This is a genomic window from Streptacidiphilus sp. BW17, from assembly GCF_041262485.1.
Lineage (GTDB): Bacteria > Actinomycetota > Actinomycetes > Streptomycetales > Streptomycetaceae > Streptacidiphilus.
Map to the genome: position 1 here is coordinate 1 of NZ_JBGCCR010000017.1, position 57,671 is coordinate 57,671.

Annotated in this window: 43 protein-coding genes and 1 pseudogene (1 of these 44 running past the window's edge); 24 read left to right on the top strand and 20 right to left on the bottom strand. The window is 71.0% G+C overall.

Annotated features, from left to right (window positions below):
• Positions 1-84 precede the first annotated feature (84 nt).
• Complete coding sequence (locus ABH940_RS21095) at positions 85-549, top strand: methyltransferase domain-containing protein (RefSeq protein WP_370061972.1); 465 nt, start codon at positions 85-87, stop codon at positions 547-549.
• Between the two features lie 330 nt (positions 550-879).
• A complete protein-coding gene (locus ABH940_RS21100) occupies positions 880-1,692 on the top strand; it encodes a hypothetical protein (protein WP_370061974.1) in 813 nt (270 codons plus the stop codon).
• Between the two features lie 51 nt (positions 1,693-1,743).
• Here ABH940_RS21100 and ABH940_RS21105 read toward each other — a convergent pair whose 3' ends face one another.
• The 5 genes and pseudogenes from ABH940_RS21105 to ABH940_RS21125 form a co-directional block, all read right to left on the bottom strand.
• Entirely contained in the window at positions 1,744-2,352 is a 609-nt protein-coding gene (locus ABH940_RS21105; RefSeq protein WP_370061976.1) for a hypothetical protein, read from the bottom strand.
• Between the two features lie 8 nt (positions 2,353-2,360).
• The gene (locus tag ABH940_RS21110; protein ID WP_370105947.1) at positions 2,361-3,527 is read right to left on the bottom strand and encodes a nitric oxide synthase oxygenase; all 1,167 of its coding nucleotides are present in this window, start codon (positions 3,525-3,527) and stop codon (positions 2,361-2,363) included.
• Positions 3,528-3,753: 226 nt separating this feature from the next.
• Entirely contained in the window at positions 3,754-5,259 is a 1,506-nt protein-coding gene (locus ABH940_RS21115) for a phytoene desaturase family protein (RefSeq protein WP_370105948.1), read from the bottom strand.
• A 112-nt stretch (positions 5,260-5,371) separates the two neighbouring features.
• Positions 5,372-5,479: pseudogene (locus ABH940_RS21120) on the bottom strand (DUF3556 domain-containing protein); the annotation flags it as partial.
• A gap of 4 nt (positions 5,480-5,483) precedes the next feature.
• The gene (locus ABH940_RS21125; RefSeq protein ID WP_370105949.1) at positions 5,484-5,966 is read right to left on the bottom strand and encodes a DUF4254 domain-containing protein; all 483 of its coding nucleotides are present in this window, start codon (positions 5,964-5,966) and stop codon (positions 5,484-5,486) included.
• A gap of 162 nt (positions 5,967-6,128) precedes the next feature.
• On the opposite strand from ABH940_RS21125, the gene ABH940_RS21130 reads away from it, so the two are divergent.
• The 5 genes from ABH940_RS21130 (at position 6,129) to ABH940_RS21150 (ending at position 11,001) form a co-directional block, all read left to right on the top strand.
• Complete coding sequence (locus ABH940_RS21130) at positions 6,129-7,127, top strand: ATP-binding cassette domain-containing protein (protein WP_370105997.1); 999 nt, start codon at positions 6,129-6,131, stop codon at positions 7,125-7,127.
• Entirely contained in the window at positions 7,127-7,924 is a 798-nt protein-coding gene (locus ABH940_RS21135) for an ABC transporter permease (RefSeq protein ID WP_370105950.1), read from the top strand. Before ABH940_RS21130 ends, ABH940_RS21135 begins: the two co-directional genes overlap by 1 nt.
• On the top strand, positions 7,917-8,732 hold the full coding sequence (locus ABH940_RS21140) for an ABC transporter permease (RefSeq protein ID WP_370105951.1): 816 nt from the start codon (positions 7,917-7,919) through the stop codon (positions 8,730-8,732). The genes ABH940_RS21135 and ABH940_RS21140 overlap by 8 nt, the downstream gene beginning before the upstream one ends.
• 174 nt (positions 8,733-8,906) lie before the next feature.
• Positions 8,907-9,905, top strand: a complete 999-nt coding sequence (locus ABH940_RS21145; RefSeq protein WP_370061992.1) for a glycosyltransferase family 9 protein — start codon at positions 8,907-8,909, stop codon at positions 9,903-9,905.
• A 13-nt stretch (positions 9,906-9,918) separates the two neighbouring features.
• The gene (locus tag ABH940_RS21150) at positions 9,919-11,001 is read left to right on the top strand and encodes an inositol-3-phosphate synthase (protein ID WP_370061994.1); all 1,083 of its coding nucleotides are present in this window, start codon (positions 9,919-9,921) and stop codon (positions 10,999-11,001) included.
• Between the two features lie 161 nt (positions 11,002-11,162).
• Here ABH940_RS21150 and ABH940_RS21155 read toward each other — a convergent pair whose 3' ends face one another.
• The 3 genes from ABH940_RS21155 to ABH940_RS21165 all read right to left on the bottom strand — a co-directional run bounded on the left by ABH940_RS21155 (position 11,163) and on the right by ABH940_RS21165 (position 17,772).
• Positions 11,163-11,933 carry a DUF3472 domain-containing protein gene (locus tag ABH940_RS21155; protein ID WP_370061996.1) on the bottom strand — a complete coding sequence of 257 codons (771 nt, stop codon included), beginning with the start codon at positions 11,931-11,933 and terminating at the stop codon, positions 11,163-11,165.
• An 86-nt stretch (positions 11,934-12,019) separates the two neighbouring features.
• The gene (locus tag ABH940_RS21160; protein ID WP_370105952.1) at positions 12,020-14,890 is read right to left on the bottom strand and encodes a discoidin domain-containing protein; all 2,871 of its coding nucleotides are present in this window, start codon (positions 14,888-14,890) and stop codon (positions 12,020-12,022) included.
• A 122-nt stretch (positions 14,891-15,012) separates the two neighbouring features.
• The gene (locus tag ABH940_RS21165) at positions 15,013-17,772 is read right to left on the bottom strand and encodes a TIM-barrel domain-containing protein (protein WP_370105953.1); all 2,760 of its coding nucleotides are present in this window, start codon (positions 17,770-17,772) and stop codon (positions 15,013-15,015) included.
• A 247-nt stretch (positions 17,773-18,019) separates the two neighbouring features.
• Here ABH940_RS21165 and ABH940_RS21170 point away from each other — a divergent pair, with 247 nt between their 5' ends.
• Positions 18,020-18,991 (top strand): aldo/keto reductase, encoded by a 972-nt coding sequence (locus ABH940_RS21170; protein ID WP_370062002.1) that lies wholly within the window; start codon positions 18,020-18,022, stop codon positions 18,989-18,991.
• A gap of 102 nt (positions 18,992-19,093) precedes the next feature.
• On the opposite strand, the gene ABH940_RS21175 is transcribed toward ABH940_RS21170, so the two are convergent.
• Positions 19,094-20,008 (bottom strand): SMP-30/gluconolactonase/LRE family protein, encoded by a 915-nt coding sequence (locus tag ABH940_RS21175; RefSeq protein ID WP_370105954.1) that lies wholly within the window; start codon positions 20,006-20,008, stop codon positions 19,094-19,096.
• Positions 20,009-20,243: 235 nt separating this feature from the next.
• Here ABH940_RS21175 and ABH940_RS21180 point away from each other — a divergent pair, with 235 nt between their 5' ends.
• From ABH940_RS21180 to ABH940_RS21200, 5 genes are read left to right on the top strand one after another with little or no spacing between them, the layout of a single operon-like run.
• Complete coding sequence (locus ABH940_RS21180; RefSeq protein WP_370062006.1) at positions 20,244-21,614, top strand: MFS transporter; 1,371 nt, start codon at positions 20,244-20,246, stop codon at positions 21,612-21,614.
• 49 nt (positions 21,615-21,663) lie between these two features.
• Entirely contained in the window at positions 21,664-22,935 is a 1,272-nt protein-coding gene (locus tag ABH940_RS21185; protein WP_370062008.1) for an ROK family transcriptional regulator, read from the top strand.
• A complete protein-coding gene (locus tag ABH940_RS21190) occupies positions 22,932-24,029 on the top strand; it encodes an enolase C-terminal domain-like protein (protein ID WP_370062010.1) in 1,098 nt (365 codons plus the stop codon). Before ABH940_RS21185 ends, ABH940_RS21190 begins: the two co-directional genes overlap by 4 nt.
• Positions 24,026-24,844 carry an SDR family NAD(P)-dependent oxidoreductase gene (locus tag ABH940_RS21195; protein ID WP_370062012.1) on the top strand — a complete coding sequence of 273 codons (819 nt, stop codon included), beginning with the start codon at positions 24,026-24,028 and terminating at the stop codon, positions 24,842-24,844. Before ABH940_RS21190 ends, ABH940_RS21195 begins: the two co-directional genes overlap by 4 nt.
• A gap of 38 nt (positions 24,845-24,882) precedes the next feature.
• Positions 24,883-27,042: a hypothetical protein gene (locus ABH940_RS21200; RefSeq protein WP_370105955.1), complete on the top strand. Its 2,160-nt coding sequence runs from the start codon at positions 24,883-24,885 to the stop codon at positions 27,040-27,042.
• 69 nt (positions 27,043-27,111) lie between these two features.
• Here ABH940_RS21200 and ABH940_RS21205 read toward each other — a convergent pair whose 3' ends face one another.
• Entirely contained in the window at positions 27,112-28,755 is a 1,644-nt protein-coding gene (locus ABH940_RS21205; protein ID WP_370105957.1) for a protease pro-enzyme activation domain-containing protein, read from the bottom strand.
• Between the two features lie 397 nt (positions 28,756-29,152).
• Between ABH940_RS21205 and ABH940_RS21210 the strand changes: the two genes are divergently transcribed.
• Positions 29,153-29,413 carry a hypothetical protein gene (locus tag ABH940_RS21210; RefSeq protein ID WP_370105958.1) on the top strand — a complete coding sequence of 87 codons (261 nt, stop codon included), beginning with the start codon at positions 29,153-29,155 and terminating at the stop codon, positions 29,411-29,413.
• Between the two features lie 10 nt (positions 29,414-29,423).
• Here the strand turns inward: ABH940_RS21210 and ABH940_RS21215 are convergent, their stop codons facing one another.
• Positions 29,424-29,846, bottom strand: coding sequence for a MarR family winged helix-turn-helix transcriptional regulator (locus tag ABH940_RS21215; RefSeq protein WP_370062020.1), 423 nt, complete (start codon positions 29,844-29,846; stop codon positions 29,424-29,426).
• 174 nt (positions 29,847-30,020) lie between these two features.
• On the opposite strand from ABH940_RS21215, the gene eno reads away from it, so the two are divergent.
• Positions 30,021-31,328: a phosphopyruvate hydratase gene (gene eno, locus ABH940_RS21220; protein ID WP_370105959.1), complete on the top strand. Its 1,308-nt coding sequence runs from the start codon at positions 30,021-30,023 to the stop codon at positions 31,326-31,328.
• Between the two features lie 237 nt (positions 31,329-31,565).
• Here the strand turns inward: eno and ABH940_RS21225 are convergent, their stop codons facing one another.
• Both ABH940_RS21225 and lysA read right to left on the bottom strand, forming a co-directional pair.
• Positions 31,566-33,191: an APC family permease gene (locus tag ABH940_RS21225; protein ID WP_370062024.1), complete on the bottom strand. Its 1,626-nt coding sequence runs from the start codon at positions 33,189-33,191 to the stop codon at positions 31,566-31,568.
• A 67-nt stretch (positions 33,192-33,258) separates the two neighbouring features.
• Positions 33,259-34,542 (bottom strand): diaminopimelate decarboxylase, encoded by a 1,284-nt coding sequence (gene lysA, locus ABH940_RS21230; RefSeq protein WP_370105960.1) that lies wholly within the window; start codon positions 34,540-34,542, stop codon positions 33,259-33,261.
• Between the two features lie 109 nt (positions 34,543-34,651).
• Between lysA and ABH940_RS21235 the strand changes: the two genes are divergently transcribed.
• Positions 34,652-36,301: a PucR family transcriptional regulator gene (locus ABH940_RS21235; RefSeq protein WP_370105961.1), complete on the top strand. Its 1,650-nt coding sequence runs from the start codon at positions 34,652-34,654 to the stop codon at positions 36,299-36,301.
• Between the two features lie 532 nt (positions 36,302-36,833).
• Here ABH940_RS21235 and ABH940_RS21240 read toward each other — a convergent pair.
• Positions 36,834-37,751, bottom strand: a complete 918-nt coding sequence (locus tag ABH940_RS21240) for a chitinase (protein ID WP_370062961.1) — start codon at positions 37,749-37,751, stop codon at positions 36,834-36,836.
• A 497-nt stretch (positions 37,752-38,248) separates the two neighbouring features.
• Here ABH940_RS21240 and ABH940_RS21245 point away from each other — a divergent pair, with 497 nt between their 5' ends.
• Complete coding sequence (locus ABH940_RS21245) at positions 38,249-39,106, top strand: M55 family metallopeptidase (RefSeq protein WP_370062030.1); 858 nt, start codon at positions 38,249-38,251, stop codon at positions 39,104-39,106.
• A gap of 142 nt (positions 39,107-39,248) precedes the next feature.
• Here ABH940_RS21245 and ABH940_RS21250 read toward each other — a convergent pair whose 3' ends face one another.
• On the bottom strand, positions 39,249-40,544 hold the full coding sequence (locus tag ABH940_RS21250) for a helix-turn-helix domain-containing protein (RefSeq protein ID WP_370105962.1): 1,296 nt from the start codon (positions 40,542-40,544) through the stop codon (positions 39,249-39,251).
• A gap of 517 nt (positions 40,545-41,061) precedes the next feature.
• Here ABH940_RS21250 and ABH940_RS21255 point away from each other — a divergent pair.
• The gene (locus ABH940_RS21255) at positions 41,062-43,395 is read left to right on the top strand and encodes a PQQ-binding-like beta-propeller repeat protein (RefSeq protein WP_370105963.1); all 2,334 of its coding nucleotides are present in this window, start codon (positions 41,062-41,064) and stop codon (positions 43,393-43,395) included.
• A 157-nt stretch (positions 43,396-43,552) separates the two neighbouring features.
• Here the strand turns inward: ABH940_RS21255 and ABH940_RS21260 are convergent, their stop codons facing one another.
• From ABH940_RS21260 to ABH940_RS21275, 4 genes are all read right to left on the bottom strand, one after another.
• Positions 43,553-44,305: an amino acid ABC transporter ATP-binding protein gene (locus ABH940_RS21260; protein WP_370062963.1), complete on the bottom strand. Its 753-nt coding sequence runs from the start codon at positions 44,303-44,305 to the stop codon at positions 43,553-43,555.
• Positions 44,306-44,316: 11 nt separating this feature from the next.
• Complete coding sequence (locus ABH940_RS21265) at positions 44,317-45,246, bottom strand: amino acid ABC transporter permease (RefSeq protein ID WP_370062036.1); 930 nt, start codon at positions 45,244-45,246, stop codon at positions 44,317-44,319.
• 30 nt (positions 45,247-45,276) lie between these two features.
• The gene (locus tag ABH940_RS21270) at positions 45,277-46,224 is read right to left on the bottom strand and encodes an ABC transporter substrate-binding protein (RefSeq protein WP_370062038.1); all 948 of its coding nucleotides are present in this window, start codon (positions 46,222-46,224) and stop codon (positions 45,277-45,279) included.
• Positions 46,225-46,286: 62 nt separating this feature from the next.
• Positions 46,287-47,804 (bottom strand): aminotransferase class I/II-fold pyridoxal phosphate-dependent enzyme, encoded by a 1,518-nt coding sequence (locus ABH940_RS21275; protein ID WP_370062040.1) that lies wholly within the window; start codon positions 47,802-47,804, stop codon positions 46,287-46,289.
• 95 nt (positions 47,805-47,899) lie between these two features.
• Between ABH940_RS21275 and ABH940_RS21280 the strand changes: the two genes are divergently transcribed.
• Positions 47,900-48,850 (top strand): LysR substrate-binding domain-containing protein, encoded by a 951-nt coding sequence (locus ABH940_RS21280; RefSeq protein ID WP_370105964.1) that lies wholly within the window; start codon positions 47,900-47,902, stop codon positions 48,848-48,850.
• Between the two features lie 50 nt (positions 48,851-48,900).
• Here the strand turns inward: ABH940_RS21280 and ABH940_RS21285 are convergent, their stop codons facing one another.
• Positions 48,901-49,977 carry a GNAT family N-acetyltransferase gene (locus ABH940_RS21285; RefSeq protein ID WP_370105965.1) on the bottom strand — a complete coding sequence of 359 codons (1,077 nt, stop codon included), beginning with the start codon at positions 49,975-49,977 and terminating at the stop codon, positions 48,901-48,903.
• An 80-nt stretch (positions 49,978-50,057) separates the two neighbouring features.
• Here ABH940_RS21285 and ABH940_RS21290 point away from each other — a divergent pair, with 80 nt between their 5' ends.
• From ABH940_RS21290 to ABH940_RS21310, 5 genes are all read left to right on the top strand, one after another.
• Positions 50,058-51,167 carry a GNAT family N-acetyltransferase gene (locus ABH940_RS21290; protein ID WP_370062046.1) on the top strand — a complete coding sequence of 370 codons (1,110 nt, stop codon included), beginning with the start codon at positions 50,058-50,060 and terminating at the stop codon, positions 51,165-51,167.
• 65 nt (positions 51,168-51,232) lie between these two features.
• The gene (locus ABH940_RS21295; protein ID WP_370105966.1) at positions 51,233-52,558 is read left to right on the top strand and encodes a lipopolysaccharide biosynthesis protein; all 1,326 of its coding nucleotides are present in this window, start codon (positions 51,233-51,235) and stop codon (positions 52,556-52,558) included.
• A gap of 118 nt (positions 52,559-52,676) precedes the next feature.
• Positions 52,677-55,628 (top strand): HAD family hydrolase, encoded by a 2,952-nt coding sequence (locus ABH940_RS21300; RefSeq protein ID WP_370105967.1) that lies wholly within the window; start codon positions 52,677-52,679, stop codon positions 55,626-55,628.
• Positions 55,625-56,743: a phosphotransferase family protein gene (locus tag ABH940_RS21305; RefSeq protein ID WP_370062052.1), complete on the top strand. Its 1,119-nt coding sequence runs from the start codon at positions 55,625-55,627 to the stop codon at positions 56,741-56,743. The genes ABH940_RS21300 and ABH940_RS21305 overlap by 4 nt, the downstream gene beginning before the upstream one ends.
• On the top strand, positions 56,728-57,671 hold the 5' portion of the coding sequence (locus tag ABH940_RS21310) for a glycosyltransferase (RefSeq protein ID WP_370105969.1). The gene runs 859 nt beyond the window's last position; only the first 944 of its 1,803 coding nucleotides appear in the window; the start codon lies at positions 56,728-56,730; its stop codon lies off the right edge, out of view. The genes ABH940_RS21305 and ABH940_RS21310 overlap by 16 nt, the downstream gene beginning before the upstream one ends.

Here is a 57,671-nt window from a genome sequence, read left to right on the forward strand (position 1 = left end):
GTTCGTGGTGCCCATCGTGATCCTTCCCAGCACGGACCCCGGTCCATGCCCATCGGGTCACACCAGGCCAAACCCACAAACTTCATGACAGTCCCGGATCTCGGATGCGGTGCCAGCCAGGCCGCCGCCCACCTCGCACGCGACCACCACGCCCACGTCACCGCGCTCGACAGCTCCGCGCCGCAACTACGCCGCGCCAAGGAGCGCTTCGCCGACCAGGGCAACCTCACGTTCGTCCACGCCGACGCAGTCGAGTACCTGCACCGCAACCCCGGCGTCTGGGACGTGGTCTACAGCTGCTGGAGGAATGGGTTCTTCGGTCCCGCATCGGCGACGCGGCAACCACGGCCGGTCAGCTCCGCCACCTGCTCACCGTCCAGCGCCTCCCATCGCTGGCCGCGGGGCTGTGCGCCGAGCACTACATCGCAGTCAAATAGCAGTGCACGGTGGCGGGTTGGCTCCCTGGATGATGTGCCAGCGCTCCACCTGCGACCAGCGCTCCGCCCGCGTCCAGTGCCCCAACGACTTCCGGCGGCGCGGCCAGCGTGAAGACGGCCATGGTGCCGGCTCTTCCGCCCGTCCTGCTCGGCGGTCCTGACGGTTGGTCAGCCCTGGGGCAGGCCGCGCTAGCGTCAAGGGCGCGTAACGATGGTCCGGAATCACGTCACGAGCCCGTCAGGACCGGACGGACAGGGGGACCTGTCAGTCACGCTGTAGCCACTTCGCAGGTGACGGCGATCCCGCGCTCCCGTCCGTGCGCGGGGACGTCCGCCTGCGCCGGGGTGCTCGCCGGAGCGGTTGCAACGCCGCAGGATGATCGGGTGATGGCGCCCAGCGAGGGCGCGATCGGATCGGCTTTGCGCCGGATGAGGAGGACAGATGGTCAGGGCCGATGTCGCGCTCGCGGATCTGGGCGGAGTCTGGCGCCGTACATTCGTGCGCGAGGCAGACGGCTCGACGGACCGTGCCAGCAGCGTCACCTGGGTGCAGGGCCCGTCCCTCTTCGGCGATCTGCGCCGGCCCGCCGGACTCGAACCGACCATCGGAACGTCGCGGCTGGCGGACCTGGACCGCCCCCAACTGCTTGCCCTGTGCGGCCAGAAGGCCTTCGCCGGCACGCTGCACCAGCATGGCGAAGCGTTCAGCTGGGTGCGCCTGATCGACCTGCACCCCGCGGCTCCGCTCCCGGACACCGGCACCCTGCGCTGGGAGGAGGGCGTCCTGGTGGAGGAGGGCCTGCACGAGGCCTACCTGGAGAACTGGGAACGCATCGGAAGCCCACCCGTTCACCCGGCGGCAGCCCTGCTTGAGGATCCGCAGGACGGGTGTACAGGGCTGCTTGTCCGCGCCGGCTCGTGGTTCTGCTACGCCAGGGACCGGTCAGCACCGTTCCCGACGCAGCTGGTCCCGCTCGTCGACCAGGTGCGCGGCTGCGATCGCCGCGCGCAGGCGGCGGCTCTGCTGGACTGCGAGGTGTCGGTCGGGCGGGTGCGTGCGGGCCGGTGGGAGATCGTCCGCTCCACCTTGCCGCATCGCGTCGGGGCCGACCTGGGTCCCGAGTGGAACCGCGTCGGGGACAGGCTCCGGACCCGCGACGCGGGTCCGGAGGGGCGGTCACGCCCGCGCGACTGGCAACTCGTCCGCGCGGAGGGCTCGTTGGGCACTCTCGCGGCTCGCGACGTACATGCGTGAACGGCGGCGCCGACAGCCCGGCCTCACGTGCCTCCCGTGCCTGACGTTCGGTCAGGGCGGCAGCGCGACCTCGGTCGCCGGTCCCGGCCGGTCCCGGCGGCGCAGCAGGATCAGCAGGGTGCCGCAGAGCGTGAGCAGGTAGCAGGAGAAGCCCGCAGCCGGGAACGTCCACGCGGGCAGCGTGGCCAGGGTCAGTGCTGCACTGACGCCCATGAGCGCGTAGACGGTCCGGTCCTCGCTGGCCGGCTGGCGGTGGCACTTCACGATCGTGGGGACCGCTGCGCAGCCGTCGGCCAGGATGCTCAGGGCGAGCGCGGCCGCCGGGTCCGCGCTGATCCACCAACCGACCAGCGCAGCCACGGACAGCGCAGCGCAGCACAGTTCGGCGCGGCTGGGGTGCACCGCGCGGAACCCCGGGCGGCTGAGCGCGCACAGGAAGACGATCAGGGGGCCGAGCCCCACGCTGAGTGTGGTGACGGCGGCGAGGCCGGCGTGGCGGGCGATCTGGGCCGCGAACGCCACGCCCGGTGCCACCGCCCACAGCAGCCAGGTCACGGCGTTGGGCCGGACCGATCCGCGGAGCGTCCGCACCGCGTAGACGCCGCTGCCGCCCAGGTTGAGCGCCGCTCCGAACGGCACCGCGAACAAGGAGAGCGGCATCCGCGCGCTCACCCCTGAGTGTCGCCGCAGTGCCAGGGAGTCGGGCTGGGGGAGAAGTTGGGGCGCACCCGGGTCGGCTCGTAGCGGCGCTGCCACACCGGGGTGGTCGAGCCGCTGGTGGCGGGCACGATCGCGGACCAGTCGGCCGGACAGGTGCGGCCGCTCTTGTGCTCGCGTTCCTCGTGCCGCACGAACTGCTTGGTGGCGAAGTGGTGGTCGATGATCGACACTCCGGCGCGGTCGTAGGAGTGCAGGACGGCCGCGGTCAGCTCCAGCAGCGCCCGATCGCGCCACAGGGTGCGGTCGCGGCCGGTGTCCAGGCCCATCCCCTGGGCGACCAAGGGCAGTTTGTCGTAGCGGTTGGTGTCGGAGAGGTTGCGGGCGCCGATCTCGGTGCAGGTGTACCAGGCGCTGAACGGCGCCAGCGTGTAGTGCAGACCGCCGAGTTCCAGTACCTGGTTGGAGATCGTCGGGAAGGCGTGCCAGCGCAGGCCCAGCCGCTCGAACCACGGATAGTCGGGGTGACTGATGCGCACCTCGGGAACCGCGTCCGAGGGCAGGTCGAACCACCGCGGCTCGTGTCCCGGCCGTTGGACGACCAGCGGCAGCACGTCGTACTCGGTGCCCTTCCCGCGCCAGCCCAGTCGCAGCACCGCCTCGGTGAGCTCGGTCGTCTCGGGGTCTCCGACCACGGAGCCGTCGTGCTGCCGGTAGCCGGCGTAGCGGATGAGCTGGCCGTTCCAGACCCGGGGCCCGGGCCGGTCGGGGCTGCTGGGAGCGAAGACGCTCAACAGCAGCCGGACCTTGCCGCCGTTCCAGGCCAAACGCAGATGCTCCACCAGAGCCTCGAACAGCGCGGCCTCATCGGCGCCACCGGCGCCGACCCCGCGACAGTCCCTGGTCTCCAGCGCCTTCCAGTAGAACTTGCCGACGCACTGCGGGTTGTTCCTCCAGGCGATCCGTGCGCCGAGCGCGAGCTCCTCCGCGCTCTGCCGATAGGTACCCGTGGTCGCCACCTCGTCCTTGATCTCCCGGATGCGCTGCTCCGCGGCACCGGGCGACAGGTGGTCCTCGGCCGCGAGCTGCCGCACCAGCTGCTCGGCCTCGACGGCCGTCGGCTCGGGCGGCGGACCGGCGAGCGTGGACGGTGATGTGCACAGAGGTACAGGCGTCATGACGAACCCCCAGGTCGACGGCCGATAGCGGGCAACCGGTTAACTTGCCCGAAACATGCCAACGTTTGGACGTTACGCGTTGAAGCCATGGGATGCACGCAGAATCCGCGCGCTTGACGCAACCCATATGCGCCCTTGTCGATTTGCCTCCAACGGTGCAGGGCAGGCGCCCCTGCGCCGGACCGTGTGTGGGACAGGAAAAGATCCGCGGCTTGCTGGAACGTCACTACCAGAAGGCCCTCTTGGCAGCCTCGAAGACACCGCGCCCGCGCGGGTGAGTTGTCGGCACCACCGGGTCCTGGCCCTTCCTGCCGCCGTGGAAGCCGAGGTGGCGCAGGGCGGAGGCTGCTGCGCCGGCGCCGCACATGCCGTGGGCGCCGGGGCCGGGCGGGGTGGCGGCCGAGCAGAGGAAGACGCCGGGTATGCCGGTGGCGTACGGGTCGAGTGCCGGGCGGGGGCCGAGTAGGAGCCGTAGGGGTGTCTTGGCGCCGGTGAGGATGTCGCCGCCGGCGAAGTTGGGGTTGGCGGACGCGAAATCGGCGGGCCGGGTGACGCGCATGCCAAGAATCCGGTCCCGTACGCCCGGGGCGAACCGCTCCAACTGCCCGAGCACCGCCTCGGTGGCGTCCCCGTCGTACCCGTGCGGGACGTGGGCGTACGTCCACACCGGGTGGACCTCTCCGACTGACCGCGAGCGGTCTGCGAGGTACTGCTGGCCGACGAGGACGAAGGGGCGCTCGGGCATCCGTCCGGTGGCCACCTCGCGTTCCGCGTGGGCGACTTCGGCGAGCGTGCCGCCCAGGTGCACGGTGCCGGCCCGGCGGGCTAGCCGGTTCGTCCAGGGCACGCCGCCCTCGACCGCCAGGTCGACCTTGTAGGCGCCAGGGCCACGGCGGAACCGCCGGTAGGCGGCCCGCACCCGCGCCGGAAGCCGGTCTCCGTAGAGGGCTGCGACCTGACCGGGGTCGAGATCCAGGAGGGTCACGTCAGCGGGCGGGATCTGTGTGTGGTCGGTCACCCGCACGCCGGTGTGGATCACGCCGCCGTGGGCGCGCAGCACGTGCTCCAGGCTGCGGGCGATGGCACCGGATCCGCCTTCGGCGACGGCCCAGCCGGCGGCGTGGCCGGCGGTGAGGATGCCGAGCCCGATCGCCGAACTGAGCGGGTCGGACAGTGGGCGGAACGCGTGGGCCGCGACGCCGGCCCACAGGGCTTGCGCCTGCGGGGTCCGGAAGAGGCGCGCCAGGGCCTCGGCCGGTGCGAGGGTCGGCAGCCCGAAGCGGGCGAGCAGCAGCGGGTGGCGGGGGATGCGCAGCAGTGGGCCCATGACGTCTGCGGCGAGGGCGTCCCAGCGGCGCACGGACGGTTCGAGCAGCGCTCGGTAGCGGCTGCCGTCGGTGCCGAGGCCGCGCGCGGTCGCGGCGACGGAGCGCAGCAGGACGCCGGCCGTGCCGTCGTCCAGCGGATGGACGCAGTCGACCTCGGGCAGTAGCCAGCGCAGGCCGTGGCGTTCGAGGTCCAGTGCGCGCAGCGCGGGTGAGGTGACGGCCATGGGGTGGATGGCCGAGCAGTGGTCGTGCAGCAGGCCGGGCAGGATGGCTTCGCCGCTGCGGGTTCCGCCGCCGGTCTCCGCGGCGGCTTCGAGCGGGGTGACCCGCAATCCGGCCTTGGCTAACAGGGCCGCGGCGGCGAGCCCGTTGGGCCCGCCGCCGATCACGACCGCGGTCGTCATGAGGTCGCGTCCAGGGGGCTCGTCGCGTTCCCGGCGCCGCCGGACGGCGTGGGGCCGGGTTGGAGGAGGTGCACGGTGTGCACGTCGTAGCCAGGTAGTCGGGGCCGTCGGCGGGCCAGGGCTGCCGTGCCAGCATGTCGCGCACGGTCACCTGGCCGCGCTCCAGCAGCCCGAGTGCTGCGTCGTGGACCTGGTAGTCCTGGGTCTGCCGGGGGATCACGCGCTCACTCGCCGTAGGATTTCATCGTCCGCCAAGCCGGTAAGCGGCGTGCGCCCGCGATCACCTCGGCCACCAACTGGTCGTAAGCATCAGCGAGTTCGCCCAGCTGCCGACGCGCCGCTACGGCCCGTGCCGCCTGCCCGGCCAGACCACTCAGTTTGTCCGCCCTGACCCGTGCGATGCAGATGCGATCGACCACCGATCCCAGCGTCTCGGTGTGCAGTGCCGCAGCGGGCTCCTGGGGTACGTGATCACCAACCCAGGCGTCGATCACATCGATGAAGTGACTGCGCTCGAGGTTCATCCGGTCGATCGTCCGTTTGATCCCGGCGAGCTTTGTGTCGTCGGTGGCGCACAACCTGGACTCGTCCTCCGCCGTCCATTGCTCCTCATGGTGGTGGAACAGGCGGCGAGCGGTCTGCGCGATCACATTGTCCCCGTCGGGAGAAGCCGCCGGATTCCGGTCGTGTGCGTCGAACTGGATCAACAGAGCCCGCGACGAGGGTATCGGCCTGAATTGACCGGTCGACGTCCCATCTGTTCGTCCTTCCACAGTCCCCCCGAGCGCTCCGGTATTACGTGCGTTCTCTGATCGTCTTGCTGGCAACAGTCTTGCTACCGGATGGCACGATGTGCCATGGTCGGGCACGTGCCGATAATTCGGGTCGAGAGGTTGGTTAAGGAGTTCTCTCGAACAACCCGCGTGCCAGGCCGATTCGGGGCGGTGCGCACCCTGTTCAGCCGGGAGCGCACGGTGACCCGGGCCGTTGACGAGATCGACTTCACGATCGAGCCCGGTGAACTGGTCGGGTACCTGGGGCCTAACGGCGCCGGCAAATCCACCACCATCAAAATGCTCACCGGCATCCTGGTACCAACCTCGGGTGTGGTGGAGGTCGGCGGCGTCGTGCCGTGGCGAGAGCGGGAGCGCAACGCCCGGCAGATCGGTGTGGTGTTCGGGCAACGCACCGGACTGTGGTGGGACCTGCCGCTGATCGACTCGTTGCGCCTGATCGGCACCATCTATGAGGTACCCGAACGCCGGTACCGGCAGAACCTGGAACGCTTCTCCGAGTTACTCGGCCTGGACGAGTTCGTGGACACGCCGGTGCGGCAGTTGTCGCTCGGTCAGCGGATGCGCGGCGACCTCGTCGCGGCCATGCTGTACGAGCCGCGGATCCTGTACCTGGACGAACCGACCATCGGCCTGGACGTGGTCGCCAAGAAACGGATCCGAGAGTTCGTCGCCGACCTGAACCGCACCGCCGGCACCACGGTCATCCTGACCACGCACGACCTCGATGACGTGGAATTGCTGTGCAACCGGATCGTGCTCATCGACCACGGCCGGTTGCTCTACGACGGGGACGTGGCACATCTGAAGTCCCGTCACGCGCCCTACCGGGACCTGGTCGTTCAGCTCGCCGACGGCGCCGGGCCCGGCGCCGCACACCGGATGCAGGTACCGGGCGCGGAGCAGATCGCCACCACCGACGGTTCGGTGACGCTGAGGTTCGACCCGGACAAGCTCCCCGCGACCGAGCTGATCACCAGGGTGTTGGCGCAGCACCGGGTGACCGACCTGTCCATCGTGGAGCCCGATCTGGAGGGTGTGGTGGCGCGCATCTATGCGGATCGGAGCGCCTGATGGCCTCGCCGGCCGGCTACCGAGGGCTGGCGCGGATGCAGGCACGCACCGTGTTGGCCTACCGGGCTGACTACCTGAACCAGCTGATCGGGCTGCTGACCCAGATATTCGTGCTGCGCGTGGTGTGGTCCACCGTGTACGGACATCACACCGAGGTCGCCGGTGCGCCGCTGTCGCTGATGCTGGCCTACGTGACGCTGGCCAACGTGCAGTCATGGCTGTTCAACCCGTGGCAGTTCTCGCTGATCCCGGACCGGGTGCGAGACGGTCTGGTCGCGACCGACCTGGCCCGCCCGGTCGGCTTCCTCGGTCAGATCATCGCCAGGCAGATCGGGCGCACGGGCGCGATGCTGCCGTTCGCGGTGCTGGCGCTGCCGTTCGCGGTGTTGCTGGCCGGAATGGCGCCGCCGGCCTCAACCGCCAGTGCCGTCGGTTACCTTGTCGGCCTGGTGCTGGCGTACGGGATCACGACCTTAGTGTCGTTGTTGTTGGGCCTGTCCACATTCTGGTCAACGGAGATCGGCGGAATCTTCCTCATCTACCGGATGGTGTCCCAGTTCCTGTCCGGCGCGTTGGTGCCGCTGTGGTTCATGCCCGGCACGCTGCGGCTGGTCAGTCAGGTCCTGCCGTTCCAAGCCGTGACCTACACGCCGACCGCGATCTACCTGGGCACGCTGACCGGTACCGGGGCGCTGTCCGGTGTCGCGCTGGAGGCCGGCTGGGTGGTGGTGCTGTGGCTGGCGACCCGGTTGGTCTGGTCCCGGGCCGTACATCGGGTGGTGGTGCAGGGTGGGTAGTGGCGTGCCGCGCGGGCTGCGTATCTGGGCCGTGCTGGCCCGCGCCGGGCTGCGCACCACCTTGCAGTACCGGGCGAACTTCGTGCTCGGCGTGCTCGGCGGGCTGGCGTTGCAGGGCATGGGACTGGCGTTCATCGGAACCGTCATGTCCCGGTTCGCCACCATCGGCGGCTGGACGCTGCCGGAGATCGTGCTGTTGTACGGGATGCGGCTGACCTCGCACGCGCTGTGGACGATGCCCTGCTCGCCCCTGATGTACATGGACCGGCTGGTGCAGCGGGCCGAATTCGACTGCTTCCTCACCCGCCCGGTCAACCCGCTGGTGCAGGTCATCACGACCCGGCCGTCCATCACCACGGTTGCGGACCTGGTCGGCGGCGTGGCGACGCTGACCGCCGGGTTGGTCCTGGCGCCGGTGCGCTGGTCGCCGCTGCTGGTCCTGCTGCTGCCGTTCGCGCTCGCGGGCGGCGCCCTGGTGGAGCTGTCGTTCCAACTCGCCAGCTCCGCGCTGGCGTTCCGGATGTTGTCCACGCTCTCGCTGAAGCTCGCCGTTGACAACGCGTTCAACACCATCGGGAACTACCCGATCAAGATCTTCGGCCCGGTCGCCCGGTGGGGCATGACGTGTGCCTTCCCGCTCGCGTTCGCCAGCTACTTCCCGACCACCGTGCTGCTGGACCGCACCGGTGAACTGTGGATACCGCCTTGGCTTGCGGTGGCCGCGCCTGCCGTCGGCCTGCTGCTGTTCCTGGCGGCCTACCGGTTCTGGTTCGGTCAGCTCCGGCACTACACCTCCGGCGGCGGTTGAGCGGGCGGGGCAGGTGCCCGCGTCGGACACCCGTGATCACCTCAACTCTCCGAAGGAGCAGGACGGACCGTGCAAGACGACATAGATCTGCGGGATCCCTGGCAGCTCGACGGAACCGGAATCCACCGGGCCGGCCGATTCCTCGTCACTCGTGAGCGCGCGCCGATCGGGCGGATGCTCGAATACCGGCGCGCGTGCGGTGAAGCGCCGCCGGCGTGCCACGGCGACCTGTCCGTCTCGCAGGGGTGGCGCGTCAACCTGAAGCAGAAGTGGCTCGGGGACATGCTCCTCGGACTCGGCGCGGTCCGGGCACTGTTGGATGTCGACGCCGACCGGTCGTGCGAGGTTCGTTACTTCGGTCCGCGTCCCGAGCTCATCGAGCGGTGCTCTCTTCCGGTCGTACCGACGTTCCGGGAGGGCGCACACGTCTTTGAACGGCAGGGGGCGAACCCGGTAGAGGTCGCCCCCAGGCCCGAGGGCAGTCAAGCCCTTCTCGACCTGCGCGACGACGGCCTCGTGGAGGTGCACACGGCCATGCCGATGCGCTACTACCTCGACATGGAAGGGCGTCTGGCCCGTCGGCTCCCGTGCGACGCTGATCCGTTGCCCCGCTTCATGGCACCGAGCGCCCAGCGCGACGACGGACACGTCGTATTCGTGATGACCTCGAGCATGCCCGAGCGGAAGGACTACGGGATCGCGCAGTATGCGTCGGTGGCGCGGCTCCTCCTCGACCGCATCGGTCCGGCCCTGCATTTCACCGTGGTCACCGCTCCGGACGTTCAGCTCCCAGGCGGCGACCTCGACGGACTGCCGATCGAGTTGCGAGGCGGTCTCGACGCCGTGGACTGCGTCGATCTGTTCGCGTCCGCCCGAATCGTGATCGGAAACGACACCGGCTTGACGCACCTGGCGGCGCTCTCGACTGCGGGGGACGGCCGTGGCCCGGATGTCGTCAGCATCTACGGTCGCCACTCGTACGCGAAGTGGTCCACCGGATCACCGAGGCATCACGCGATCACCACGTGGTTCTCCCGGATGCTCGCCGCGTGCGATCGTGATGCGGATCGTGATCGACTCACTGACCCGATCTGGGCGGACGCGTCGGCCATTACGGCGATCTCGCCGACCACGGTGGCCAACTTCGTGATGCACCTCCTGGCGGCTGAATGAACTGCGTGGAGTCTTGCGCGGCCCGCACCGCTCAGATCTACTGATGTACCGTCAAATTGCCTTCGGGGGAAGGAATGTACGCATGCCAAACATCGGCATAGTCGGCGTCGGGAACTGCAGCTCCGCCCTGGTTCAGGCGTTGCACGGCGTGTCGGCCGGCACAATCGCTCACACCGATCTGGTTCCCGGCCTCGAATCCGTTCCGGTGCGCGACATTCATGTCACCGCTGCGTTCGACGTCGACGCGAGAAAGATCGGACTGCCGCTGGAGAAGGCGATCTTCGTCGAGCCGAACTGCACGACCTGCTACGTCGAGGTGCCCGTCAAGTCGACCACTGTCAGCGCCGGCCCGCTGGCGGACGGGGTCACGGGCCCGCTGGCCGACATCGTCCAGGTCCACGACCTGGCCCGCCGGGTGACGGTGAAGGACGTCGTGGCCGAGCTGCGGGAGTGCGCCGTCGAGATTCTCGTCATCTATCTCCCCACCGGCGCGCAGGGCGCGGCGGAGCTCTACGCGGAGGCCGCGGCGGAGGCGGGCTGCTCCCTGGTCAACTGCACGCCGGCCACGCTGGGCCGGTCCAGCTCTTGGCAGGAGCGGTTCCGAGGCCGGAGCGCGATCCTGCTGGGCGACGACATGAAGAGCCATATCGGATCGACCACGGTCCACCAGGCGCTACTGGGTGTGCTGCGCCGGCAGGGCGTCACGGTGAATTCCACTTACCAGCTGAACATCGGCGGGAACACGGACTTTCTCAACCTCCGGGACACCGGCCGTTCCGCGGCGAAGCGCCTGACGAAATCCACCGCGCTGCGCGAGTTGGTCTCGTCGGAAACCGCGATGTCGCTGGGTCCGAGCGACCACATCGCACAGCTCGGGGACCGCAAGGTCGGCTACATCAGAATCGAGGGATCCGGTTACCTCGGCATGCCGTTCTCCATGGAGGTCCGCCTGGAGGTCGAGGACAGCCCGAACTCCGCAGCGATCGCCATCGACGCGGTGCGAGTGGCCGCGAGCGCTCGGTCGGGCTCCGGAGTCGACCTCGACGCGGCGCTTCCGCTGCTGTTCAAGGCCCCTGGGGCACGTGGTCGGCGATGACCTTCGTTGTCGCTCTGCCATTGCCGAAGCGCAGTCATCGCCACTGACTGGGGCCGTCGGCCGGTGCTTTCGCGTCGGCTCTCCGCTGCGATGGCCCGTGTTGCGGCAGCCGGTCTCCGCCCGTCGCGCGGATCGGCTTCCGGCTGCCGCCCGTCCGGCCGCTACTGCCCGGTCATGGTGATGCCGCCGCTGCCGTCGAGTGTGTAGCTGCCCTCGGTCGCGCAGGTGCCGTAGGTGCCTCCGCTGGTGATGGTGCCGGTGCCCTGGCCGCTGTTGGTGAACGGCCGCCAGAAGTGCGCCTGGCCGTAGGGGATGGCGCTGCAGGAGGAGACGGAGTCGTAGTACTCCTGGAAGCCGACGCCGGAGGACTGGAAGTTGCCGCCGCCGGAGACGGTCCAGCTGCCGATGGTGGTCCACACATCCGTCGAGTCGTCGACGACGTAGCCGGTGTACGTGTTCGTGCCGGTGACGGTCGCTTCGAGCTCGTACTCGTGGCCGACGGTGTAGGGGTAGCTGATCAGGCAACTGGTGCCGCTGCCGCCGTCGGCGCCGGAGTGGCAGTTCGGGCTGGTGGAGGAGGTGCCGCTGCCGAAGATGCTGAACAGGGCCGCTCCGCCGCCGGTTCGGGGCTGGAGGCCGACGTAGCCGCCCTGGTTGTTCTTCAGGTAGAACTGCTGGGCCCAGTAGTAGCCGGCGGCGTCGGGCTGGCTGTTCACGGTGATCGGGAAGGCCAGCTTGGTCAGGCCGCCCGCGGGCGCCCCGGTGAAGGACCAGTTGTCGGAGACCATGCCGCCGGGGGTGACGGCCGCTGACGCGGGACCCGCGTCCGCGAAGGCGAACGCCGCTGCCGCTGCGCAGGCCAGCAGGGCGAGTCGGGCCCGGCGTCCGGTGTTCTGACGGAGTGTCGGTGACGGTCGGTTCGGACGGTGCATGTGGGGGTCTCCCATCGCAATGGGGTGAGGCGACGATCGGGATCGGGATCGGAGTGGGGTGGGGGTCGGAAGGGCGCGGGGCGGGTTCAGGTTCCGTAGACCTGGAACTCCCAGAGCGAGTAGCCGTAGCCGGTCGCGCGCTGTGTTCCGTACATGCGGATGTAGCGCCCGCTTCCGGTCAGGCCGGTGAGATCCTGGTTGCCCCCGCTGCCGCTGGTGGTGGTGTAGATGGTGGTCCAGTTCGTGCCGTCGTCGGAGGTCTGGATGGTGAACGCCGATGCGTAGGCGTCCTCCCAGTCCAGCTTGACCTCGTTGATGCTGTGGACGGCCCCGAGGTCGACCTGCAGCCACTGCGGATCGCTGAAGTCGCTGGCCCACCGGGTCGTCGGGTTGCCGTCGGTGGCGAGGTCCGGGGTGTCGCTGGTGCCGGGCTGGACCGACGACGCGGTGGTGGGCCGCCCGAGAGCGAGGTCGACTCCCGCGACGTTCCAGGTGAACGTGGTGCTCTGGTCGGCCCCGCGGGCGTCGGTCACGGTGACCGTGACGACGGATGAGCCGTTCGTGTGCGGCGTCCCGCTGATCACTCCGGTCGCCGGATCGATCGCGAGGCCGGCGGGCAGGCCGGTCGCGGTGTAGGTCAGCGTCTGACCCCGGGCCGAGTCGGAGGCGGTGATCCGCAGCGGGGGGACGGCGGCGTTCTGCGGGGTCGTCCGGTTGCCCGGGGAGACGACCGTGACGGTGTCGGCGGGGGAGCCGCCGGTACGCGTGAAGCTGATCAGCTGGGCGTCGACCGGTCGGGTGTCCTCGGCGCTGCCGGGGTTGTTCCACGAACGCTGGGGAGCGGTGGCCGCCTCGTGGCCGGTCTGGTCGGTGAGGCTGAGTGCGAGGCCGCTGTAGCGGCTGACCAGCCGGTAGCCGCCGGAGGCCCGGCCGGACGCGTCGGTGACGGTCTGGATCGACCACTGCTGGCGGGCGTCTGTCGCCGTGCTGGGTGCCTGCTCGGTCACGCCCGAGTCCCAGGCTCGGCCCGCGTTGCCGCCGTTGACGCCGAGTGCGCGGCCGGTGGCGGTGTCCACGATGGTGTAGAAGCCGTCGCCGGTCGGGCGGAAGGTCCAGTCCAGGGCGGATCCGGTGCCGGACGTGCTCGTGCTGGTGACGCGTCCGCCGTCGCGCGCCAGGCTCTGGCCGTCGTCCGCGGTGATGCGGTAGGTCAGGCCCGCCACCACCGGGGCGGCCGGGAGTTGGGCGGTCGAGGCGGGGTCGACGGTGATGTCGCTGTACTCACTTGTGTAGGTGGAGCAGTAGTAGGCGCAGTAGGAGCGGAAGGTCCGGCCGACGACCGTGGACTGGGTGAGGCTCGCCGGGTCCAGCATCCATCGGTACCAGGCGGCGTTGGGGTCCCCGGGCAGCAGACCCATGTCGGTCCACTTCTCGGTGGCCAGGTTGTCCGTCTCGTAGAAGTGCAGCGGCGTGAGGGTGCCGTCGGCCTGCGCGACGTTGTTCTGCGGGGTGCCGATGTACTTGCCGAGGTAGGCGTCCCAGGCGACGTTCATGACGGCGAGTTGGGAGTTGTCGGGCATGCTGCCCGCGGCGACCTGGTTCGCCACGGTCCCGGTGGCGGAGGGCTGGTAGGCGTTCGCGCCGGAGACGTAGCCAGAGCCCGAGCCGTCGGCGGGGATGATGTCGCTCTCCTTTCCGCCCGTGCCCGGCTGCGACCAGGAGCCGTCGTACCACTTGCGCCACGAGGAGCCGGCCATCTTGTCGGCTATGGGCGCGCGGGCGACGTGCTGCAGCCAGACCGTGCCGCCGCCCGACTTGTCCAGCACCCGGGTCGCGTAGAAGACGTAGAAGTACCCGGAGGCGTAGTCGACGAAGAGGCGCTGGTCGCCGTCGCCGTAGTAGTAACTCGCTCCCGGGAACTGCGTGGTGTCGTCGCGCGCGGTGCTGTAGGGGGAGGTGATCGCGTGTCCCTCGATGGCCCAGGTGTGGCCCTGGTCGTGGGAGACGGCGTAGTCGACGGCGTCGTAGTGGAGTCCGTCGCCGAAGGGGTTGGGGGTGAACTCGTTGTGCACCAGCCCGTACCAGTCGCCCGAGTCGGGGTCGACCCAGACTCCGAGGAGGTCGCAGTAGTTGCGCTCGGCGTAGCCGGACGGGGCGGGTGCGGGGGTGGCGCTCACGCCGGTCGGGCTGTTGTTGCAGCGCCAGGTGGTGTCGGCGTTGCTGTCTTTGGGGTTCTTCGGGTTCACCGCGTTGCTGATGGCGGCGGTCTTGGCGGTGTCGAAGTTCGACCCCGTGGAGAAGTCCCACTGCCGACTGTCCGTCGGACCGTACAGCGAGTGCGAGGACTGGTAGTAGAACTGGCCGTTGCTGTCCGTGTAGACGTCAGCAGGCGTGTCGTCCGGGTTGTCGAAGTTCACCGCCTGACCGGAGGACAGCACGTACGGGGCCGGGCGGGCGCCGGGGGCGGTCCACTCCTGGTCCGCCTGCGCGGGGTCGCAGGAAGCGAGGCCGACACCCGCGCCGTTCGCCACGGTTCCCTGCACCGCGAGGCACTTGCCCGAGGGGGAGCTGTAGATGGTTCCGTCCGGGAGGTGGGCGAAGTGCTGTCCCGGTGTCCCGGCGTCGCAGGAAGCGAGCTCCACCGGCGTGCCGGTGGCCGCCGAACCGCCGCTTGTCCGGAGGCACTTGCCGAGAACGCTGACCGTCCCGTCGCCGTTCCAGGTCCACGCCTGCTCCGCCGAGCCGTTGCAGCTCTGCAACTGGACGGCAGTGCTGTTCCCCGTCGCGGTGGCGTCCAGGCATCTGCCGCCGATCGTGACCGGCGCCCCGCTGGACGGTGACCGGGTGCCGGCGGCCACGGCCGGGCCGCCCTGCAGCCCGAGAACGACGCAGGCGCCGGACAGGCCCAGGACGGCCGCGGATCGAAACCACTGACGAGTGACTCTGCTTGCTCTCATCTGATGCCCTTCACTGATGGCTCACGACTACCCGTGCAATTAGTTCTAGTAGGATTCAAACTAATTGATGTCCCGTCAACCCCCCTGCGTGGATCGTCTCCGCACCTCCCTGCCGAAGTGCCTCAGGCGATCACGACGTCGGTGCCGGTGGTGGTGTCGGTTGTGGGCAGGTGGACGGTGAGTGTGCGGCTGGTCGGGTCGTACGTCCAGGTGGTCAGGGGCAGACCGGCGGCGGTGACCGTGGTGGGTCGGGTGCTGTCGGAGATCCGCAGGGTGTAGCTGCGGTGGGTCACCACGCCGGGGTAACTGCCGTGGCGTGGGGCGATGGTGACGGTGGTCGCGGATCCCTCCGCGCGCGTGGTGATCTCGGTGGTGGCGGACTGGCCGTGTTGGTAGCCGTGTCCCTGTCCGGCGTCCTCGTAGAGGCTGAACGAGCCGTCGCCGCCCGCCGCGATGCTGAGCGTCACCTGGTCGAGGGGCTTCTGCGCGTTGTCGTCGACGTAGTCGGTCCGCTGCGGCATGACCGCTCCGGCCTTGAGGAAGACCGGCATGGTGTCCAGGCCCGTGGTGACGTTCTGTGTGGTGCCGCCGGCGTAGGTCTGGCCGGTGAAGTAGTCGGTCCAGGACGAGCCGGGCGGGAACCAGACGGTCGTGGTGGCGTGGCCGGTGCTGTCGTCGGGTGTGGTCACGGGCGCGACGAGCACGTCGTCGCCGTACAGGTACTGGTCCGGGTGCTGGTAGGCGTCCGGCTCGCCCGGGTAGTCGAGGTACATCGCCCGCACCATGGGAAGGCCGGTCTGCACGGACTGCTCGGCGAGCGAGTAGGTATAGGGGACGAGCGCCTCCCGCAGCCGCAGGAACTTCTCCGCCGAGGCCTGGGCCGCGGGCCCGTAGTTCCACGGCAGTCGGTCACCGTGGTTGGAGTGCAGGCGGAGCACGGGCTGGAACGCTCCGAGCTGGACCCAGCGCGCGTACAGGTCGTCCGGGTCGTGCTGGGTGTAGAAGCTGCCGATGTCGTCGGAGACGTACGGCTGGCCGATGGCCGCGCCTTCGTCAGCGGTGAACTCGGCCTCGAACGCGAGCATGTCCCACGTCGCGCCGGTGTCGCCGGTGAACTGCAGTGTGTAGCGGTGGTCGGCCCACGGGCCGCTCGGCAGCGCCACCGACCCCGAGTACCCCGACGCCGTGTACGAGCTGCCGAGCCTGGAGAAGGCGTAGCCGCGCTGGCCACGCGCGTTGCCGTCAGCGGTGTACTGGTCGTTGATCCAGGAGTCCGGGGTGATGCCGGGCATCGAGGCCGTGCTGCTGTCGCAGCACCAGTCCAGCCACCACTCGTCCACGCCCTGCTTCTCGAACGGCTGGTGCAGGGCGAAGTACGCCTTGAGCTGGTCCGGGTCGGACCAGTCGAAGGTGCAGGTGCCGTCCGAGCACTGGAGCTTGTTCTTGGCGATCGCCTGCGCCTCGGCGTACTGCGGGTCGGCCGTGCTGATGCTGGGGTGGACGTTCATCGCCACCGTCAGCCCTTGGCCGTGGGCCCAGTCGAGGAAGGACTGGGGGTCGGAGAACAGGGCCGTGTTCCAGTTCCAGCCGTCCCACTGGTTCGGCGCTTTCCAGTCGGTGTCCACGACGAGGTTGTCGATCGGCGTCTGGTTGGCCCGGAACTGAGGAAGCAGCGTCGTTTCGTAGTCGGAGGTGGTGTAGGGGTAGTAGCGGGAGTACCACACGCCGAACGCCGACTCGGGAAGCATCACGTCCGGGCCGGTGACCGCGCGCAGGTCGCGCAGCGCCTGCTGGTAGTCGAGGCCGTATCCGAAGAAGTAGCCGTCCTGGTACGGCTTGCCGCCGTGGGACGGGCGCGGGGAGACGGTGTTGTGCGCGGGGTCGAAGAGCGCCGTGGTCGAGTCGTCGAGCAGGTACCACCCGTTGGTGGACAGCACCCCCGGGGACAGCGGAGCGGGACCGTACTGGCCGTCGAGCCCGCGGCGGTAGCCGCCGAGCACCGGAGAGGGCTGGACCGGACCGGGCTTCGGATACGGCGCGCCGGGCTGGGTGACCGCGAGGCTGTCGATGTTCACCTCGCCGGAGTCGTCCGCCGCTTCGGCGACGGTGACGGTGTTGTTCCCCTTGGCCAGGTGCAGCGTCACCTGCGCGGTCGCCCAGCTGTCCCAACTGCTGGTCACCGGAAGGCTGAAGCGCGCCTGCGTCGTCCCGCCGACCTGGGCCGACAGGGTGCGGGTGGTCGTCTTCCCGTCGTCGCCGGTGCTGTTCGCGTAGCGGATGGTCAGGGTGTAGTCGCCTGCGGACGGCAGGCCGGTGATCTGGTAGGTGTCGGAGGCTCCGGCACCCTCGTAGCCGTCGATGAATCCGGTCCCGGTATAGCCGGTGTGATCGTTCGCCTCCGCGGCGCCGCCGGCCAGTTGACCGTTCTCCGCCTCGCACAGCGCGCCGATCGCGCAAGCGGGCATCACCTGCCCGAACTGCGGATGTGCGACGACCTTCTTCGCTCCGTCCATGAGCTGGACGGAGGTGTTGGCCGGCGTGAAGGGGCCGCTGCCCTCCTTGTACGCGAGCGTCTCCTGCGCCGTGGCGATGTACCGGTAGCCGCCCGTGGTCCAGGTCCGGAACGGCGGCGTGCGGAGGTCGCGGTTGACGACGTTGAAGGTGTCGGCGTCCTGGAACTTCCCGTCCCCTGCGTACTCCAGGCGTATCAGCGTCGGTGTCAGCACTTCGAACCGCGCATCACCGTCCACCACCGCGTCCGTGCGGTGGGACGCCGCGACAGCGGGCGTGGACGTACCGCCGAGGAGGGCGGACGCGATCAGGGTGGTGGCAAGCGGCGCGGCGAGGCTGAGCACGCGCCTTCGGCGTAGGGGTACGGACATCCGGTGCTCCTGATCTGCTCTTCGGGAGGCGGCGACCACCGTCGGCGTCGGTGACGACTACGGTCTAATTAGTTCAAGTAGCATTCAAACTAATTGAGGCAGCGTCAATCCCCTTGCACGAACTTTCTCTTCGCCCTGCTGTCGAGCCGCGCTCGCAGGGTCCGGTCGGTCGGCGTGGACAGCGGGTAGCGTGCACCTGAGCCGGGTCGGCTTGTTCGGTGCCGACCTCGTACGAGAGAGGACGACCATGCGCTACAACCGACTTGGGACCACCGGCTTGGAGGTCTCGTCGATCTGCGTCGGCTGCATGAGCTTCGGCGAGGCGAACCGCGGCAACCACGCGTGGACCCTTGCGGAGGAACCCAGCCGGGGGATCATCCGCGCCGCTCTGGACGCCGGGATCAACTTCTTCGACACGGCCAACGTCTACTCGGACGGCTCCAGTGAGGAGATCGTCGGGCGGGCCCTTACGGACTTCGTCCCGCGCGAGGAGGTCGTGATCGCCACCAAGGTGCACGGCCGGATGCGCCCCGGCCCGAACGGCGCCGGGCTGTCACGGCGCGCGATCCTCGCTGAGATCGACAACAGCCTGCGCAGGCTCGGGACGGACTACGTCGACCTCTACCAGATCCACCGGTGGGACTACCGCACGCCCATCGAGGAGACCATGGAGGCGCTGCACGATGTGGTGAAGGCGGGGAAAGCCCGCTACGTCGGGGCCTCCTCCATGTACGCCTGGCAGTTCGCCAAGGCCCAGTTCACCGCCGAGCGGAACGGCTGGACGCGGTTCGTCTCCATGCAGAACCACTACAACCTGCTCTACCGGGAGGAGGAGCGAGAGATGCTGCCGCTCTGCGCGGACCAGGGCGTGGGCTCGATCCCGTGGAGCCCGCTGGCCCGGGGGCGGCTGACCCGCTCCTGGGACGCCTCGACCGCGCGCTCCGAGACCGACGAGTTCGGCAAGAGCCTGTACCTGGAGAGCGACCGGACGATCGTCGAGCGGGTCCACGAGGTTGCGGGCAAGCGCGGGGTCTCCGCGGCACAGGTCGCACTGGCCTGGGTCCTGCGCAATCCCGTGGTCTCCGCGCCGATCGTCGGGGCGACCAAGCTGACGCACCTTCAGGATGCCATCGCTGCGGTGGACTTGGAGCTGGACGACGCTGAGGCGGACTTCCTGGAGGAAGCCTACGCCCCACACGCCACGGCGGGCTTCGCGTAAGCCTCCGGCGGTGCCCTGTGCGGCTCGGATGTCTTTCGCTCCCTGTTGCTGCATGGGTCGTTCCTGCATGGGTTGTTCCTGTACGGGTCGTTCCTGTACGGGTCATCCGGCGTAGGGGTGCGGGGGGACGCCCACGATGCCCGGCTCGCAGGCGAACAGCGAGCCGGCCATCGGCTGGTCGCCCAACTCGGCTTCGCTCAGGCCTCGGCTGGCGGTGGTGATGTAGAGGGTGCGCAGGTCCGCGCCGCCGAAGGCGCAGCTGGTGACCTTGGCGGCGGGGACCGCGACGATCGCGTCGAGTGTCCCGTCGGGCAGGTAGCGGTGGACGGCGTGGCCACCGAAGAGCGCGACCCAGACGCCGCCCTCGGCGTCGACCGTCAGCCCGTCCGGAACGCGGTCGGTGAACCGTGCCAGGGTGCCGGTGCGGTGCAGACCGGGGCCGGTGCAGTCGAAAACGGCGACCTCGCGGGTGGGTGAGTCGGCGTAGTAGGCCACGGTCCCGTCCGGCGACCAGTCAAGTCCGTTGGAGATGCTGACACCTGTGAGCACGGTCGTCACGTGCGCGGCGCCGCCCGCGCCTTCGATGCGGTGCAAGGCACTGGTGCCGGACTCGCCCGTGGTGGACATGCTGCCGATCCAGAAGCGGCCCTGGGCATCGCAACGGCCATCGTTGAGGCGGTGGTCGGCTGAGGGCAGAGCGAACCGGGCGAGGGGTTCCGGCTCGGTGGCACCGGTGGTACTGGTGTCGCCGGTGTCGCCCGCGTCGGAGCGGAAGGCGGCGACGGTGTCGCCGAGCGCCAACAACAGTCCGCCGTGGGCGCGCAGGGCGACGGCGCTGAGCGGAGCGGGGAACGCGGCGCGAAGCGTGTCGCGCCCGCTCTGCGGGTGGTAGCGGTGCAGCTCCCCACGGGGGATGTCGGTCCACCACAGGACACCCTCTCGGGCGTCCCACAGCGGGCTCTCGCCCACCACGGCGCGGGTTTCGAGGACGGCGCGGGCCTGATGGACTGCGGTCACGGGGGCTCCTGGGGAGGGTGTCGGGATGCCGGGGGTGCGGGCACGGTACCGGTGACCGGGCCTGCGACGCCCGTTTCCTGCGGCGGCCTTGCGGGGGCTTTGCGGCTGTGTTGCGCCCCGTGAAACCTGGCCCCGAAACGGTTCTGACGCGTCGCCAGTCTTGTTCCGCGCCGTCCACGGCCTCTAACTTTCGGGGTGAAACTAAGCACCTCCACTCCGCCTGCCTGGAGCCGTCATGTCCTCCGCCGCCGTTCCCACCTCCCGGGTCTCCGCCCGGACCGTGCGTAGACTCGCGCCGCCGCTGGTCGCCTTCGGCGAGTTCGTCGACGGCTACGACCTGCTGGTGATGAGCACCGCTCTGATCTTCCTGAGCCCGGCCTTCGGCCTGACGCCCGTCGACAAGGGGGTGCTCGGCGCGGCCAGCTTCGTCGGCGCGGCCCTCGGCGCACTCGTCTTCGGTGATCTGACGGACCGTTTCGGCCGCCGCGCCATCTTCGTGATCAATCTCCTGCTCTTCGTGGTCTTCGCCCTGGCCTCGGCTTTCGTCACCAACGTGCCGGAGCTGGTCGCCGCGCGCTTCCTGATCGGCGTCGGCGTCGGCATGGACATCCCGACCAGCTCGTCCTTCCTCGCCGAGGTCGCGCCCGCGCGGCGGCGCGGACGGCTCGCGGGTTCGCTGCCGAACGCGATGTGGCTGCTCGGTGCGATCACCTCGGCGCTCGTCGCCATCGCGCTGAAGGGGAACCCGGACGCCTGGCGCTGGCTCTTCGGTCTGGCGGCCATACCCGCCCTGCTGGTGCTGGCCGGTCGGCAGTTGCTCCCCGAGTCGCCGCGCTGGCTTCAGGCCCAGGGCCGGCACGTTGAGGCGGACGCCGTCTTCGCCCGACTCGGCCTGGAGCGCCCCGCCCGTCCCGACTCCGCCGCTGGGCTGCGCGGCTACCGAGGTCTGTTCGGCGCCAAGTACCGCACCCGCACGCTCGCCTTCGCGCTGTTCTTCGCGGCGAACGGCCTCGGCGGCGGGGTCAGCACCATCGCCGGTCCGCTCTTCCTGACCGCCGCGGGCCTGGACGCGAGTCAGGCCATGCAGTTCACGCTCTACGGCTTCCTGGTCGGTCTCGGCGCGGTCGGGCTCGGTGCGTTCCTGGTCGACCGGGTCGACCGCCGCTGGTTCGGCGTGGCCACCGCGCTGGCCGCCCTCGCCGTGACCCAGGTCCTCGCCTGGGGAGGCACCGGAAACCGGACCGTGGTCTTCGTGAGCTGGCTCGCCTTCACCTTCTTCACCTGGATCGGGCCGGGCACGCTGGCATGGATCTGGTCCGCGGAGCTCTTCCCGACCGCGTTGCGCGGGGTCGGCACCGGCTTCACCCAGGCGGCGGGCAGGCTCGCCATCGCCGTCACCGCGGGCTTCGGCCCGACGGTCATCAGCGCCTGGAGCCTGCACGCGGTGGCGCTGTTCTCGCTCGCCTACCTCGTCTGCGCTGCCGTGCTGCTGGCCTTCCCCTTCTTCGCCACGACCGGAACGGGCTTGGAGCAGGCGGCCGACGAGGCGGAGGCGGCGGGGGCCGCCGCCCAGGCCGCAGCGGCCCGGGCGACCCTGGGATCCTGACGACCCTGAGAGTCCGCGACCACGACCCGAGAACGGCAGGGAAGAAACCATGATCGAGCGGTCCGGGACGGCCGATCCCACCTCGTGGACCTCCACGGTGGCACAGCCCGCAGACGTCGGCCGCCGCAACGTCGCCGCGATCATGCGGACGGTGCTGGCGCACGGTCCCCAGCCGCGTGCCAGGATCGCCGAGCTCACCGGCCTTTCCGCCGGGACCGTCACCAGGCTGACCGCCCGACTGACCTCGGCCGGGCTGCTGCACGAACTGCCCGGCGTGCGCGGCCCGGAGGAGACCGGGCGACCCCGCATCCCGCTGGACCTCCCCCCGGCGCGCAGTGCCGTCGTCGGCATCCACATCGGTCTGCTGCGTACCACGGTGGGGCTGGTGGATCCGCGCGGCGTCGTGCTCGGCCAGGCGGCGCACCCTCACCACTCCTTCCAGCCGGGCGAGTTGGTCACCCAGGCGGCCGACGCCGTGGCCGAGCTGGTCGAGGAGCTGGGCCGGGGCCGCCGGATACTCGGTGTCGGCGTCGGCATCGGCGGCTGGGTGGACACCGAACACGGCATCGTCGTCGAACACCAGCCGCTCGGCTGGTACGACGTCCCGCTCCGCAGCCTGCTCGCCACCGCCCTGGGCCGGCCGCTGCGCTTGGAGGGGACTGTGCGGGCGATGGCCCTGGCCGAGTCCTGGTACGGCGCGGCGACGAACGCGCGCAGCATGGTGGAGCTGTTCATCGGCAACGTCATCGGCAGCGCTCTGGTGCTGGACCGGAGCATCCACGGCGGTCCGCGCTCGGCGGCCGGAACGCTCACCCACCTGCCGGTGGCAGGCGCGCGCGGAGTGCGCTGCGGCTGCGGCAGGTACGACTGCCTGCACGCCGTCGCCACCGACGAGGCGGTGCTGGCGCTCGCCCGCGCCTCCGGTGCCGCGAGCGAACACGACGCCTTCGAGGACCTGGTGCGTCGCGCCCAGCAGGGAGACCGGGCCGCGGGCACGCTCCTGCGGCGCCGCGCCCGGCACGTCGGCCGGGCCGCCGCCCTCGTGCTCGACCTGGTCAACCCGGAACTGGTGGTCCTGGCCGGAGGACCGCTGCAGACGCCCGAGTACCTGCCGGACGTCCGACGCGAACTGGTGCGGCGCAGCCAGCTCGGAGCCGAGGCGGCAGCGCGGCTCGTCCCCTCAGCTCTGGGCCCGCACGCCCTCGTGCTGTCCAGCGCGGCGCCGTTCCTCGACGCCTACTTCAGCGACCCGCTCGGCTTCGAGCAAGGCTTCGGGCATGGCTTCGAGCAAGGAGCGGAGAAGCTGGTGACGCACGCGTGAGCGGGCCGCTTCGCCTCGAACTGCACCAGACGCGGGTCTCCGCACGCACCACCTGGTGGGTGGCCGCGCTCGCCGACACCGGGGGCCGCACCGGACTTGGCGAGTCCTCGGACGCCGGTCCCGGCGCCCGCCGGGCCTGGGCCCTGGCCGCCGCGCTACTGCGTGCCGGTCTCCCGCCGCAGGAGGTCCTGGCGCGGCTGCGCGCGGACACGTCCACCCCGCCGCTCGCCCGCCACACCGTGCACGGCGCATTGGAACAGGCGCTGACGGACCTGCGCGCCCGTCAGGCGGACGTGCCACTGTGGCAGGCCCTCGGCGCTGCCGCGGCGCGTCCGGTGCACCGCTACGCCAACATCAACCGCGCCCTCCGCACGCGCACCCCCGAGGAGTTCGCCGAGGTCGCCGCCGCAGCCGAGGCGGCCGGCTACCGGGCCGTCAAGTGCGCACCCTTCGACGGACTGCCCCCCGCGCACCGGCTGCGCGAGGGGCTCGCCCGTGCTCGCGCCACCCGGCGCGCGCTGCGTCCCGGGACCGCCCTGATGGTCGACGCGCACCTGCTGCTCGGCGTCGAGGAGGTGCTGGCCGCAGCTCGCGAACTGAGCGCGCTCGACCTGCGCTGGCTGGAGGACGCCGTCCCCCTGGACGACGCGGCCGGACTCGCGGCGGTCCACGCAGCCTGCATCGCTCCGCTGGCGGGCGGCGAGTTCGCCACCGAACCGGCGCAGGTCCGCACCGCCCTGCGCAGCGGGCACCTCGACTGGTTGCTGCCCGACGTCAAGCACAGCGGCGGCTACGCCGCCGCGCGCCGCCTGGCCGAGGAGGCAGCGCAAGCCGGGGTGCGCGTCTCCCTGCACAACCCCGCCGGACCCGTCGGCACCGCCGCCGGCCTGCATCTGGCCGCCGCCCTCGGGCCGGACACCGAGACCGAGTTCGCCTTCGGTGAGACCCCCTGGCGCGACGCGGTCGTGACGTCCGCAGAACCACCCCACGGACCCTGGCTGACACCCCCTCACGGCAGTGGCCTCGGCCTCGGCCTCGTCGCCCGCCACTGGCGAGTGGTGCCGCTGCCCCGACTGGACGGAGCCCTCGGATGACCGCTACGCAGAGCACTGCCCCGTCCGGCAGCACTGCCCCGCCCGACGTCATCGCCAGGCCCCGTGACCTGCACGGGCGGACCGCCGTCGTCACTGGCGGCGCCCGGGGCATCGGTGCGGCGGTCGTCACCGAGCTCCTCGCCCGGGGCGCCGCCGTGGTCGCCGTGGACCTCGCCGAGCCGGACGCGGCGGCCACGCAGACGGCGAACGCGCTTGCGGTCGTGCGGGGCGACGTCACCGACCCCGCCGCGCTCGACGCCGCCTTCGCCGCAGCCCGGCGGCTCGGCGGGGGAGCGGACATCCTCGTCCAGTCCGCCTTCGGCGGTGCTCCCGCGCCTCTGGACGAGCAGCCGGAGGCCGAGTGGGACCGAATGCTGCACGTCGTGCTGACCGCCGCCCGGCGCTTCGACACCGCCTTCGCGCGCCAGACGCGTGAACAGGGCGGAGCGATCGTCCACATCGCGTCGCCACACGCCTTCGGCGCGGTACCCGGTTTCTCCGCCTACGCCGCGGCCAAGGCCGGGCTGCTGGCGCTCACGCGGGCCGCGGCGGTGGAGTTCGGGCCGCGCGGGGTCCGCTGCAACGCCGTCGCGCCCGGCTTCGTCCCGGTCGAGCGCAACCGGCATGTCTGGGACGACCCGGAGACGGCGGCGGCCATGCTGCGCGCCTCACCGCTCGGCCGCTTCGCCGACGTCGCCGAGATCGCCCGCGCCGTGGGCTTCCTCGCCTCACCCGAGTCGTCCTTCGTCAACGGCGCCTGTCTCGCCGTGGACGGCGGCATGACCGCGATGCTTCCCGAAGCGCTGTTGCGCTGAGGGCCGAAAGGAGCACCACCCGCCATGAAGGAGGACCCGTGTTGTCGCCGACCCGCACGCCCCGCCGCAAGCGGAGGCCGTGGGCGCTGCCCGCGCTCGCCGCCGTCATCTCCCTGTTGCCCCTGGCCCCTGCCCTACCTGCCGCAGCCGCATCGGCCGCAGCCACCACCGGAACCGCCTACTACGTCGACTGTTCTGCCACCGTCGACGGCACCGGCACCCAGGCCGCTCCCTTCAACGCCCTGGCCGATGTGGACGCGCTGACGCTCCAGCCGGGCGACTCCGTCCTCCTCGCGCGCGGCACCACCTGCTCCGGCAGCCTCACCCCGCACGGCTCCGGCACCGCCGCCGCTCCGATCCTGATCGACGCCTACGGCAGCGGAGCGCTGCCCGCGATCGACGCCGACGGCGCCGCCCAGGCCGTGCTGCTCGCCGACGAGTCCTACGTCCAGGTCCGCGACCTGTCCCTGTCCGCGCCCGGAGACAACACCACCGCCCGCCGCGGCGTCTACGTCTACGCCGCCGACGCCGGCATCCTGCCCGGGATCGTCCTGCAGGACCTCGACATCCACGACGTGCGCGGCGCCCTGCCCGCGAAGACCACCACCGGCAACGGCACCGGCAAGTACGCAGGTGCCTCGGGCGGCATCGTCGTGGAGGCCCAGGGCAGCACGACGCCCACCGCGTTCGCCGGACTGCAGATCCTCGACAACCGCATCCACACCGTGGACCGCGAAGGCATCTACACCTGGTCCAACTGGTGCCAGAGCTCCCGCCTCGCGGCCTTCTGGAGCACGCTGTGCACGGCGGCCTGGACCCCGTTCACGGACCTCGTCGTAAGCGGCAACCTGCTGTGGGACATCGGCGGCGACGGCATCGCACCCATGACCGGCCAGAACACCCTCGTCGACCACAACACCCTGAGCGGCTTCAACGAACGCTCCGGCTCACCCAACGCCGGTATGTGGACGGCCAACAGCGTCGACGCCACCTTCCAGTACAACGACACCTCCGGCGGGAACAGCACCTCCGACGGCATGGCCTACGACGTGGACCACTCCACCGACGGCGTCGTCTTCCAGTACAACCTCTCCCACGACAACCAGGGCGGCTTCTTCCTGCTCTGCCCCTACAACACCCCGACCAGCGACTTCGTCATCCGCGACAACATCTCCGTCAACGACTCCGCCCGCGGTTTCCAGGTCTGCGACGGCGCCCTGAAGAACGGTCAGATCTACGGCAACACCCTCTACCTCGCCAACGGCATCAGCCAGCAGATCGTCACCGAGTCCACCAGCGCCATCCTGGACGTGAAGTTCACCGACAACGCGGTCGTCCGGCACGGCAGCACCGGAACCGTCGGCTGGACCCTCAACGACCCCGCCTGGGTCATCGACCACAACCTCTTCTACGACGTCCCCGTCCCCTCCGGGGCGACCAACTCCGTCACCGGCGCGCCCCTGTTCAACAGCCGTGAGCTGGCCGACGCCTACGGCTACCAGCTGTCCACCGGGTCGGCCGCACTGTCAGCCGGGGTCCAGGTCGGCGGCAACAGCGGACTCGACTACTTCGGCGACCCGGTGCCGACAAGCGGAGCTCTCGACATCGGCGCCTACCAGGGCGGAGCCGTCTGCACGCCACCCGTCGCGGACACCTTCAACACCGACACGGCCGGGGCGGCGCCCACCGGTTGGACGGTCACCGGCCCCGCTGCGGGTGCCCTCGTCGGCGCCGACCCCGCGGCGGGGGAGTACGGCAGTTCCCTGCTCCTCACCGGCCAGAGCACGGACACCACGGTCACCCGCTCCTTCACCTCCCCGAGCGGCGATCTTCGCGTCGACGCCCGGCTGTGGGCGGGACAGACCGACGCGCCGCTCGGCCTGCACGTCCTCGACGCCAACGGCAACCCTGTCGCCCAGTTCAGCCTCGCCGCCGACGGCAACGCCGCCTACACCGACAACGGCACCTGGACCGACTCCACCTTCGCCTACCCCAGCGGCGTCTGGCTGCCCGTCTCCCTGGTCCTCCACCCCGCCGCGGGCACGTACGACGTCTACGTCGACACCACCGAACTCGCCACCGCCCACCTCACCTCCGGAGCCGGGGCACCGGCCCAGATCCGCCTCCGGGTCCAGGCGGGCAACCTCACACCGGGCTTCGCCGCCGACGACGTGCTCGTCCAGCCGTTGAGCTGCTGAGCCACGCATGACGGCCCGGTTGACCCCGGGCCGTCATGGTCATTGTCGTGGCGTGTTGTTGACGGTGCCTCAGCCGAGCTCGGCGCTGAGGAACCCGGCGCCGTTGTAGGAGCCCCAGCCGGTGACCTGGTCGTAGCCCGCGTGAGCGCTGTAGGCGCCGTTGCTGCCGGTGGTGATGTCGTGGAAGGCGGAGCCGTAGTTCGTGGACTGGGCCAGGGTGTAGATGGTGGGGTTGGCGAACCCGAAGGCGGGCTTGCCCTTGACCTTCGCCTCGTTGTCGTAGACGGCGGTGAAGGCGGCCCAGTTGGGGGCTGCCGCGCTGGTGCCGCCGACCTCGCCCCAGCTTCCCTGGCTGTACACGGCCCAGCCGCTGTTCGGGTCGGCGTCGGCGGCGACGTCCGGGACCGTGCGGTGGCTGCCGCTGTTGACGGGCGTCTGGTAGCCGGGTGTGGCGAACTCGGAGGAGACGCCTCCGCCGCTGCCCGACCATGCGGTCTCCGCGGACCAGGAGCCGCTGGAGTTGAGCTTGAGGGTGGTTCCGCCGGTTCCGGTGACGGACGGGTCGCTGGCCGGGAAGTCGACGGAGGTGCCGCCGTTCCCGGCGTCGTCGGAGCCGTTGTCACCGGAGGCCGCGTAGACGGACTGGCCCTGGGCGGCGGCCTCCTGGAGGTCGGCGTGGACGGCGGTGAGGTTGCTGGGCGTCTCGTCGGCCTCGTCGATGCCCCAACTGGTGGAGATGATCGGGACGTCGTCACTGACGAGCTGTGCGTAGACCGCGACCTCGCCGGCGTCGCTGTTGGGAGCTTCGTAGACCTTGATCGTGCTACCGGGGGCGATGGCCTGAACGACCTCGATGTCGAGTTCGTCCTCGACCTCGCCGGACAGGTCGGTGGTGCCGCCGCTGACGTTCACCACGGTCGGTGTGGTGGGCTTGAGTGCGAAGTTGCTGTCGTACTTGGTGATGTCGGCCTGCTTGAAGGCGGAGAACTCCAGCAGCGCCACGGTCGAGCCGGTGCCGTTGTAGCCTGCGCCGATGGCGGAGGTGAGGTTGTAGGCGCTGCGGGCCTTGGCCGGGGTGAGACCGGTGACCGCGCGGGACTGCGCCCGGGGCGTGGACGCCGGTTCGGCGTAGGAGTCGAACCTCGCGTAGTCGTTCAGGCCCGAGATGTCGGTGACCGCCGAGGCGATCGCGGCGGGGAGCTGCGGCGCGGTGGTGTTGGCGAAGAAGTCGCGTCCGGTGCGGGCCTCGTGGAAGGTGGCCAGCCGGGTGCCGAAGGCCTTCTCGATCTGCGCGGCGGTTCCGGTCGCCTGGAGGGTGAGGTGGTTGGCGGTGGGCGCGGAGACCTTCAGCCCCTGCGCGGTCAGGTAGGCGGTGACCTTCGCGACGGTCGGGGCGGTGGCGCCGAACCTGGCTGCGAACTGGTGGACGGTCAGGTAGTGCTTGTACTGGGCGGACCTGGGGTCGGACACCTGGTTCAGGAAGGCGGCGAGCCCTGCCTGGTCCCGGGGTGCGAGGCTGACCTGGACGGCTATTCGGCGGTCGGCCGCGATCGCGCCGGTGCGCAGGGAGTGGCTCACCGCCGGCAGTACGTCGCCGCGCACCGCGGCGGTGCCGACGGGCGTGTTCGCGGCGATGGCGGGCGTGGCGGCGAGAGCGAGGATCGGGAGCGGTGCGGCGAGCAGGCCGACCAGGGTCCTGAGGCGATGCGTCACGGCTGTGTCCTCCTGGGACGTAAGTGGAGCGTGGCCACCGTAAGCTGACGATCGGTCAGCGCGGCGGTGTGGTGACCAGGCTAGGAGTCGACGTTTGCCGCGCTATGGCGTGTCCATGTCTCCCCGTCACGCTTGCGTGAAGCATCCCTCACCCGAGGCCGGGGAGGTGTGGCCACTCCTCCGCGCTCGCAGAGCAACTCGGGCCGGTCATGCTCGTTGAGCAGGACCCCGCCCGTCGCTGAGGAGGACCCCGATGCGCCTCTGGTCCGGTGCAGTCGTCGTTGTCGCGCTCGCGTCGACGGCTGCCTGCAGTGCCGCGACCCCGGACCGACCGACCGGGGCGTCGGGACGGTGGACCTCCCGGTCGGTGTTGTCGACGGGGACCAGGTCAAGCCCGGTGATGCCGCCCGGGGCCGCGCCGGGCGTCCTGTCCCATCGGCCCGACCCGACGACGCCGAGCACGGCCGTGACCGCTGCGGCAGCGGTGTCGACGCCCCCGCATTCGTCGACGCCGGTCGGCGTGGCAGAGCATCCGCGCACCCGCCGTCACCACCGGCCGCACCCGGTGGGCCCCGTCGTGACCGGTCAGGGGGCGATGTGTGACCAGGCCGGACTGCCGCCGCAGCTGGCCGACGACTGCCACCAGCTCTACGGGTGAGCATCGGCTTTTAGCGCGCGGCGAGACGCTCCAGCAGGGCGGCGCTCCGTGCCAGCAACGCCCGCTCCTCATCCGTGAGTTCGGCCTCGATGGCCTGCGCGAGCCAGCCGGCCCTGCGGCCGCGCTCTGCTTCGAGCGCGGTCCGGCCCGCGTCCGACAGCTCGACCAGTGACTTGCGGCCGTCCGTGGGGTGCGCCCGGCGCGTGATCAGGTTCTGCTCCATGAGCAGCCCCACCGCCCGAGCCATCGACTGGGGGCGTACGCGCTGATCGGCGGCGAGGTCGCTGGTGGTCATGGCGCCGTTGCGGTCGAGTGCACCGAGCACGGCGGCCTGGCCCAGCGGGATGCGGTCCTCGTGTTTGACGCGTCGGGTGAGCTTGCCCATCGCGGTGCGCAGTTCGGCGGCGATGGCGGCGGCTTCCGGGGTGGGCATAGGGCAGTTTAGCCGGTTGGACAGCAAAGCTGTGCACCTGACCTGCGCAGCAGTGCTGAACAGCAATGCTGTACAGCAAAACTGAGCAGCATTGCTGTAGTGTTTGCGCTGTCGGGCTCAGCGCCAGCGCTGTCGCAGCCGGGCCACGGCACACGACAACGGGAAGGAACTCCCATGTCCGCAGAGGCAGTCGGAACCGTCGACACCACCATCGAGACCGTCACCGCCCGCCGGATTATCGACAGCCGGGGCAACCCCACGGTCGAGGTCGACGTCGTCCTCGTGGACGGGTCGCTGGGGCGCGCGGCGGTCCCCTCCGGCGCCTCCACCGGTGCCCGGGAAGCCGTAGAACTGCGTGACGGAGACTCCGCGCGGTGGCACGGCAAGGGCGTCGACCGCGCGGTGGCCCACGTCAACGGGGAGATCGCGGCGTCCGTGCGCGACCGGGACGCGGCGGAACAGGCGGGTCTCGACGCCGCGCTGGTCGCCCTCGACGGCACCGCCACGAAGTCCCGGCTCGGCGCCAACGCGATCCTCGGCGTCTCCCTCGCCGCTGCCAAGGCGGCCGCTGCGGCCCATCGCCGGCCCCTCTACCGCTACCTCGGCGGCGCCGACGCCCACCTGCTGCCGCTGCCGATGATGAACATCGTCAACGGCGGCGCCCACGCCGACAATCCGCTGGATTTCCAGGAGTTCATGATCGTGCCCGTGGGCGCGGACTCCTTCGCGGAAGCCGTCCGCATGGGCAGCGAGGTCTTCCACACGCTGCGCCGCGATCTGCTGGCCGCCGGGCACTCCACCGGCGTCGGTGACGAGGGTGGTTTCGCGCCCGCGCTGCGTACCGCCGAGGAGGCGCTCGACTTCGTGATGACCGCCATCGAGCGCACCGGTTACCGCCCCGGCACGGACATCGGCCTGGTCATGGACCCGGCGTCGTCGGAGTTCTTCCGCGACGGCGTGTACGACTACGCTGGCGAGGGGGTGCGCCGCACCCCATCCGAGCACGCCGACTACCTGGCCGAGCTCATCGACGCCTACCCGGTCGTCTCCATCGAGGACCCGATGGCGGAGAACGACCTGGACGGCTGGCGCGAGCTGACCGCACGCGTCGGCGACCGCTGTCAGCTCACCGGCGACGACGTGTTCTGCACCAACGAGGCGCTGCTGCGCGAGGGCATCCGCACCGGCGTCGGCAACTCGGTGCTGGTCAAGGTCAATCAGATCGGCACCCTGACGGAGGCGCTGGCCGCGGTGGCGACGGCCCACCAGGCGGGCTGGACGGCGGTCATGTCGCACCGCTCGGGCGAGACGGAGGACACCACCATCGCGGATCTGGCGGTGGCGACCGGCTGCGGTCAGATCAAGACCGGTTCGCTCTCCCGCTCCGACCGCACGGCGAAGTACAACCAACTGATCCGGATCGAAGAGGAGTTGGGCGACTCGGCGCGCTTCGCGGGCCGCGCCGCACTCCGCCGGGCGTGAACGGCAGGCTGAGCTGGAGACCTTGCGGGCCCCCTATCGGTTGGGGGCCCGCACGCGTACCTCGCACCATCCCTGGCGCGGCTTCGGGCGCAACGGCATCGCCCGTTACTTGAAATGTGGCGTGCCGGTCGCGGAGTTGTTGCGGGTGCTCGGGTGCTCGGGTGCTCGGGTGCTCGGGCGCTCCGTGCAGCGGATGCGATCCTGTGATCGCCGCCCGGCCCCTGGGGCGGACAAGTGTTACGCCCGCGGGCTGTCGTCGGCGGTGACCGCTGCGGCGACCTCCTCGGCGGGGAGGACCAGGCGCAGGGCTGCGTAGTAGACGGCCAGGCTGAAGGCGGTCACGGCGACCATGTCCCACCAGTCGGGGAGCAGGTTGGTGCCGCCGTAGCGGCCGATGGCGCCGAGGAGCGTCAGCCCGGTGAGCCAGGGCCATACCCACAGGGCGGACCTCGACCGGAGTGCCGGGCGCTCCTGGCGGGGGAGCCGGGCCCGGGTCAGGCCGAACACGGCGAGTCCCAGGAGCAGACTGGCGTTGATCTTCCACTCCGCCTGGAAGCCGGACCAGTAGATGATGAGGTTCGCGCAGACGAAGGCGGACGGGCAGAGCAGTCGCCAGGCGGGCAGTTGATAGGGGCGTGGGCGGTCCGGGTTCCGCAGCCGGAGGGCGTGCAGGGCGACGGGTGCGTATCCGTACATCATCACGGTGGCGGAGCTCACCAGGCTCACCAGCGACTGCCAGCTCGGGAACGGAAGGATGGCGAGTTCGCCGACCACGAGGGCGAGGATGACGGATACCAAGGGCACGCCGCGCAGGCTGACCCGGCCGAGGGACCTGGGCAGTGCCTTGTCGGTGGCCATTGCGTAGGAGATGCGGGAGGAGGTTCCGAGGTAGACGAGTCCGGTGGCGCTCGGGGAGATCACGGCGTCGATGTAGAGCGTCACGGCCAGCCATCCGGCGCCTGCCGCGCTGGCGAGTTGGGCGTAGGGGCCAAAACCGCCGGCGCCGATCGGGCTGGCCCAGCCGTGGAGGAGTTGGCCCGGGTCCAGGGCTCCGATGAAGGCGACCTCGAGGGCGAGGTAGATGATGGTGCCGATCACGGTCGAGACGATGACGGCCCGGGAGATGTCCTTCTGCGGGTTGCGGGCCTCACCCGCCATCTGGATGGCCTGTTCGAAGCCTTGCAGGGCGAAGACCACTCCTGCGGGCAGGGCCGCGAAGACGCCGTGCGCGCCGTACGGGGCGAAGCCTCCGCCGGCGGTGAAGTTGCCGGCGTGGAAGGTCAAGAGCAGCAGGACGACCACGGTCAGGAGCGGGACGAGGGTCTTCCACAGCATGGCGACCGTGTTGGAGTCGGCCAGCAGGCTGACGCCCGCGATGTTGACCAGGGTGAACAGCAGCATGAAGACGCTGGCGATGCCGATGCCCGACGTGGTGAGTGTTCCGTCGGAGTGAAGGATCGTCACATTACGGCTGACCCAGCTGAGGTGGGCGGTGTAGGAGAGGGTCGCCTCGACCTCGATGGGGGCGATCGTGACGGCCTGCAGCCAGGACATCCAGCCCGCGGTGAAGCCGGCGAGCGGTCCGAAGGCGAAGTGCGGGTAGCGGGCCGTGCCGCCCGCCATCGGGTAGGCGGCGCCGAGTTCGGCGTGGACCAGCGCGAGCAGGAGCAGCATTCCTGCCGCGAGGACCCAGGAGACGATCGAGGCGGGGCCGGCGATGCTCGCGGCGGTCAGCGCGCCCAGCAGCCAGCCGGAGCCGATGATCGAGCCCAGGGAGACGAACATCAGTCCCCAGAAGCCGACGTCGCGTTGCAGAACTCTCGACCCGGTGGTGCCCGTGGTCGAGGTGGATGCCAGTGTCATGTGTGCTCCTGCCCGTGTGCTGTGGGTGGTGGGTGTGCCGTGGGGGCTCGTGTGGGTTCTGTTGGGGTCACCACCAGCGGACGTCCCTGCGCAGGAGGTCGTCGTAGGTCTCTCGGCGCACGGCCACGCGGGCCTCGCCGTCGCGGCACAGGACCACCGGGGGGCGGCGGGCGCCGTTGTAGTTGCTGGAGACGGAGTAGGAGTAGGCCCCGGTCACCGGGACGGCCACCAGGTCTCCGGGTCGGGGGTCGCGCAGCGCGACGCCCGCGATCAGCCGGTCGCCGGACTCGCAGTGTCGGCCGACCAGGTCGCAGAGCTCGCCGCCGCCCACGCGGTCAGTGATGGTGGCCTCGAAACGCTGGCCGTAGACCATGGGTTCGAGGTTGTCGGCCATGCCGCCGTCGACGGCCACGAAGGTCTTCACCCCGCGCTTGACCGTGACCACCCGGTACAGGCTCAGCGCCGAGGTGGCCACCAGGGAGCGTCCCGGTTCGATCAGGAGCTTGGCGTCGGCGGGAAGGTGGCGGCGTGCCGCGTCGGTCAGGGTGTCGAGGTACTCGTCGAGGGAGGGCGGCTGCTCCTTGTAGGTGTAGCGCACGCCGAGGCCGCCGCCCAGGTCGTAGACGGCGAACTCGCCGAGTGCGGCGATGGCCTCCACCGCCCGTGCGAACGGATCGGTGTGCAGGACCTGCGAGCCCACGTGCATGTGCACGCCGTCCAGGCGCAGCCGGTCGCTGCCGCGCATCCGGGCGATGGCCTTGCGCGCCTGTGCGAGCGGCAGGCCGAACTTGGAGTCGTCCTGGCCGGTGGCCACCGCGTCGTGGGTGCCGGGGTGCACTCCGGGGATGACCCGGACCAGGACGCCCTGCTCCTCGGTCACGATCCGTTCGAGCCGGTCGATGTCGTCGAAGTTGTCGATGACGACCGTGCCGACGCCGGCGCGGACGGCCATCTCGATCTCTTCGTCGGTCTTGGCGTTGCCGTGCAGGACGATCCGTGCCGGGTCCGCCTGAGCCGCCAGTGCGGCGGCCAGTTCACCGCCGCCGGCGACGTCGATCGACAGGCCCTCTTCGGCGGCGATCCGGCAGATCGCGGTGGAGGGGAATGCCTTGGAGGCGAACGCGACATCGGCCAGTGGCCAGCGCGAGCGCAGCCCCTGCAGGTAGGCGCGCGCCTGGGCGCGCAGCGCGGTCTCGTTCACGACGAGCGTGGGTGTGCCGTGCGCCTCGGCGATGTCGCTGAGGCGCACGCCCGCGGTGACCAGTTCGCCGTCGTCGGTGAGCCCGGTGCCGGGCGGGAAGAGGCCCAGAAGGTCTTGCCGGTTGGCCTGGAGGGCAATGGTGTTCGTCACGGGAGCTCCGGTCGAGGAGGGGTGCGGGCTTGGCGGCTTCAGCGCCGAGGGCACGATGGTCCACGTTTCGGGCGGTTCTGATCTGAGGGAAAGCGCCTAAGCTGACTCAATGACCTTGGCCGATCGGACAAAGACGGCGGACGAGGCGGTGACCCTCGGCACGCTCGTGGACGCGGTGGGACCGACCGCCGTGTCGGTACTCGTGGCACCCCGCGGGCTCGACGTCCCGGTGCGCGCGATCAGCCTGCACGACTGCGCGGACCAGCTGGCCCTCCCGGAAGCGAACGGGACCGTCCTGCTGGCCGTCGGCGCCCAGGTCGACGGCCCGGAGCTGCTCGACCTGTTCCAGCGCGCCTCCACGTCCGGCTGCTGTGCCGTCGTCCTCAAGCTCCGCGCCGGCAGTTCCGCCGCCGCCGTGGCGGCGGCCGGCGGGCTGGGTCTGGCGCTGCTCGCCGCCCCCGACGCAATGCCCTGGCGGGATCTGGACGCGGCGCTCGCCTCGGCTCTGGCGACGCAGGGCCTGACCATGCTGACTACCGTCGACCCCCGGGACGACCTGTTCGCCATCGCCAACACCATTGCCGTGGCCCTGGGGGGATCGGTCGCGATCGAGGATCTGGGCCAGCGGATCCTGGCCTACTCCTCGGTCCCGGGCCAGCGGGTCGACGAAATCCGCGAACGCGGCATCCTGGACCGGCGGGTGCCCGACGACGACGTCGGGCAGCCGGCCCAGTACCGAGCGGTGCTCGCTGCGTCGGGCGTCGTACGCTTCCCGCAGCACGGCGAGGAACTGCCGCGAGCGGCAGTCGCAGTACGCGCCGGTGCGCTGCCGCTCGGCACCATCTGGGCCATCGAAGCACCGGCGGGCGTCGACCCCGACGGTGAGCAGCTACTGCTCGACGGCGCGCGGATAGCGGCCCGCCACCTGCTGAGCGCAAGCGACGCCGAGGACCGCTCACGGCACATGCGCAACCAGACCCTCCGCGCGCTCCTCGACACCAGCAGGACCGCGCCCGACGCCGCTGAACGGCTCGGCCTGCCGCGTCGCTCCAGCATCACCCTGACCGGCTTCACCTTCACCGGGGCGGACCAGCCCGGCCCGTCGGTGGTGTGCCACCTCGGTACGGCGCTGCGCCAGTGGTACGCGGCCTTCCACCCCCGCGCCACGATCACCACCACCGAGGTCGCTGCCTATGCACTGGTGCCGGGGGACGACCCGGCCACCACGGTCCGCCTCGCCGCCCGCGCCCTGCAGAGCGTGCGCCGGGTCTTCGCCACGCCCGTCCGCGCCGCAGTCAGCGCTCCCGGCTCGAAGCCGGGCGACATCGCCGCAATGCGTGAGGAGATCGACGAGATCCTGCGTGTACTGGCCACTGCTCCGCAGCGTTCCTTCGATGGAGGCGTGGATGTCGCCACCGTCGAGGACGTGCACAGCCGACTCGTCCTGAGCCGTTTCGGCAGCCTTCTGGCCCAGGACCCCCGCCTGCGACACCCGGGCGTCAACCGTGTCCTCGAGTACGACCGGACTCATCGCACCGACTACGCCGCCACCCTCCTCGCCTGGCTCGACGCGGTCGGCGACATCGCAGACGCCGCCAGGAACCTGCGGCTCCACCCCAACAGCATCCGCTACCGCCTGCGGCGCGCCGAAGAGCTATTCAGCCTCGACCTGGCCGACCCGGACACCCGGCTCTCGGTCTGGCTGCAACTGCGACTGACATCGAGGCGAACGACAGAGAGCGGCTCTGTCAATCGGTGAACGTGCGAGTCCGGCCGATGGTGACAGATTTGGCATGTGCCAGTCGATGAGACGGACTGTCAGTAGTCCATGGATTGCCGGAATATAGGAGTCCGGAAGGGTCGAGGTCACCAGCAGTCGGGAGAGCAGGAAATGCCTACACGTATGACTGGCCAGGCAGATGACATGCCGGGAGCTCCGGAGTCACGGGGGGCTGAACCGCATCCCGCGGGAGCGGTCAGGGAGTCCGAGGAGCTCGCGGCGAACCTGAGGTCCGCACTCGCCCGTCATGACATCACCCTGCCCTCACTGCGCCCCGGCTTTCCCATCGGCAGCGCGCCCCTCATCGACCTCGGTCGCTGCAACCGGGAGACGACACTGCGGCTCACCATGATTCTCAACGCGCTTGCTGATGACCGGCAGTCACCTGCGTGATCAAGGATTCGTGGAGACCGCCGCCTTTTCGTCGATCCATGAGTGAGTCGTAGGTGGGTGCCACGGGGCTCCGGCCCCGCGTGCCCGGGGAGGGGCGGGGCCGGAGGCGTGGAGTGGATCAGCCGGTGTAGGCGGCCATGGTCTGGCCGTACTGTCCGGCTGTCTGGAGGACGGAGGAGCAGGTGGGGTCGGTGTAGGTGATCGCTCCGCCGGAGCACTGGCTGTCGCGGGTGGCGGACCAGAAGGAGAGCCAGGCCAGGTGCTCGGTCTTGGCGAAGTTCACCAGGGTGGTGGCGTCTGCGAGGCTGAAGGTCTCGCTGGTGTCGTCGTTGAGACCGATCATCGGGGTGACCGCGACCATGCTCCAGGCCTGGGCATCGGTCAGATTGGTCCATACCGACTTGATCTGCGCCTGGGTGGCGGTGGCGGCGTCGACGGCGTCCTGGCCCATGTCGCTGGAGAAGGAGGAGCCGTAGTCCATGGCCATGACGTTGACGGCGTCGAGGGTGACGCCGTCCGTCTTCGCGTCGGTGAGGAGGTTGACGCCGTCCTGGGTGAGGCCGGTGGGCAGGACCGGCAGGGTGTAGGAGATCTTCAGGCTCGGGTTGTTCCGCTCTAGGATCGCCAGCGCCTGGTTGCGGCGGTCGATGGTGGCGGTGTCGGCGATCGCGCCGCCTTCGATGTCGAAGTCGATGTGGGTGAGCTGGTACTGGTTGATGACGCTCTGGTAGGCGGCGGCCAGGGTGCTCGGGCTGGAGCAGTTCGCCGCGATCTCGGTGCCGTTCTCGCCGCCGAAGGAGACGCGGACGTCGCCGCCCGCAGCGCGCAGCGCGGCGATGTTGGCACTGGTGGTGGGGTCGTTGACGGCGGTGACGCCGGCCCACTCGGGATCGCAGGTGCCGCCGTCGGTGATGAACGCGAGGTTGAAGTACTTGGTGCCTTCGGTCGTGGCGCCCGTGGCGAGGTTGTAGGGCGGCCATACGGACAGGTCCGCCGAGGGTGGCGACGAGAGCGCCGCCGCTGAGGACGAGCGCAGCTGCGGCCGCGAGGGTGCGGCTGCCGGTGGTGTGGGGGAACGTGCGCTGGGGCATGCCTTGACTCCTGGGTGGGGAGAACAACCCGAATGGGTGGGGGAGCCCCGCCGCCTCCGGAGACGGCTCGGGGCGGTTCCGCGGAGTGGTCGTCACTTTGGTCTGGACCAATGTTCCGTGTCAAGGCCATGTGTCACGAACTCCGGTTGTCTGCAGGAAGTTTGAGCGAGCGCCCAGGGTGTGATGCGCATGGCGGGACGTCGCGCTCTGAGGCGCATCCGAACGTTCTCTGTCGCGGGGCGGGCTGCCGGAGAATGCGATCAGCGAACGATCGTTCGCGTCGGCGGGACAGGTACACAGGTAAGACCCTCTCCCACTGAGTGCCACTTTCATGCAAGAGTGCTTCCGAATGTGCACCACAACGAGCGGGAGCGGCAGTGGTCGGACCAGTGATCATCGGGAGCGAGCGCAGCGGGACAGGGCTACATGCCCGGGTGGTGCTGTGAGGATCTACCTCTCCTCGGACATGGAGGGCGCCGCCGGAGTCGTCGAGTGGGAGCAGTGCCGCCCGACCGGTCCTGACTACCCGTACTACCGTGACCTGCTCCAGCAGGAGGTGAGCGCCGCCATCGAGGGCGCACGCGACGCCGGAGCGACCGAGTTCCTTGTGAACGACTCGCACGGGCGCATGGCCAACCTGCGCCCGGGCGAACTGCCCAGCGGGACCCGGTATCTGTCGGGGCGCCACAAGCCTCTGTACATGATGCAGGGGCTGGACGCCTCCTTCGACGCCGTCTTCCTCATCTCCTACCACGGCTCGATGTCCGGCTGCGCGGCCACCCTCTCCCACACCTACAACCCGCTTGCGATCGCCGAGGTCAGGCTGAACGGTGTGGTCGCCGGCGAGAGCGCGATCAACGCGCTGGTCGCACTGGGCCACCGAGTTCCGGTCGTACTCATCACCGGTGACCGCACCACGGCGGAGGAGCTGCGTCCCTTCTGCCCGCAGGCGCGCGCTGCGGTGGTCAAGGAGTCGGTCAACCGCTTCGCGGCGGAGAGCCTGCACCCGCAGGACGCACGGGAGCTGATCCGGGAACAGGCCCGTCTCGCGGTCGCGGCACTGGCCGCCGACCCCGGCACGTGGGAGCTCCCCGCGATCGACCTTCCGGCCACGCTCACAGTCCGGTTCCGCAACCCCGATCTGGCGGAGATGGCGACCTGGATCACCGGAGTGGAGCGCGGCGGCATCGGCACGGACAAGGACGACCCGTCCATGGTCCGGCTCACGGATGACGACCCCATCCGCCTGTACCGGACCTTCGTCACCCTCGTACTCCTGACCCGCGGCATCGCGGAGTAGGAGGAGCATGAGCGGAAGGCCGGTACCCGCCATGCGCGCAGGCCGTACCCGACGTCACGTCGTGACGGGAGCTCCGCCGCCTGATCCGCCTCAGGCGGTGTCGGCCGGACCGGCTCGATGGTCCCCGGTGAACGCGACGCCGTCACCGGAACGCCACGGCCACTGCTGCCCACTGGGCGGTGGTGGTTCCGGTGGCGGCGCACGACTGCGCGGCGGGGACCACGCGGTAGGCGGTCGAGAGTCGGTAGGAGGAGAGTTTCAGTTCCGGGAGCTGGTGCCACTCGGCGGTGAAGTCGGGTTCGCTGCCGGTGTTGGCGCCCACGGCCCCCACCAGCAGCTCGCCCGCCGTGCAGTCGAGCTGGACCGAGTCGGTGCTGAACGCGGTGTGGCCGGATTCGCCATACGCCTGGGCATGGCCGGTGGCCGCGCTGATCCCGCGGTACTCGTCGACCGCCACGTGGTACTTGCTCGCGTGGGGGTACACGACGTGGATCGAGTCGGCCGTGCCGAGGGCGTGGACGTGGAAGGCCGCGATGACCAGGGTTCGGTGGTGGCTGGAGTCGGTCTCGTCGCCCACCACGTTGTAGGCGTCCCCCTGACTGTCGGTCACGGTGACCCGGCCGGGACAGGTGGCGGTCAGCATGATGCTGACGACGAGCGAGTCTCCCGCCTTCACGGGGTTCAGGATCGGCAGGACCACGTCGGTGCCGGAGAGGATCTGCGCGTCCGAGGTGGCCCGGCCCACCCAGCTGGGCAGTTGACCGCTCGGGGTGGGACTCCCGACCTCGGGCCCGGTGACCGGACTCTGGCCTGCGGGGAGCGACGGGCAGACCTGCTCCTCGACCGGGTAGCCGATCTGCACGCCGCTCTGCGGCCGTGCCACCGGTACGCCGTGAGCGATCCCGTGAGCGATCCCGAGCGTGATACCGACGGCCAGCGCGACTCCGTGCGTCAGCACCAGGAGCGCCGAGCGCACGCCCCGTCTGCGGAATGCGCCGCGCAGACGCGTCAGCCGTGCGCCGGGCACAGCGGCTGCCCCCAGCCGGCTTCCGGTCGCGTCGCCGGACGGCGGTCGCACACCGAGGTCCGCAGCCGGATGCCCGGCCGGGGGCAGGTCGGCGTCGCCTACCGGGCCCGGTTCAGCGGCGTCGCCGGGCGTGTCCGTTTCCCCGAGCGCCGGGACCGGGCTCGGGTTCGCGCCCAGCACGATCCGGGCCCACGCCCGCTGCCACGACGGAAGTGAAGCCTCGGGCACACCGCAGGCCGGCAACAGGGCCGCGACGCGCTCCCACGGCGGCAGCGTCGCCCGCTTCGCATCGAGGGCGTGCGCGATGGTGCTCCTCGGCAGCCCGCTGAGCCGTTGCAGTTCACGCAGGGAAAGGCCGGAGACCGCCTTGAGGTCCCGCAGCGCCCCGACGAACTCCGAAGCAGTGGTCAACGACTGGGGCTCCATACGAGCACGAGGGCCCCCACTCGATCTGCCCGCTTCCACGCCGACCACCACCCCCGTTGCTCGGGCCGCCTCGGCCCGGACCGTCCGAGAGTGTCCCACGGCGTCCAATATTGGCCAAGATTCCCGATGGCGCAGGCCCGCAGGGCCCAGGCGAACTGTCGATCCCACGGAGGCGGCCACGAAGCCGCAGTTCACGTTCGTCCCGGCTTGTCCAAAGACGTTGCCGCCGCGGCGGTGGACCTCGAAACTCGGGCGGGGCGTCAACCGCCGTGTCACCGCCGGAGTTGCAGACGACAACGTCGGTTCGCCCCCCAGGTCTGGCTCCTTGCCGGGGAGGGAGCCAGACCGAAGCGTTCCTGCGGGCGAAGCGTCCCTGCGGGGCGGGGGTACCCGCGGACGGAACGGCCTCACGCGAGGCCCATCGGCGCAGCTGCCCCCGGTTGTCGGTCTTGTTCCGCACGCGACGGCGGAGGCGACGAAGAGAAAGTTGACGGGAGCAGGCGTGGAGCCACTGGAAGCTGACGATCCGGCAGTGATCGGTCCCTACCGGCTCGTCGCCCGACTGGGCGCCGGGGGCATGGGGCGGGTCTACCTGGCGCGCAGCGCGGGCGGCCGGACCGTGGCGGTGAAGGTGGTACGCCCGGAGCTGGCGGGTGACGCGGACTTCAGGGCGCGGTTCCGCCGCGAGGTCGCGTCCGCGCAGTCGGTCTCCGGTGCGTTCACCGCGCCGGTGGTCGACGCGGACCGGGATTCGGCGTCGCCGTGGCTGGCGACCGCCTACGTTCCCGGGCCGTCGCTGGCGCAGGCGGTGGTCGGCTACGGGCCCCTCCCCGCGCGCAGCGTACGGATCCTGGGGGCGGTGCTGGCGGAGGCGTTGCGGGCGGTCCACGGGGCCGGTCTGGTCCACCGGGACCTGAAGCCGTCGAACGTGCTGCTGGCGGTGGACGGGCCGCGAGTGATCGACTTCGGGATCGCCCGAGCCCTGGACGAGTCGGGTCTGACCAGCAGCGGCGTGGTCGTCGGCTCTCCCGGGTTCATGTCGCCCGAGCAGGCGTCCGGACGGCCCGTGGGGCCTGCGGGGGACGTGTTCGCCCTGGGGGCGGTGCTGGTGTTCGCGGCGACGGGACGGGGGCCGTTCGGCCACGAATCCGCCGCGTCGTTGCTGTACCGGGTCGTCCACGAGGCACCCGACCTGGCCGGCCTGCCGAGTGAGCTGGTGCCTGCGGTCACCGCGTGTCTCGCCAAGGATCCGGAGTCGCGGCCCACCCCGGACCGGGTGCTTGCCCTGCTGGCTCCGGACGGGGTCACCGCACTGGTGGGCGGAGCGTGGCTGCCAGCCGAGGTCGCCTCCGCGATCGCCCAACACGCCGCCACGGTCATGGAGATGGAGACTCCCGCGCCTCGGCCCGCGCCAGGCGGCGACCCCCGCGTGCAAGGTGCCGGCTCTCCGTCGCAGGCGGACCGTGGAGACGACGGCACCGTCCTGCTCGGCGGCCGGCGCGTCGTCGCCGGGGCCAGTGCGGACACCGGTGGCTCAACCACCGGCGTCGGCAGCGGTGTTCGGGCGGCGGCTGCTGCTCCCGGATCCCAGGCGGCGTTGTCCCGCCGGAGGCTGCTCTACGCCGGGCTCGGTGTCGTCGCCCTCGGCGCGGCCGGTGGTGGGACCGCGCTCGCCCTCAGCCACGGCCACGGCACGCCCACCCCGAACCCCGGCGTGAGCGGATCCGGTGGCCCCACCGCCGCGCCGTCGGTGACCGCGACCCGCCCGCCAGGGGTCCCGCCGCAGCCGCTGTGGACCTACACCACCACTCAGCCGGTCCGCAGCCCGGCACTGGTCGTGGACGGCCTGGTGCTGGTGGCCGACCAGGAACTCGTCGCGCTGAAGGCGAGATCCGGCGCCGTGCAGTGGACGGGCCCGCAGGTCGCGTCCACCTATCAGCAGCAGCCCGCCGTCCTGGGCGGGGGAGTGGTCGTCACACTGCCGCAGAACGGGGCCCCGGCCCTGTCCGGCTTCGACCCGGCCACCGGCGCCCAGCGCTGGACCCTTCCCGAACCGGCCCAGTACGCCTTCACCAGTCTGCTGGGGGCCGACGACCAGGCCGTCTTCCTGATCGGCAACCAGTACAAGCTCGACGCCCACGGACTGCCGATCATCGTGCTCGGCGACGACAGCACCCAGGTCGTCATGGCCGTGGACCTGCACACCCGTCAGGTCCTGTGGACCCAGCACCGGACCGTCCCGAACGGCTGGGACGTGCTGGGCCTGGCCACCGACAAGTACGTGATCTACACCAACGCCAAAAACAACATCGTGGTCCGCGACACCCGCACCGGCAACCAGGTCTGGTCCCAGGACTACGGCGACCCCGCCTGGCAGGACACCGCGATGCCGGTGATCGGCGGCGACACCCTGTACCTGCCCGGCCCCCAACTCCTGGGCTACGGACTGGACAAGGGCGACACCCGGCTCACCACCGCGAAACTCACCAAAGGCGACTACCAGTCGCTCGTCTACGCGGACGGACACCTCTACCTGACCCGCAGCGACGACACCGTCCTGTGCCTGGACCCACGCACGGGGGCTCAGATCTGGACCAGCGCCGTCGATCTGACCGTCAGCTCCACGCCTCTGGCCGTCGTCGGCAGCACCGTGTTCTGCCCGATCCTGATCAACGGCGAGACCAGCGGCATCAGCGCCCTGGACGCCACCACCGGCAAGCTCCTGTGGACCTTCCAGGACGGCGACACCTCCTCCGACGAGTGGTGGCTATCCACCGACGGCACCCAGCTCTACGCGGTTCACAACAGCCGCGTGTACGCCCTTCCTTCCCGCTGAGGTCCCGCCACCGCGTCGCCGCCGTCGCTTCACGGCCGGCCGTGCGAGGTCCGTGAACGCGGTCGGAGGACACGACCCCGCTGACGGTTACGACGGTGACCAAGTCGCCGATGGCATCTCAGCCACGGCGACTTGGTCGGAGTCGACGGTGTCCGCCCTACAGCACCTTGGAGAGGAACGCCTGGGTGCGTTCGTGCTGTGGGTTGGTGAGTACCTCGCGGGGGTGGCCGGACTCGACGACGACGCCGTCGTCCATGAAGACCAGCGCGTCGCCGACCTCGCGGGCGAAACCCATCTCGTGGGTGACGACGATCATGGTCATCCCGTCCTCGGCCAGTCGGCGCATGACGTCGAGGACGTCGCCGACCAGCTCCGGGTCGAGCGCCGAGGTGGGCTCGTCGAAGAGCATCAGCTTGGGCTCCATGGCCAGCGCGCGGGCGATCGCGACGCGCTGCTGCTGCCCGCCGGAGAGCTGGGCGGGGTAGTTGCCGGCCTTGTCGGCCAAGCCGACCCGGGCCAGCAACTCCTCTGCCTTGGCCCGCGCGTCGGGCTTGGCCATGCCCTTGACCTGGATCGGCGCTTCGGTGATGTTCTCCAGTGCGGTCTTGTGCGGGAAGAGGTTGAACCGCTGGAAGACCATGCCGATGTCGCGGCGTTTGCGGGCGACCTCGCGGTCGGGCAGCTCGTGGAGCTTGCCGCCCTTCTCCTTGTAGCCGACCAGGTCGCCGTCGACGTAGAGCCGTCCGGCGTTGATCTTCTCCAGGTGGTTGATGCAGCGCAGGAAGGTCGACTTGCCCGAGCCGGACGGGCCGACCAGGCAGAACACCTGGCCCTGCTGCACCTGAAGGTCGATGCCCTTGAGCACCTCGACCTGGCCGTAGGACTTGTGGACCTGCTCGGCCCGGACCATGGGTTCGACGGTCACACCGCACCTCCGACGCGCTTGGGGCTCAGCACGTTCTTCCGGACCTTCTGCCAGGGCGTCTCCGGCAGTACGCGGTTGCTGCCGCGCGCGTAGTACCGCTCGATGTAGAACTGGCCGACCGAGAGGATCGAGGTCATCAGCAGGTACCAGAAGCTGACGGCGACCAGCGCCGGGATCTCGTAGAAGGTGCGCGAGGCGATGTCCTGACCGGCGCGGGTCAGTTCCTCCAGAGCGATCGCCGAGACGAGAGAGGTGGTCTTCAGCATCGAGATGGTCTCGTTGCCCGCGGGCGGGATGATGACCCGCATCGCCTGCGGCAGCACGATCCGCCACAGCGTCTTGCCCCGGCCGAGGCCCAGCGAACAGGCGGCTTCGTTCTGGCCCTCGTCGACGGAGAGGATGCCCGCGCGGACGATCTCCGCGAAGTACGCGGCCTCGTTGAGCCCGAGCGCCAGCGTCGCCGCGGTGAAGAGCCCGACCAGGTCGTTGTAGTTCCACGACACGAAGGTCGGCCCGAACGGGATGCCGATGCCCACCTTGGGAATCAGCGCGCCGAGGAAGTTCCAGACGTACAACTGCACCAGCACGGGCGTGCCGCGGAAGACCCAGACGTAGATCCAGGAGGCCCCGGAGAGCACTGGGTTCTTCGACAACCGCATCACAGCGAGCGCGATGCCGCCGACGATGCCGATCACCATGGCCAGCACGGTCAGCTCCAGCGTCCTCACGACGCCCACGAGCACGGTGTGGTAGGTGAAGATCTGGCCGACCACGTCCCAGTGCAGGACGCTGCCGGTGACCAGGAGGTGGCCGAACATGGCCGCGAGCACCGCGATCACGGCGACGGCGACCCACCGGCCGCGATGACGGACCGCGACGGCCCGTATCTCCTCCGGTCTGGCCGGGGAGGTGTGTTGATTGGTCATATCAGGGGAGTCCGGTGTTCTGAGGTGTGGTCAGCTGGCGGCGGCGTTGATGAGGACCTTGTCGGCGGTCAGTGCGCCCGAGTCGACACCCCACTTGGTCAGGATCTGCCCGTACGTCCCGTCCTTGATCAGGTCCTTGATCGCGCCCTGGATCGCCTGCGCCAGTTGGCCGTCGTTCTTCGGGACGGCGATGCCGTAGGGGGCGGTGTTGTAGTCCTGGCCGATCTTCATCAGCTGGCCCTGACTCTGCTTCACCGCGTAGTCGATGACCGGGGAGTCGGCCATCATCGCCTGGTCGCGCTTGGCGATCAGGGCGGAGGTGCTGTCGGTCTGCGCGGTGAACTGGTCGCCGTTGTCGGGGATCTGGGCCTTGCCCGCCTTCTTGCAGGCCGGGTTGAGGGTCTGCACGATCTCGCTGGACTCGATGGTGTTGGCCTGCACGGAGACCTTGAAGCCGCACAGGTCGGCGGCGACACCGGTCAGCTTGTAGGGGTTGCCGGTGAGGGTGGCGATGGCCTCGCCCGCGTTGTAGTACTGCACCATGTCGACCTGCTGCTCGCGGGCCTTGGTGTCGGTGAAGGAGGACAGGCTCAGGTCGTACTTCTTGGCCGTGATGCCGACCAGGATGCTGCCGAAGTCGGCGCTCTGCCAGCTGGCTTCGAGCCCGAGCTTCTTCATGATCGCGTTGCCGAGGTCGACATCCATCCCGACGATGTCGCCGCTGGCGTCCTTGAACTCGGACGGCGCGTAGGTCGAGTCGGTGGCGATGTCGACGGTGCCCTTGGACTTGAGCGCGGCCGGGACCATGGCGACCAGCGCGGGGTCCGTGCCCTCGCTGTTCACGGTCTGCGAGGCGTCGGGAGCGGCACCGGAGTTGCCGCCGATCTTGGAACTGCCGCAGCCGGTCAGCAGCAGCGACCCGGCCGCAGCGAGACCGAGGGCGGCGAAGGCAGGACGAACAGGGGGTCTTCTGCGCATGCGATTCTCCCGGAAGGTGGAAGGTGGAAGGTTGGGGACACGGCGGGGGTGGGCCCGCGTGGTCAGTGGTCTGATTCGGTCTCGATGACGACCCGCACCGCGCTCACGGTGGGGTCGATCGCGCCGCGCACGTGTCCGTGCGGCACAGCCGTGGTGCGCTGGAGGAAGTCGACCAGCTCGGCGGTGATCCGCTCGCCCGGCAGGATGTTCGGAATCCCCGGCGGATAGGCGGCGAGCGTGTCGGCCGAGACCCGGCCCACGGCGTGCTCCGCCAGGGCGACTTCGCTGGGCGCGAGGAAGGCCTGACGCGGCGACATGGCCACCGGGCCGGGCTCGGGGAGCCGCAGCGGGGCGCGCCGCTCACGGTCGGAAGCGGTGGCGGGAAGCTGGTGGAGAGCGTCGACGAAGCGGTCGGCGTCGTGTTCCGCTCCCGCCCCGACGACCGCGACGACGGCGGCGTCCGTCGCGACCTCGACCAGCACACCGTGCTCGCGCATGAGCAGCCAGCGCGCCTCGTGACCGGAGATGCCGCCGGCGCGCACGTCCACGGCCACCCGCAGCGGGTCGGCGCCCACGATGTCGGCGAACCTGCGGAACCCGTCGCTGACGATGCCGAAACGGGCACCGGAGCGAATCCCCTGGCGCATGGCCTCCGCCGCTTCGAGGGATCGGCCGATGCGCTCGTTGCCGGTGACCAGCGCACGCCGGGCCAGATCGAGCGAGCTCAGCAGGAGCGCACTCGCGCTGGTCGACTGGGTGAGGTGGAAGGCCCGGTCCAGCAGGGGCTCCAGCCGCGCGGCGAACGGACCTTCGCCCAGATGGAGCATTGCCGACTGGGTCAGGCTGCCGCCCAGCTTGTGCGTACTGGAGACGACGAGGTCGGCTCCCTGAGCCAGAGCGCCCGCCGGCAAGGCGCCGTGGAAGCCGAAGTGCGAACCCCACGCCTCGTCCACGATCAGGGGAACGCCACGCCCGTGCGCGATCTCGGCGATCTCCCGGACATCGGCGACAGCTCCGAAGTAGCTGGGGGTGACGACGTAGGCGGCCACGGCGTCCGGATGCTCGTCGAGAGCCCGGGCCACTGAACGAGCGGTGACGCCGTGGGCGATGCCGAGCTCCGCGTCGACCGAGGGGAGGACGAACGCGGCCCGCAGCCCCGAGAGGACCAGTCCGTCGACGACGCTTGAGTGGACGCTGCGCTGCACCACGATCTCGCTGCCCAGCGAGGCCAGCGCGAGAGTGACGACGCGGTTGCCCTGGGAGGCCCCGTTGGTGAGGAACCAGGTCCGCCGCGCCCCCCAGGCGTCAGCGGCGAGGCCGAGCGCCTGGTCGAGCGGGCTGTCCGGCCCCAGGTCGACGCCGTCCAGGAGCGGGGGCAGATCCAGTCGCAGCGGGGCGTCTCCGAGCAGCCCGGCCAGATCCGCGAACGCCTCGGGTGCCGCAGAGTGCCCGGGCACGTTGAGGCGTTGCCAGGACCGCGCGCCGAAGGCGCGCACCGCGTCCGCATACGGCGCACGGGCGTGGGGAGTGGGGGCGGTGGAGCTGGTGAGGGGAGTTGTCTTGCACACGAAGTGGAGCATGCCAGTCCCTTCTCGCCAGCAGAAGGGTGCATTTCTCTGAAGATCTCCATACTCTGGCTATAGCTCCATCTTCGATCCCTGGAGGGCCGGGTCCTGTGTTCGAACTGCGCCACTTCGAAGTTCTTCGGGCCATCGCACGTGAGGGGTCCCTCGCCGCGGCGGGCCGAGCACTGGGCTTCAGTCAGCCCACGATCACCCACCACCTGACCGCTATGGAGTCCCAGGCAGGCACCACCCTGGTTCGGCGGGGCGCGCGCGGGGCAGCGCTCACGCCCGCGGGCGATCTGCTCCTCGCGCACGGCGCGGCGGTGCTGGAACGCGTCCGCCTCGCCGAGCACGAACTGCGCGCTCTCCTGGAACGAGGCGTCACCGCGCTGAGGATCGGCACCTTCCCGACCGCCGGGGCGCTGCTGCTGCCTCCCGCTGTGAAACACCTGCACCGACTCGGCATCGAGGTGTCCTTGACGGAAGGAGAACTCCCGCTTCTCGTGGATGAGTTGCACGCTCGACGGCTCGACGCGGCCCTCGTCTTCTCACAGCCCGGCGAAGGGCTCGACCTCGGCGGGTCGTTCGAAGTCCACCCACTGCTGGACGACCCTCTCCAACTGGTCCTGCCCGCCGACCACCCGCTCGCGGCACAGCACACGGTCCCGATCACGACCCTCCGCGAAGAAGGCTGGATCATGGGGCACTCCGACTGGGACCCCGTCGATCGTGTCCTGACCTGGGTCTGTGCCAAGGCGGACTTCGAACCCGTGCGCGTCATGCGCACCGACGACTACGCCGTCCTCCAGGGCTTCGTCGCCGCAGGCGTGGGCATCGCCCTCCTCCCCCGTCTCGGAATCGCCGCGAACCGCACCGACCTCGCCGTCCGCCCGATCGACATCCCCGGGAAAGCCGACGGACTCACCCCGGCAAGGAAGATCAGCCTGGCCGTCCCGCTCGACACTCCCAACCCGGGCACCGAGCAGCTCCTACGGGCCCTCCAGGTCCAGGCGCAGCGCCTGTTGAAGGCATGGGAACTGCCCCGAACGTCCGCGTCCTGACGCTCGCTCAGGCAACCAGCCCTGCGATGCGACGGCCGGGGACCCTGCGGTCACGCGTTCTTGAAGCCGATGAGCCGCTTGACCGCCTCGCGCAGGCGGCGGTCGGCGGCGGTGAGCGGCAGGCGCTCGCGGTAGTAGGCCGGGGAGAAGACCGGCCGCGCGCCGAAGCTCTCCTTGAACCGTGCCAGGGAGGACCCGGGTCTGGCGTCTCCCATGTCGTACAGGTGGCACCCGGCCGCGCACGCGTCCTCAATGGCGAGCCGCTGCAGCATGTGGTTGGCGTGGACCGGCGCGGCCAGGCTCCGGTCCATGGCCCCACGCCAGTACTTGGCGTGGGTGCCGTGCCGCAGCACCACGATCGCGGCGGCGGGCCGGCCCTCGCGGCTGGCCAGCCAGATCGCGCAGTCGGCGCCGAACCGTTCGGCGACCGACGCCACCAGACGGGGCGGGTCCTCGCGCCGTCGGCGCCAGCGTGCCAGCGCGAGCGGCTCGTGCTGCTGCTCGGCCCAGCGCACCATGGACTCCTCGTAGAGCTGCTGGAACTGCGGCACGAAGCGCCCGGTGCGGTCCACCTCGAACGTGACCTGCGCCCGCTCGGCGCGGCGGACGCCCTGGCGCACGGACGGGTGGAAGCGGTGCGCCCAGATCCCCTCGAAGCCGCCCGTCAGATCCAGCAGGTAGGTGGTGCGCTCGACGGATGTGAACCCGTCCGGGACGCCGGCGTCCCATACAGACGTCCCGCCCAACTGCCCGCGCGGGCTGAACCGGACCGCGACCCGCAGCACGGGCCGGGATGCGAGATCGTCGAAGACCAGCCGTGCCTCGTCGGCGTCCGGAGCGCCGTCCGGCACGACGGCCCCGCCCACACCCCAGCCGGGCCACGACTCCTCCGTCAGCAGCCGCCCCGGCCAGGCACGACGCCGCACCATCGGGACCACCAGCTGTGCGCCCGACGCGAACCGGTAGTACCGGCTCGCGTCCTCCAGTGGCCAGGCGTCGCAGAGGCAGTCGAGCCAGGTCGGCGTCTGGGTGACGAGTGCGTTCCGGTCGCGGCCCACCAGCTCCCACCACAGCTCCCTGGGTGCGGGGCTGATGACCTCGACGCCGCCGGACTGGATACTGGGCACGATTGTCTCCGATTCGCGCTGTATGTGGCTTTTATGGCATATGGTCAAATTTAGCGTGTTCGTCGTCCGTCGGAGGCCGTGTGCCCACCCATCCCGAGGTTGTCAGTCCGGCGCCGAGGTCCGAGTGGAACCGGCTGCTGGCGAGTGACCCGGCCGCGTCGGTCTTCCAGACCCCGGCCTGGTTCGACGCGGTGGTCCGGCTGACGGGCGGGCGCGATGCCAGCCGTCTCTACACGACCGGGGACGGCCGGCGCCTGCTGCTCCCTCTGGTGCGGCGCACACCGCTGCCCGGGATCGCGCTCGACGCCGCGTATCCGCACCGCATGGGCCCCGGAGGGCTGCTGGCGACCGGGGGACTGCGGCCGGCGGACGTGGAGCTGGTCCTCTCCGACCTGCTCGGAGTGGGGTTCGGAGCGCCGCGCGGGGCGCGATCCGTCGGGGTCCGGATCTCGGCGATGCACGACGTGACCGACCGCTGGGAACAGGGCCTGGCGCTCGGCGCGGCACCGGGCGTCGACGTGATCCGCTCGCGCGTGCACGTGCTCGACCTGGACGGCGGTTTCGCCCGGGTCCGGGACGACCGGTTCCATGCCTCCACCAGGAAGAACGTGCGCAAGGCAGAACGCTCGGGCCTCACCGTCGAGCGGGATGTGACGGGCCGGTCGGTCCCCGCGTTCTACGACCTCTACCTGCGCTGGTCGGCGGAGCGCGCCCGGAAGTCGGGCCTGCCCTGGCCGCTCGCGGCCGCTCTGGCACGCCGTCGGGAACCGCTGCCGATGTTCCGGACCCTGGCGACGACGCTGGACGGCGCGTGCCGCATCTGGCTGGCACGCTACGACGACGAGCCGGTGGCGGGGCTGATGACGTTCGTTCACCGGAACCACGCCATCTCCTTCCGGAGCTACGCGGTCAAGGAGCTCGCGTCGCTGCGGGCCGGGCTGCTGCTCCAGCGGACGGCGATCGAGGACGCCTGCGAGCAGGGCTGCCGCTTCTACAGCATGGGCATGTCCGGCGGTGTCGAGGGGATCGAGGCGCACAAGGAGTCGATGGGCGCGACTCCCCGGACGGTGCTCGAATGCCGCAGGGAACGCCTGCCGCTGACCCGTGTCGAGGAGCTGAGGAGCAGCCTTGTGTCCACCGCCGCCCGGATCCTGGCCGACCTCCGCGGTGACGCGGCCGGTCGGACCTGAGGGCATCGGGCGTAAGGCATAAAATGGGCGGAGCTGATCCGGTCGAGGACGGGAGCTCGCCGGTGGTGAGCACCGGAGCCAGCAGGTCGGGCGCCGCCACGCGCTCGCTGCGGTCGCGCGGCAGGGCGCTGCTGGCCGCTGCGGCCCGGTACGACCCGCTGCTGCGCAACGCCCACCTGCTGACCCTCTCGTCCGTGCTGACCTCTCTCTTCGGCGCGCTCTACTGGGCGCTCGGAGCCCACTGGTACAGCCCCGACGAGGTCGGCAGGAACACTGCCGCCGTCTCCGCGATGATGTTCCTCGGGGGAGTCGGTCAGCTGAACCTGGCCAACGCGATGGTCCGCTTCGTCCCGTCGGCCGGGCCGCGCACCGGACGGCTGGTCGGCCGCGCGTACGTCGTGGCCGCCGCCGTGACGCTGTTCCTGACCGCCGGGTTCGTGCTGCTGATCCCGAAGCTGTCGCCCGGACTGGACTTCCTGCACACCCGGGGCCTCGGCGCCGCGTTCGTCCTCGCGACCGGCTGCTACGCCATCTTCAACCTCCAGGACGGCGTGCTCACCGGCCTGCGCCGGGCCGACTGGGTGGCGCTGGAGAACGGGGTGTTCGCGGTCGAGAAGATCGGCCTGCTGGCCCTCTTCGCCGCCGTCGGCACCGCGAGCGGCATCCTCGTCTCCTGGATGGTCGGCCTCGTCCTCTCGCTCGCGCTCACCAACAGCTACCTCTTCGCCCGCGCCCTGCCCCGGCACGCCCGCGCGGACCCCGACGCGGCGGCGGACACCTCCCGGCTCACCCTCGGCTACGTCTCGGCCGACTACCTGGGCGCGATGTGCTGGCTGGCGGCGGTCAACCTGCCGCCGGTGATCGTGCTCAACCGGCTCGGCGCGGCCGACGCCGCGTACTTCTCGCTCGCCTGGCTGGCACCCCTGGCGCTGTACGCGTTCAGCTCCAACATGGGCTACTCGCTGGTCGTCGAGTCCGCGCGGGACATCACCCGGCTCGACGCGTACCGTCGGGTGCTGCGCCACGCGGGCCGGGTGCTGGTGTTCGCGGTGGCGGCGGTGCTGGCCGTCTCCCCCTGGGTGCTGCGGCTCTTCGGCGCGGCCTATGCCGCCCACGGCACGGTGGTGCTGTGGCTGCTCACGCTCTCCGCGCTGCCGAACCTGCTCAACACGACCGTGGTCGCACTGTCCCGCGCGAGGCGGCGGATGCGCGTGGTGGTGGGGGTGCTGAGCGCTCTCGCGGTGCTTGTGCTGGGCCTGACGGAGGCGCTGCTTCCGGTCATGGGCATCACGGGTGCGGGAGCAGCGTGGCTGATCGGCCAGAGTGTGGTCGCTGCCGTGCTGCTGTGGCGGCGCGACTGGTGGCTGCCGGTCGCGCCACACGCGAGCTAGCTCGCGTGTGCCTTGGAGCGCCCTGAGGTGCCCGCCGTGTCGGGCGGGTGCACCCTGGAACGAAGAGCGCGCGGAGGAGGCGGCCCCCCGTATCGACCGGCATCCCGGGAGCCAGATGATGAGCGCCACCAGGAGCGAGGCCGACGACTCGGCTGCGCTCGGGAACGTGTCCGGTCCGGTTCCGGACCCCTTCGCCACCCTGGACGAGACGCTCGCCGGACTGGGCCGCGCTCTGGCCGCAGACGAGTGGCTCGACGCGTTCCTGTGGGCGGCGGGCGCGCTGCAGATCGTCGAGGACCGGATCGACAGCGTCTCGTGGCCGCCCCGTCGCCTGTTGGCCCACCTCGCCAAGCGCGACGGCGACAGCTCCGCGCTGAGCATCGGCTTCGGCCTGCTCGACGCGGCGGAGGTTGCGTATCGCGCGTCGCCGCCGACCCGTGCCCTGCGCGCCTGGGCGGCCGACGCGGCGGCGCTGACCCTCGCGCTCGCCGGACTGGTCCTGGGGGACGACTCCGCGTGCGCGCCGCAGTCCGCCGTCGCGGGGCGGGTGCTCGCCGGGCCGGGGCGCGGGTCCCGGCGGCTGGTCGGGCGGGACCTGCTGCGACCGCCTGCCTGCTTCCGCAGCTTCGACCAGCACCCCGCCGACGTGGTCGCGCTCGCCCGCCGTTTCTCCGAGGCGTACCCGGCCCGTGAACCGCCGCTGCTGGTGCTGGGAATCCGGACCTCCGGGAGTTATCTCGCGCCGTTGCTCGCCGCCGCGCTGCGCCGCGACGGGCACACGCGCGTCGACTGGGCCACGACGCGTCCCGGTGCGCCGCTGCCCGGACGTGCCGCTCTCGCGGTTGCCGCACGCGTGCTGCTCGTGGACGACCCGCCCGTGACGGGCGGGTCGCTGGCCGACGTGGCAGCGGACCTGGTGCGCGAGGGCGTTCCTGGACCGGCCGTCGTCCCTGTCTTCGCCTGCTTCGAGGACCCGCCGGTCGTGCCGGAGCGGCTGACCGGGTACGGCTGCGTGACGCTGCCCGGATCCGTCTGGCACGTACGGGAGTTGCTCTCGCCGCGAGCGTTGCAGGACGCGGCTGAACGCCTGGTGACAGGTGGTCATGTCCTCGACGTGCGCGTGCCCGAACCGGGCCCTGTCTCGCGGGCGGGGCATCTCAGAGTGCCGTTCGACGTCGCGGTCGCGGGTCCCGGTGGCGGGCGCGAAGAGCTGGCGCTGTGCGCCGAATGGACCGGTGTCGGGAGGTTCGGCCGACTCGCCGTGGCCACGGCGGACGCGCTCGACGGCCTGGTTCCGCGCATCCGCGGCTTCGCCGACGGTGTGCTCCTTCGCGACCGCCTGGACGATGCGACCGCGACAACCTCACCGGTCACGCCGGGCGAGGTCGCCGCGTACGTGGCGCGGCGGGAGGACCGGCTGGGGCTGCGGGAGGACCGGAGCCGGCACTTGGGCGGGCGCGACCCGGTCTGGGAGTCCGCCGCGCGGACGCTCGCCCCGGTCCTCGGCCGCGCGGGCGTGCTGCTGCGGCCCACCCTCGTCCAGCCGTTGACACGGCGCCTGCTGGCCGCCGCGCCGCGCCCGTACCTCGTCGACGGCCGCACCGCACCGTGGCACTGGGCGGCAGGCACCAGCGGCGCGCCGCGCAAGCTGGACTGGGCCGAGGGCGGCTTCGCCAGCCTCGACCTGGCCTGCTACGACGCGGCCTACGACCTCGCGGGGTTCGTCGCCCACGTCGACGTCGACGTCGACGTCGACGTCGACGTCGACGGCGACGACGCGGCCGAGCAGGAACTGCTGGACGCGTACCGTGATCTGACGGGACGTCGTATCGAGCCTGCGCGATGGTTCCTGTTCCAGTTGGTCCAGGCCGGCAACGCGGTGCGGCTCGCCCAGGACCGCGACGACGTGACGGCCCTGCGCGCCCGCGCCCGTCGGGCGAAGGCCAGAGCGGCGCAACGGTTCCTCGCCGGAGCCCTGCTGGCGGACCTCGACGCCACGCCTGCCGACGCCTCCGCCTCCGATGCGTCCGTCACCGAAGCTGACGCTGTCGAAGCACCCGGCCCGTGGGTGGTGCTGGACATCGACGGTGTGCTGGAGACCGACGCCCTCGGCTTCCCCGCCTCGACGCCGCTCGGGATGCTCTCCCTCCGCGCCCTGCGGGCGCACGGCTTCCGGACCGTGCTGGCCACCGGCCGCTCACTGGCAGAGGTCCGCGACCGGTGCGCGGCCTACGGGTTGGCGGGGGGAGTGGGCGAGTACGGCGCCGTCTGCTTCGACGCGGTGAGCGATCGTCACCGCGTCGTCCTCGACGACGCGCGGCGCGCCCAGGGTGACGGGGGACTGGCCGCCCTGCTGGCGTCCAGGCCCGGCCATGAGACCGACCTGCTGTCGCGCTGGTGCGTCCGGGCGTCGGTCCGCCGCCGGGACGGCCGACGCACCGGGCTGCCGGAGGCGGAGACCGAGGAACTGCTGCGGCGCGAGCCCTTCGCGCGCCTCTTCGGGGCCGTGCCCGGCGACGCGCAGACGGACTTCGTCCCGCGCGGGGCGGACAAGGCCGTCGGGGTGCGTGCGCTGTTCGCCCTCATGGGCGAGCCCGCTGCGCCGCCACTGCTCGCGGTGGGTGACGGACCGGTCGACCTGCCGTTGCTGCGCTGGTCCCGGCACGGGGCCGTACCCGCGCACGCGCGGCGGCTGGCGGGCCGGGCACCGGCGGGCGACGGGATCCGGGTGACCCGGGGCGCGTACCAGGCGGGGCTGGCCGAGGCGGTCGCCACGCTGCTCGGCCACCGTCCGGGGCGCTGCCCGGTCTGCCGTCCGCCCGCGCTTCCGGCGGAGACGCGAGCCGTGCTCGACGTCCTCGCCCTGCCGGAGGCGGGCCGCAGCGGGGCCCTGGCGCGGCTCATGCGGCTCGCGCTGGCGGACGCGGGTCTGGTGGCGCGCCACGAGGCCGAGTTGCTGCAGCACGCCCACCGTCCGTTCGGTGACACCCCGCGGCTGGTCACGGCCGTCGGCCTCCACCCGCAGTCCGCCCCGGCGGAACGGCCGACGCCGAGGAGCCGGGCCGCATGAGCGCGCAGAGGGGCTCGGGTGGCTCGCCTGGCTCGGGTCGCGGAAGTGCCAAGGCGGGCTCTGCCGACCACAGGGGCGTGACGCTCCGGGAGCAGGTGCGCGGGTTCCTGCCGGTGCGGCGGCCGACGGTGCTGCGGGTGCCCGTGGAGCGCCGTGAGGCCCGGCGGCTGGCCCGGCGGTTCCGACCGGAGCAGCCACCGGCCGCCCGCCGCCGTGGCAGTGGGCTCGCCGATGTGCTGGTCCTGCAGCTCGATGTGCCGGACGGGGGAAGCGTCGTGCTGAAGCATGCGCACAGCGCGCCCGCGGCCCGGGCGCTCGACCGGGAGTGGGCGGTGCTGGCGTGTCTTCAGCAGGACCAGCGGCTCGGCGAGTGGCGACGGCTGGTCCCCGCACCGCTCGACCGGCACCTGGACGGTCCGCTGCCGATGATCATCGAGACCCGACTGCCCGGCCGTGACGCCGCCACGATCCTGCGCGCCTACCCGGAAGCCGCCGACCCCGTCGCGCGCCTCGCGCTGGACGCGCTCGCCGTGCTCCACCGCGCCACCGCCCGGCCCGAGCCCGCCGCTCGCAGCACCGACGCGTGGGTGGCGGAACCGTTGGCCGCCGTGCGCGGCGACGTGCCCTGGTGCCGCACCGGCCCGGGAGCGGCCGGGCTGACCGCCGTCGGCGCAAGACTGCGGAGCGCCCTGGACGGTCGCACGGTCGCGGTCGGCTGGACCCACGGCGACTACCACCCCGGAAACGTGCTGCTGGACGAGCGGGCCGGCCGGGTCACCGGCATCGTCGACTGGGGTGAGGCGCGCGCGGACGGCCCGGTGGCCGTCGACGCCGCCACCTTCGTGCTCATGCTGCGCTGCCTGCGCACCGGCGCCGACCTGGGCCCCGTCGTGGCGGGCATCCTCCGCCACGGCGCACTCGACCCGGCCGACGCGCGTCTGCTCGCGGGACAGGACGCCGCCGACGCCGCCGACCTGGACTTCGTGCTGCTGGCCTGGCTGTGGCACGTGGCCGCGAACGTCTCCAAGTCGCCGCGCTACGGGCGCAGCCGGATCTGGTACCGCCGCGCCGTCGCGCCGGTGCTCGCGGAGGCGGTGCGATGGCCGGCGCTGTGAGCGTGAGCGCGGTGAGCGTCGGGGTGCGGCGGTACGCGCCCTGCGCGCCGTTGCCCGTGGCAATGGTGCTGTGGCTGCTGTCGCTGCGGAATGTCGACTTGGGCGGGATGGGCGCCCTCGGGCTGCTCCAGGTGCTGCCGGCGTTGTACTGGATCGCGGTCATCGTGCTGACGGTCGGCTTCGTGGTGACGCTCCGTACGCCCCGGCTGGGTCAGGGCTGGCTCGCGGGCTACGTGCTCGCGCTGATCGCGATCATCCACGCCACGCCGACACTGCTCTACCCGACCCTGCGCTACGCCTGGGCGTGGAAGCACGTCGCGATCGTCGACGCGATGCTGCACCACAACGGCCTGGTGCCGAACGCGGGGGACCTGGACATCTACAACCAGTGGCCGGGCTTCTTCCTGCTCAACGTCGCCGTGCTCAAGGTGCTCGGCCTCTCCTCCCCGGTGGCCTACGCGGCGTGGACGCCGCCCTTCGCCAACGCCCTGATGCTGGTGCCGCTGCTGCTGATCTACCGATCCGTCACCACCGACCGGCGGATCGTCTGGACCGGCGTGTGGATCTACTACTCGGTCTCGTGGATCGGTCAGGACTACTTCTCGCCGCAGGCCTTCGCGTTCCTCCTGTACGCCTGGCTGATGGCCCTGGTGCTGCGGCGGCTCCCGGCCCTGGCCAGGGCGCCGGGCGAGCCCGCGCCCGGCCGTCCACCGGACCGGTCCGCGCACGGCGCCCGCTGGCACGGGGGCTGGGGCTGGTCGCTGGTACCGGTGCTGCTGCTGGACGCCGTGATCGTCAGCTCGCACCAGCTCACCCCGCTGATGGTGATCAGCGGCCTGGCCCTGCTGATGATCCCGCGCCGCAACCGGCGGGTGGTGCTGCCGCCGCTCGTCGGTGCGCTGGTGCTGACGGCCGTCTGGGGCGCGAC

Coding starts and splice junctions, on each gene's coding strand:
- ABH940_RS21170 (WP_370062002.1), top strand. CDS start 18,020: ATGCGCTACAACCGACTTGGGACCACCGGCTTGGAGGTCTCGTCGATC.
- ABH940_RS21160 (WP_370105952.1), bottom strand. CDS start 14,890: ATGAGAGCAAGCAGAGTCACTCGTCAGTGGTTTCGATCCGCGGCCGTC.
- ABH940_RS21195 (WP_370062012.1), top strand. CDS start 24,026: ATGACCGCTACGCAGAGCACTGCCCCGTCCGGCAGCACTGCCCCGCCC.
- ABH940_RS21265 (WP_370062036.1), bottom strand. CDS start 45,246: ATGACCAATCAACACACCTCCCCGGCCAGACCGGAGGAGATACGGGCC.
- ABH940_RS21275 (WP_370062040.1), bottom strand. CDS start 47,804: ATGCTCCACTTCGTGTGCAAGACAACTCCCCTCACCAGCTCCACCGCC.
- ABH940_RS21305 (WP_370062052.1), top strand. CDS start 55,625: ATGAGCGCGCAGAGGGGCTCGGGTGGCTCGCCTGGCTCGGGTCGCGGA.
- ABH940_RS21105 (WP_370061976.1), bottom strand. CDS start 2,352: ATGCCGCTCTCCTTGTTCGCGGTGCCGTTCGGAGCGGCGCTCAACCTG.
- ABH940_RS21135 (WP_370105950.1), top strand. CDS start 7,127: ATGGCCTCGCCGGCCGGCTACCGAGGGCTGGCGCGGATGCAGGCACGC.
- ABH940_RS21145 (WP_370061992.1), top strand. CDS start 8,907: ATGCTCGAATACCGGCGCGCGTGCGGTGAAGCGCCGCCGGCGTGCCAC.
- ABH940_RS21165 (WP_370105953.1), bottom strand. CDS start 17,772: ATGTCCGTACCCCTACGCCGAAGGCGCGTGCTCAGCCTCGCCGCGCCG.
- ABH940_RS21100 (WP_370061974.1), top strand. CDS start 880: ATGGTCAGGGCCGATGTCGCGCTCGCGGATCTGGGCGGAGTCTGGCGC.
- ABH940_RS21180 (WP_370062006.1), top strand. CDS start 20,244: ATGTCCTCCGCCGCCGTTCCCACCTCCCGGGTCTCCGCCCGGACCGTG.
- ABH940_RS21155 (WP_370061996.1), bottom strand. CDS start 11,933: ATGCACCGTCCGAACCGACCGTCACCGACACTCCGTCAGAACACCGGA.
- ABH940_RS21260 (WP_370062963.1), bottom strand. CDS start 44,305: ATGGTCCGGGCCGAGCAGGTCCACAAGTCCTACGGCCAGGTCGAGGTG.
- ABH940_RS21095 (WP_370061972.1), top strand. CDS start 85: ATGACAGTCCCGGATCTCGGATGCGGTGCCAGCCAGGCCGCCGCCCAC.
- ABH940_RS21185 (WP_370062008.1), top strand. CDS start 21,664: ATGATCGAGCGGTCCGGGACGGCCGATCCCACCTCGTGGACCTCCACG.
- ABH940_RS21110 (WP_370105947.1), bottom strand. CDS start 3,527: ATGACGCCTGTACCTCTGTGCACATCACCGTCCACGCTCGCCGGTCCG.
- ABH940_RS21215 (WP_370062020.1), bottom strand. CDS start 29,846: ATGCCCACCCCGGAAGCCGCCGCCATCGCCGCCGAACTGCGCACCGCG.
- ABH940_RS21235 (WP_370105961.1), top strand. CDS start 34,652: ATGACCTTGGCCGATCGGACAAAGACGGCGGACGAGGCGGTGACCCTC.
- ABH940_RS21225 (WP_370062024.1), bottom strand. CDS start 33,191: ATGACACTGGCATCCACCTCGACCACGGGCACCACCGGGTCGAGAGTT.
- ABH940_RS21115 (WP_370105948.1), bottom strand. CDS start 5,259: ATGACGACCGCGGTCGTGATCGGCGGCGGGCCCAACGGGCTCGCCGCC.
- ABH940_RS21300 (WP_370105967.1), top strand. CDS start 52,677: ATGAGCGCCACCAGGAGCGAGGCCGACGACTCGGCTGCGCTCGGGAAC.
- eno (WP_370105959.1), top strand. CDS start 30,021: ATGTCCGCAGAGGCAGTCGGAACCGTCGACACCACCATCGAGACCGTC.
- ABH940_RS21270 (WP_370062038.1), bottom strand. CDS start 46,224: ATGCGCAGAAGACCCCCTGTTCGTCCTGCCTTCGCCGCCCTCGGTCTC.